Origin of the sequence: Paraburkholderia nodosa, assembly GCF_001718195.1 — a bacterium.
GTDB classification, from domain to species: Bacteria; Pseudomonadota; Gammaproteobacteria; order Burkholderiales; family Burkholderiaceae; genus Paraburkholderia; species Paraburkholderia nodosa_A.
In genome coordinates this window covers 115,102-172,772 of the sequence record NZ_MCNV01000012.1, presented here as the reverse complement: position 1 = coordinate 172,772, position 57,671 = coordinate 115,102, and the positions used below count along the sequence as shown (strand labels likewise).

Below are 57,671 nucleotides of genomic sequence, written 5' to 3'. Positions count from 1 at the left end.
CGAATGGCTTCATCGACGATGCCGTACAGCGTGACCGAGCTTTGTGCGAATGCCGACGATGCCGCTGCAACGAACAGCGCGCCAGTGGCACTGAAAATAAGTATTTTTTTCATTGGCAATCCACAGTAATTGATGGGTAACTGGGAAAGTCTTTTCGCGCTCGAACCAAAAGGCCGTGAACGGGAGCGTAGCGTGTCATTTCATTGCCGCACAGCTATTCGTTACAGGGTGTTGTTTATCTGCTGTGCCGGGATAGGTAGGTGCAAATCGTCTGATAACTCTATGTTCGGGAAAACGACCTGGCTGTTGGGCCTCGATGCGCCGCGCCGCTTTGAGCACGAGGCAAGCTATTCAACGCTGCGGCAGTGGAGCTATAGTGTAAAGAATGAATTAAGCGAAACAATACTTTCTTCTGTTGCGCGGTTCACAGGATTTGGCTTTCTGCGAGAGTTCGCCGCAGGATCGAGTCCAGCCTCACACGACCGCTCGCGTACTCGATGGGACCACCCGGCCGGCTTCTGCGCGTCCGACTTGCTACACTGCGGTGGTAGTTGCGCCTGGCGCATTTCACCGCGTAAAAGACACGTCAATCGCCGTTGCCCGTCTGAAACGTCTGAAATGTCTGAAATGTCTGAAGCAGGTCGAGGCTCTCGCAGGCGCCTCCGGGACGGACCCGGTGCCGCACTCCCGAGATTGGCCCGGAGGTTCATCATGTTCACGACATTTTCCCGCCTGTCGAGAACCGTCCTGGTTGTGGCTGTGTGTACTGCATCGACAGCAGCCTTTGCCAGGCACGCGAGGCAGCCAGAGGTGCCCCCAGAATCGATTTCCTCCCTGTTACTGAGCGACGACGAACGCATTGAGTACTGCGCAGAGATGCACCGCGCGTCGACGCTCGACGAACGTCGGATGGTCGTGGAGCGCATGCGCAGTACGCTCATTCCCCGCGCAAAAGCGCAAGATCTCTCCCTCCCGCGCTGGTTGCTGGAAGGACGTCCGATGAACGGGTTCGGCGGCCCCAATGGCGTCATACCCGGACTGGATTGCGAATCGGGTATCAGCAGACCCCACGCACATGCCATCGCGCCTGCGCGGCAGGCACCCGACCACAAGACGCCCCCCACTGAGGCGCCGCCCAGCAAGACGCCTGTTCAGGAGATCCCAGCCAGCGACATACCGGTCGGACACGACCGCGGTATCGCCTATGTCACGGGCGGCGTGGGCGAGGATGAAGCCACTACGCTTCGCAGGCTCGCGCCCGGCTATAGCATGCGGGCAACATTCACCGCCGCATCGGGCGAGTACCTGTCGGGTGTCGCCGTGCAGATATTCGGGTCCAACGGGAAGGTCGTCTTTGCCGGCACATCGGCCGGCCCCTACCTGTTCGCGCGGCTGCCCCCTGGCCACTACCGCGTCGTTGCCACATTCGACGGCGTGGAGCGGACTCGCGCGCTCTATGTTCCCACCCGCGGCAGCGTCCGATTCACACTGACATGGTCGACGTCGCGCGCGGCTTCGTCCAGCTGAGTTCTCCGGACGTGCCGCCTGCCGCGAAGGCGCGGATGACCACTGATCCTGGACAGCAGCCAGCAGCCGCCCGTGGGGCGGCCATATCGGGGGAACGGCGAAGCCGCACCCTCGCGCAAACGAAAGGGCGGCCCGCCAAAGGCCAGGGTTACTGACCCACTTCCTTGATGGTCAATGCGTTCTTGACCGAGGTCACGCCGGCAACGCCCTGTGCGACTTGAGCGGCCTTGTCGACCTGCGAGGAATCCGGAACGGTGCCTTCCAACGTCACCACGCCATCGCGAGCGCGAATCACAATATTTTCCGGCTTGATGTCCTTCGCGTGATCCAGTGCGGCACGCACTTTCTTTTCCAATGCGTGGTTGGCCTGCTTCGACGTTTGCGAAGTGGCAGGCGCCGTGCCTGTATCGTTCCCCTGCGCCCATGCGCTGACCGAAGCGGCGACGATCAGTGCGCCACCAGCCAGCTTGATTGCCTGAATACCCTTCATTCTCTTTCTCCTTTTTCAGAGTTACGACGAATCCGAACAGTGGTCTCACAGAGACACTAACGGAACGCAGGAAAACTAATGCAGCTGCGCCGACAGGTTTGTCAGGAAGCTCAAGGCCACCGCATGAATTGTACGAGGATGCTCAATTCTTCGCCGCGCCGGCGGCCGGCACGGCCCGCACGTTTTGCGCGGTAGCGCGGACAGAGGTCGGCCATAAAGAGACAACTGCGTCGCGAACACGAATGTCGTTGTGCGAAACCAGTCCGTCACACTCATGTCGGTGGCAGTCCCAAAGCTGCGGATACGGGCGTCATTTGGGTGGTGGGGATCTCTGCTGAATCATGCAAAATAGTCGGCATCCAGGATGCGGAGGCCGGTTGTGGGCGTGAACTTTGACTTGAATGACTTGCAGGCGTTTCGGGCGGTGGTGGAGCTGGGAAGCTTCCGAAAGGCCGCCGAGGCGGTGAGCATATCCCAGCCAGCGTTGAGCCGTCGGATCGACAAGCTCGAGGAAGCGCTCGGCGTGCGTCTCATCGAGCGCACCACGCGCAGCGTCACGCTCACCACCGTCGGCCGCGTGTTCGCCCAAAGCGCAGAACAACTGCTCGATGATCTTGACGTCGCGCTGCTCGGCATTCGCGATGTTTCATCGAGCCACTTGGGTCATGTGACTATCGCATGCGTGCCTTCGGTGGCGTATTACTTTCTGCCGAGCGTCATCGCGAGCTATCATCGCCGCTTTCCACGCATCCGGGTCAAGCTCCTCGATTCGAGCGCTAACGAGGTGCTTGGCGCCGTCATCAGCGGCGAGGCTGATTTCGGCGTGAGCTTCATGGGCAGTCAAGAGTCCGAGATCGAGTTCAAAGTCCTGCTGCAGGAGCGGTTCGTTGCTGCCTGCCGCCGCGACCATCCGCTTGCACGCAAGAAGCGCGTGACCTGGGACGAGCTCTACGAACACGACTACGTCTCGGTCGACAAGACTTCCGGTAACCGCCTGTTGCTCGACCAGGCGCTCACTGCCGTGGCGCCGCGAGCACCGAGCGTTTGCGAGACCCGGCACGTGACGACCATGCTCGGATTGATCGAGGCGGGGCTCGGCGTCGCCGCCGTGCCCTCAATGGCCATGCCCGGACATGACCATCCAATCCTCACGAGCGTGCCGCTCGTCGAACCGGTGGTGAAACGACGCGTGGGAATCGTAAGACGGCGCGGACGGCCGCTCACACCGGCTGCACAGGAGTTTCACCGGACGATCATCGAGACGAAGCGTGCCGGCGTCGCACGCAGTGATGCCGTGGGCAACAGCGCGACGACGGCGAAGACGAGAAGGAAGACCGCATCGTGAGGCTGGCTGAGACAAGCCTTCCCATGGTTCCGCCTCAATGCGCGGAGACGGAATCGAGCCCGGTCGATCTCACTTCGGCTTGCACATCGGGCGATGCGAGATAGTCGAGGAGCGCCTTCGCTTCCTTCGGATGCTGCGCGCCTACGGGGATGCCGCCGGCGAAACGCGTGACGGACTGCAGAGACTCGGGAATCTTGCCAACGAACGTTGCCCCCTGGACAGGCAGCAATTCGCTCACCTGCTGGAAGCCGACTTCGTAGTCACCGTTCGCCACCACCGACGCCACCGGAATGCGCGGAATCATCTTCGCTTTCGACCTGACCTGATCCTCGATACCGAGCTTCCTGAACAACTCTCGCTCGATATAGACGCCGCTCGCGCTGTCCGAGTAGGCAATCGACTTCGCGTGCAGCAAGGTCTGCTTGAGGCCTTCCGTCGAGCCGATGTCGGGCTTTGCCGCACCTTCACGCACGACCATGCCGATGCGCGAATCGGCGAGCTCGACCCGCGATCCGGGAATGACCTTGCCTTGCTTGATCAGGTCGTCGAGTGCGTAGCCGACCATGATGACGACGTCCGCAGGCTCGCCACGCTCGAGCCGGTTGGGGATCGCTTCGGGCGATTTGCCCATCGACGGGCCGAGCGCGGTGTCGAGCGTGTTGCCCGTCTGGGAAGCGAACCTCGGGCCGAGCACCTTGTACGCAGCGGTGAAGCCCCCCGAGCTCATGACGTGCAGGTCGGCGGCCTGCACGTTCGCCGCAGCGGCCGAGGTTGCGACGAGCGCTGCCGCGCAAAGTTTCGGAAGCAGGTTTCTCATGGTCGTGGTCGTGCTGGGTTGCGATGCGAGCGGGGGAAACGCATCAGTGCGCCGGTGTCAGTGTCACTGCGCGGCGGCGATAGAGCGCGAACGTCGCCAAAAGGGCGCACGCTGCGGCCAGGCTCATCCAGTAGCCGGGTGCGGCCTTGTCGCCGGTCATATGAATGAGCGCCGTCGAGATCGCCGGCGTGAAGCCTCCGAACACGGCCGTAGCGAGACTGTAGGCGAGCGAGAAGCCAGCAACGCGTACCTGCACCGGCATCACTTCCGTGAGCGCGACGACCATCGCGCCATTATAGATTCCGTACATGAAAGAGAGCCAAAGGAGGACGAGCAGCATGTTGACGAAGCTCGGCGCGTGAGCGAGCAGCGACAGGGCCGGGTATGCGGTCGCGATAGCGAGCACCGTCATGCCGACGAGGAGCGGCCGGCGGCCGATCTTGTCGGAGAGTGCCCCGCCGATCGGCAGCCACACGAAATTCGACACGCCGACACAGAGCGTCACGAGCAGACTGTCGGCGGTGCTCAGGTGCAGGACCGTCTTGCCGAAGGTCGGCGCGTAGACGGTGATGAGATAGAAGCTCGTGGTGGTCATCGCCACCAGCATCATGCCGGCGACGACGACGGCCCAGTTCTGGACCAGCGTGCCGAATACTTCTTTCATGCTCGGGCGATGCTGGCGCGCCTTGAACTCCTGCGTTTCCTCCAGATTGCGACGCAGCATGAAGATAAACGGCACGATCATGCAGCCGACGAAGAACGGTACGCGCCAGCCCCACGCGGCGATGGCCGGTGCGCTCAGCCACTGGTTGAGCGCAAAGCCGAGGCCCGCAGCGACGACGATCGCGACCTGCTGGCTCGCCGACTGCCAGCTCGTGAAGAAGCCCTTGCGGCCGGGCGTGGCCATCTCGGCGAGATACACCGACACGCCACCCAGTTCGGCGCCCGCCGAGAAGCCCTGTAGCAGCCGCCCGAGCAGCACGAGCGCGGGCGCGAGAAGTCCGATCGTCGCATAGCCCGGTACGAACGCGATCAGGATGGTGCCGCTCGCCATGATGGAAAGCGTAGCGATGAGGCCCTTGCGGCGGCCGACGTCGTCGATGTAGGCGCCAAGCACGATGGCGCCCAGCGGCCGCATCAGGAAGCCGGCACCGAAGACCGCGAACGTCATCATCAACGAGGCGAACTCGCTCCTGGCGGGAAAGAAAACGTTGGCGATCTGCGTGGCGTAGAAGCCGAACAGGAAGAAGTCGAACTGCTCGAGGAAATTCCCGCCTGTTACGCGGAAAACCGCGGCGGCCTTTGAATGTCTGGTCGAAAGGTTAGACGAGGGGTCCATCGAGGTGTCTCCTGAATTCTGGAACATACGCGGCGTTCCGGTCGATTGTGGCTTTCGCCATATTCGCCCGGAGCCGGCAAAACGATAAGTGCAATTTTCTGAACGATTGATGTTCTGTGGTTATCAATCGATGTCGAAGCCGCCGCGACCTTTCGTGCCGCGGCCTCGACTCAACTGGCAGTGGTCAGGGATCCGACGACCAGTTACGCGGCGGAGAGGGAGTGTCGCCGCCACCCGGTTACCCGCGAGAGAGCAAATTGACTTCGGTTGAGATCCTTACCCCATGTGAAGCCCACCATTCAGCGAGAAGTCCGCTCCAGTCGAAAAGGCCGCTTCATCGCTGGCGAGCCACGAGACAATTGAAGCGATCTCATTGGCTTCTCCGAGGCGCCTGACTGGAATGCTCTGGACGATGGCATCAAGCACTTCGGGACGAACGGCCCGAACCATATCCGTCCCGATGTACCCGGGGGATACCGTATTCACCGTGATGCCCTTTGTCGCGACTTCCTGGGCAAGCGCCATCGTAAAGCCATGAATGCCTGCCTTTGCGGTCGAGTAGTTGGTCTGGCCGAACTGTCCTTTTTGTCCATTCACGGAGGAGATGTTGATGATGCGCCCCCATCCCCTTCCGACCATCCCGTCGATGACCTGCTTGGTCACATTGAAAAGACTGGTCAGATTCGTGGCAATGACTTCGTTCCAGTTCTCACGTGACATCTTGCGAAACACGCCGTCTCGCGTAATGCCCGCGTTGTTCACCAGCACATCGATCTCGCCGATCTCCTTCTTTACCTTGGCGAAGGCGACCTCAGTTGATTCCCAGTCCGCGACGTTGCCCTCCGAGGCGGTGAAGGAAAAACCGAGTGCAGCCTGCTCGGTCAGCCACCGCTCGCGACGCAATGAATTTGGCCCACAGCCGGCGACTACGGTAAATCCGTCGTTATGGAGCCGCTGGCATATTGCGGTTCCGATTCCGCCCATGCCCCCTGTTACATAAGCAATTCGCTGTGCCATTGTTGCCGCCTCCCATGCGCTACGTTGGTAGATCGAAACGCTTTCAGGTACAGCTACGATGAGTCGCGTTTTACACGCACTCGAAAATCGCGTTAGAACTGTTGGACAACTCGCGAAAACCCGAAACTCATTGCTTTACATGCTGATACGGGCGCTTTGCATAACCATCCGCTCTTGCGCGAACGCGAGCGAAGCGAAGGTTTAAGGCGTTGCCCCTGGCGACGGGCCATGCTTTACAAACCCCCGGATTACCTCGGCTGCTCTCAGGTTTCCGCGCTCCTCCAGCTTCCTGGCGAGGGCGCGTGTGAATATTTTCAACTCCTCAGGTCCGTGCGCGGCCTCGAACTGAAGAAGGGTTTCCCTGATGGCTGCCTGCATGCTTTCTTCATGCAGCATGCTTGCGATGTGGGAAGCACTTCGCGCCAGTTCCATATCATGCTCGATCAACCACTGCCTATCCGCCCTGTAGCGACCTGTCGTCATATCCGCACCTTTCGCACTAGTTGTTCGAGACGCGTTCTACTCGAATGTCGACGGGAAGCCAGAGCTGTTCACGCCTAATGGTTCACTCAAAATTGCTCCGACCGCAGCGAATCGAATTCGTCACGGCAAAGATCGCTGAATCGGTTGAGAATGTCGATCGAGCCATCGGCGAGCATTTCGCGCAGTTCGAGGAAAGTTTTCTCCGGGGCATCATAGGTGTCCACAATCTTTCGCCCGATCTGATCGGCTTCAATGGAAACCTCGGTGGAGGATTGGACACGCATGCGACTTATCTTAGCGAACAGACTGACGAGTGCGGTAACGTCCGGCTCTTTGTGCTGTAGCGCGTGGACATAGCATTGCGATGCCTGCTCGATGAATTCTCTATAGAGGTCCTGTCGGCGGATGCGGTCGTGCGCGAGCCACTCTGCCCTTGCCTGCGTTCGTTGAGTAACAAGAGATGTCAGGCCGCCAATCGCTGCACCGAACAATGCCGCTGTAGCTGATAAGAGTGTTGCATTCATCGTATTCAATTGGCGACGGGCCGCCTGCCCTCCAATGTGTTTGCCAGGACATTGCAGGTCCACGTGCAGTCGGTCGGCAGCGGCATGTGATCCAATAGCCTTAAGCGCCTCGCCTTCACACTCCCTTCTGTGGTACGCGCACACTCGCGACTGCGCGCCTGGCATGCGACTCCGCCATGACACCGCTCTCTACCGAGACAAGAGCAAAGACTGTTAATAACATTAGATTCAATATTGATCGTTGTGTCAATTATGCGCAAGACACTCAACCCTCTCAAGAAATCAATTTTCCGAATGTCTGCTGCATCATTGGTGTTCCCGGACAACCTGTGGGCGAGTGGCACTGCCTTCACTAACCTCGAAGAACGCCGCGGCGTGATCGATAAACGCTCTAACCTTCGCTGGCAACATCGCGCGCCCTATATATGCCAGCCGGACCTCCGCCGCGGTATCCGCGATCTCGAAGTCTTCCAGCAGTCGAATGAGTCGTCCCGACTTGATGTCTTCTTCCACGAGCGCGATGGGAAGCAAACCGATGCCCAATCCCTCCAGAATGACGTCGCGGTTAAAGATCGGATTGTTCGACGATATCTCGTAGTTGATCGGGACGGCGATCTTCTCCTCTCCTGTCCGAAACGTGACAAACGGCTTGTGCATTGAAGGCGGAACCGTCACGAATGCATGTTGCTCGAGATCAGCAGGATGCCGTGGCCGAGGATGCGTGCCAAGGTAAGCTTCCGTTGTCACGATGACGAGCGGTAACCGCTGCAGAAGCCGTGTCACTGCCAGATCCGTCGCCAGCATGAATGGCAGCACGATACCCAGATCGTAACCGTCGGCCGTCAGGTCAACTGGCCGCTCAGTCAGCGTGATATCGAGCGTGACATTTGCGTGTTTCCGTCTGAACGACGCAATCAACGGCGGCAGCCACGTCAGGGCGGCCGTCGTGTGCGCAACCAGTCGTAACACTCCCGTCGGTAGCCGGCCGTGGTCCGCGGCGCTCGCTTCCATGCAATCCAGATCGTCGAGGACGCGGCAACACCCGTCGTAGAAGCACTCCGCAGCTTCCGTCAACGAAAATTGTCGAGTCGACCGGTGAAACAGTCGCGCCCCGAGGCGCTCTTCCAACGACGCAATCGCACGGGAGACGACCGAGGGTGACAGGCCCATCATTTCGCCAGCTCGCCGAAAGTTTTTGACTTCGACGATGGTGCGGAAAAGGCGCAAACTTTCGATATATTCCATCGTTGAGATAAACCAGGTGTCTCTGTTACGGCATTGCCGGTCGCGCTGAGGACATCGTCTTGTGACGTCTGAATCGCGAACCGATGACTACGGACCGCGAACCTGGCCTTTGACCGTCTGCGTGTTGCACATCCTGACGAACTGAAGCCCATCAGACAGGCTCATCAGAGCGACCGCGAGCGCATCAGCGCCTCCAGACCATAGCCTGTCGGCATCAGGCACGAACGCCCGCAAGCAGTTGCTGATATGGAAGAGCGTCTCGTGCCGCAATACATCAAGACGCTCCCCGAACAAATTATCTTGACGCGCGAGAAGTTGCGCTTCGATCCAAAGGGGGAAGCAATCGCTGTCAAATTCCCCATTGCCGTAGCAGGCGATCGCGCGTGCCAGCATCTCTTTGGGCGTGCCGCCCATTTCAATGAAGGCCTGCATGTTCTCGCGGGCCAGAACTGCGTCGCGCTGCAACAGCTCAACCAGCACGTCCCGTTTGCCGCGGAAGTTCGAGTAGAAGGCTCCGCGTGTGTAACCCGCCGCCCCGGCAATGTCCTCCACGCTCGTAGCGGCCACGCCCTTCTCAAGGAAAACGGTTCTTGCAGCGTCAAAGAGGCGCTCGCGGGTCTGCCGCTTCCTTTGTGCGTGTGTCAAACGTTCGTGCTTCATGATGTAGCGCTGGCGAGCGACGCCTTCTGCGTTCACCGGAACCGAGGCGCGCCAGCGGCGGGTTCTCAATGAGTCAACACACGTTCGGATCGCTCTATTTGTATATTACACTCACTTCTGATTTTTTAGTCAATTATAAAATTGAGGGCGTGAGCGAAAGAGATAGTGGCGTCAGGCGGCCTCGACTTCATTGGTCGACCGGGCGAGTTCGATCTCGCCCAGATAGACGCTTTCGCCCAGCTGACAGTCACGCGACGCATCGCCGAGGTCATGGCGTACCTCGATTCGATAGCGCCCGCTGTCTTTGGCCAGTCCTGCGAACCGAAAGTCGCCAAACGCGTCGGTGACGGTATCGGCAACCTTCTGGCCGCCCGTATACAACGCGACTGCGGCCGAAGCCACGCACTCGTCTACCTGCCCCACCCGTGCGCTGACGCTGCCGCCAATAAAGCAGGTATCCCAGCGTTCGAGGCCGCGATACCACACCCGGGGCTTTGTCTTGAGTTTGGGCTCCAGAACCCTGAGCCCTTCGCGTCGCGCTTTGTGTGCCATTGCAGCGTCATCGAGCCTGATGGTTTCGAAAACACCGGTAGGACATGACTGCCCGCATCGCGGCTGTTGCCAACCCTCGTCCAGCAGATGCGCGTCGAAGATCCAGATCTGTGGCAGTTGCAGTGCCTCGTTCCAGACGATCGCCCTGTACGGACAGGCTTTCACGATGTCCTTTCTGCCCCTGGCCTTCTCTGGATCGATGATGACGATACCGTCGGCGCGTTTGCGGATCGCATCGCCACCCACTCGCATGCATGGCGCGTCGTCACAGTGATTGCACATGACCGGCAGGTACGTCGTCTCGACCATGTGCGAGTCGCCCTGGACCCGGCGCAGGATGCGGATGGGGCTTTCGGCATCGACCGCTGCGGGTGCCGCGTACCCGGGAAAGTCGTTGCCCACGTGCTCGTCTCTCGCAGCGATCACGCAGTTCTGGCAGTTCTCACATTGCCCGACGTTGATAACCAGATTCCACTTGCTCATCGTGTGCTCCTCATGCTGCGCGGCCGAGCATGAACGCGTCGGCGCCTTTCCACTTTTCGACCTGCACGAGGCATGAATTCGGGCTCATACTGCTTGTCCCGGCCGTCTGGGGCCGGTCAGGCGTCAGCATGTTCATGCAGCCGCCGATCTCGACACGCTCACCGGCGATTTCGATGAGCTGGAATTCAGCGCTCGCCTCGTATGACTTCACGACGCCGACGGCCACCAGTGGCGACACGTCAGCCGCACAAATAACCGCGCCGCGGTCGTTGAAGACCTTGACGAGATCGCGATGGGCAATGCCCCGGGCCGCCGCGTCGGCGGGGCCGAGCCGCAGCAGCCAGAAGCGATGCCCACCGATCAACGCGCGATGATCGTCGATGCTGTTGACCGACGAATGCTTGCCGTCGCAATGAGTGTGGAAGCTGTACCGGCTATGAGTCGCAATCAGTTGCAGCGGATAGCGCTGGGCCAGCTCGCTGCGCAGCCCCTCCCACGACGGGATATACCGGTTCAGCGGCGGCCGCTCGGGGTTGTCGGCGGTGTGCCGCTTCAGCAACTCCGGCACGAACTCGAGCTTGCCGCTAGGCGTCTGCAACCCCATGCCGAACTTTTCGGCGTATTGCGAGGGCATCGGATGCGGTTCCTGCAGATCCTTGCGACGACCTTCCGCGAACCAGCGCATGTCCACCGGATGGCGCAGTTCAGGCTTTTCGGGCGGGACGACAAAATAGCCTTTGCGGCAGAAGTTGCGCCATGAAATGTGATCCGGCAGATCCGACGATTCGAATACCCTCTTGACCCAGTCGAGTTCGCCGCATCCTTCGGTGAACACGCCGCCGAGCCCGAGGCGGGTCAGAATCGCTGTGAAGATGTCATAGTCGGAGCGGGACTCGCCCAGCGGCTCGATGCATTTGTGTTGCATCATCACCATGCGGTGATTGACGGTGTTGAAGCCGTGATGCGCATACCCGCCCGAATTCGACCATTCGCCAATATCCCATCGTTCCAGGGACGTGCACGCCGGCAGAATGATATCGGCGAACTGCGCCTCGCCCTCCATCCAGATCGACTGATTGACCACGAACTCGATGCTGGGGTGCCGGTAGGCGTCGGCCCAGCGTCCGGATTTCGTGACCGTGCTGAAAGCAGATCCGCCATAGCGATAAATCATGCGGATCGGCGAATAGCCGGGCATTGGATAAGTAAACGGCGCGAACTGCGCTTCCTGAGACATACCGTCCCACAGGTATCCCGTTGCATGACCGTTGATGATGGCGTCGGGTAGCTGCTGCCGCGGAACCATCTGCTTGACGGGATTCATGGTCAGAATGTGCGGCATTCGCTGATAGTTGTTCACCGCATTGGCGGTCCACGCGAGATCACCGGACATGCCGCCGTCCGCGTAGCCCGGGAAATAGAAGTGCAGGTCGTGCGGAGCGCCGAGCTCCAGACATCCGAAATTGACGCCCGGTTTGCCCCATCCCTGCATGGCCATCATCATGATCATGCAGCGCGCCCACTGCGCCCCGGTCGCGCCGCGTCCTGCGCCGCCGAACCCCGCACCTGTCATACCGACCGCGAGATAGACCTTCTTCTTTCCCCAGAGGCGCGCGAGCGCCCGCACATCTTTCGCCGGCACGCCAGTCTCGGACTGCTGCCATTCGGGAGTCTTCGGGACCCCATCGGATTCCCCCAGCAGATAGGCGCGCCACTCATCGAAGCCGGTCGTGCGGGTCGCAACGTAATCCTCGTCGTACAGACCCTCCACGACCCAGACGTGCATGATGGCGGTCGCGAGGGCCGCGTCGGTTTGCGGACGCACGGGAATCCAGCGCCCACCCAGCAACTGTGCGGTCGGATTGCAGTGCGGATCGATGTGAACAAACTCGATACCCAGTTCCTTGGCCCATAGCCGCCGCGGCGTGCCCTCGAATCCCGCATATGCCCCGTTGGTGCTTTCCGGGTCGCACGACCAGAAGACAATCATTTCCGCTTCCCTCAGGCAGTCTTCGATGCCGCCATAGCCTGACGGAACGCCCACGCGCATCGAATTGCCAAAGTGATGCATCGCGCCCCAGTACCATCCTTCCCAGCTATCCGGGTTCGCAGCCACCCGGGTGAAGCCAATCAGGTTGGCAAAGCGCGTTAGCGCGCTCAGGTAGTAGCCGACATTGCCCCACTGGTGATGAGACGACATCGGGAACGTAATCGAACCGGGACCGTGAACGCGTTTTTGCCGGTTAATTTCTTTGGCGACGATGTCAAGGGCCTCGTCCCAGCTAACGGGTACATAGCCCGACTTGCCGCGGTTCTGCGGATTGCGTTCCCCGTCGGGATCGAAATCGACCCGCTTCAATGGACGAAGAATGCGCTTGTCCGAATAGACAAGCGACTTGATCGCCAGCGCGTGCGGCGCAACGAGGCCTCGCCGTGGCGGGCTGAAGCGGCGCCCGCGTGCCTCTATCTCCCAACTGGCAGCATCCTTGTCGTCCAGATCGACAGGCGTCACCCGAACGATGCGATCCTCCTTGACGTAGACGAACAGCGGCCCGCCGTTCGTACAGGTGGTGTACCGGCGCGTGCCATCTCGCATCGGCGTGCCCATCGGCAGGCCGATGGTTTGCATCATGCTGAGCGTCTGCATGAACCACACCAGCAGTTCATCGTCGCCCTCCGTCACGACTTTGAAGTTCTTCGCCGCATGAATAATGTCGGCATGATCCTGGCGCGGAGAAAGGAACTCGAGGGCCGTGGCGACGTCCTTGAACAGCATGCTCACTTCCGCATCCTGATACGAGCATGCTCGCGACCGGATGCGACCGTTCCTGATCTCAATGAGGCGACCGAGGCTCCGATCCATCAACCCGATCCAGGCAACCAGGTCTCGCTCCTTGAGGCGTTCACGATAGTCGGGGAAGCGGCGCGCCGTCAGAGCGAGTACCTTCGGCAGCGCGAACAGAATCGATTTGAGTACTTGTCGCTTCATCGTTTCATCCGGAATGACACATCGCTGCAGGGAGAAAAAACAAACGCATGCTTGACCGTAGCTACGTCCAGACACGCGTCAACTGCTTGAACCGAAGGGTCGCTTTCAACCTCTGTGCTGTGCATTGAAATCTCTAATGGTGAAACGCTGCCACCCTCGCAGGCGTCCGCCTGGGACGTCGCTCGTGTTGGGTTAGAACGTGTAGGCGACATTCAGGAAGACATTCACGGGATTGATCCGGATCGTTGACCGGGAAACGATTTGCGTCCCGTTCGCCGTCGTCCCGTCCAGTGTCAAGTGAGTCTTTACGGGAACGTAACCGACACTGGCTCCAACCGACCAGTGGTTTGAAATTGCGTAGTACGCCCCGAGTTCGAATACCGGATTCCATGACGAACTGAGTGATGCGTGCGCAGACCCGCCTGGACCGAGGCTGTCAGTGACAAACTGACTGTTGGTCGTGCGAACCTGTGTGAACCAGGTGTAGTTCACGCCTACCCCGACAAAAGGTCGGAATTTCGATTGGGCGTCGAGCAGGTGGTAACGAAGAACGATAGCGGGCGGCATCGGCCGCGTCGAGCCCAGGGTGCCATACTTCGCGAGCGCGCCATCACCGTCCAGATTCACTGTCAGCGGGAGCCCGATCAACGTGGCAACGCCAATGTGATCGGTGACGTAGTACTCGGTCGTGATCCCCAGCGTATCCGTGGGCGTCGCGTGCGCTCCGGAACCCGGTAGCTGCTGATTCACCGTCATTCCGCCCACGCTTTCCACGGTGAGCGGCGTTGCGCTGCTTTGCGGCGCGACGTGAAGCCACCCTGTCGCCACGGTAAAGCTCCCAGCGGTCTGGGCGTTTGCAGTAACGGCAAGCGCAGCCGAGCAGATACAAACCGCCAGACCGGCGCAGCGAATCGTTCTCCTGTCATTCCTCACGTGTCTTCTCCTGTCTCTTAGGCCGGGATTATTTGCTCGCACAGTTGTCACGTTCCGCTCAATGAACGGCACTGCGTTGTGTCGGCATTCATCTGTTTTAATCACAACCGGTAATGTCCGGCCAGTGTGTTATGTAGTCCTGCTAAGTTAAATGGGACCATTCTCTGACCTCTCCGATCTTTCCCTCCTGAGCGCTGCCTTCTGAACCGAAACAGAAATCGTCCAGTTGCAGGGTCCGCGGTCTTTCTTGCTGTTAGCGTTGCCTTATGATCGTCAGGCCCCCTCAGTAAACGCGCAGCGTATGCGCGTGAACGCGCTTAGCGTGTCTCGATCTGCTTAGTGCTCTTACTGTCGCCTGCCAGACCTGCCGACACAGACAGCGAAAAGGAGAAAGGAAAACGCCCTAGCGTAGTGCGCGCTAGCTCTTCTGATTCAGCACCGGGGAGATCGACGTGAACTGCAATCCCACGTGACGTGTCATCTGCAACGTTCACGGTCGCATTACCGACGCCAGCCTCGACGAGTGCCGACCGTAACGCGTCTGCCACTTCTCTGCGCTTCAGCGCCGGCTTGAATATCTTGCCGACGGCCGTCAGCGGCATCGAATCGACGACCCGTATGCCCTTCGGAAGCGCGGCGCGCTCGTTGATCCCGGCACGCAGAAACTCGGCAAGCTCCGCTTCGGTTGCGGCGACGCCGGGCTTGAGCTGGACATAGGCGACAGGCAGCTCGCCCGCGTGCATATCGGGACGCCCCACCGCAGCGGCAATCTGGACTGCCGGATGACGATGCAGTGCTTCCTCGATTGCCACAGGGTCGATATTGTGTCCACCCCGGATAATCAGTTCCTTCTTCCGCCCAGTGAGCCAGAAGTATCCGTCGGCATCACAGCGCCCCAGGTCTCCAGTATTGAGCCAACGTTCGCCGTCGCCGAGGTCTGTCCAGATTCCGCTGTCCTGCTCGGGCCTGGAATAACCAACAAACACATTTGGCCCGGAAATCACCAACTGGCCGACTTCATCGCCCGCGCAGTCCCGTACATACCGTCCCGCTTCATCCACCATCACGGCCTTCATTGCCTGGCCAGGCAGGCACAGACCAATCGAGCCCACCCTGCGCTCTCCAAATGGCGGATTGACGCTGCTGACGCAGGCGCCTTCAGTAAGCCCGTAACCTTCCAGGATGCGAATCCCTGTACGAAGCTCGAAACTGCGAAACAGCTCGACCGGCATCGGCGCGGCGCCGCACAGGCCATACTCGAGCGAGCTGATATCGTTCTCTCCAACTGGAACCTCCAGCAGCGAACCATAGAGCGTCGGAACAGCGCTGAAGAAGTTAATGCGGTAATGCTCGACTATTTCCCAGAAGCGCTTCACAACGCCCTCACCCCGATAGCCTTGCGGCGTGCCGAGGACGACGTGGGCACCACGCGAAAACGCCAGCAGTCCTGTCACCATCACAGCGTTGACGTGAAAAAGTGGCAGCCCGCAAAATATTGTCTTACCCGGGCCGATGGTTTCGCCAAAGAATTGCCCCGCATTCCATGCATTGGCCACTTCGTTGTGATGCCGGCGCATGGCAATTTTCGGTAGTCCGGTGGTGCCGCCCGTGCAGAAGCAGGACGAAACGTCATCGATGCTCGGTCGACGTGAGCCGTTGAGCACGACCCCGGACTCGCTCGAGTGAGCGGACGCGAAATCGTGAATCCGAAGCTGCGCTGGAACCACGCTTCGCATACCGCCCTCGCCATGCAGCCTGGCGTTCTCACCACGCTGCAGCATCCGTGACGCAAATCCCTTTTCGCCAGGAATCCGGTCGGCCAGGTTGACGAGCACCAGGTCCCGCAATGCGGGGACGCAATGCAATACCGGTTGCACTTTTTGCCACAGTTCAGTCCCAGCCCCAGGAAATGGCGCGAGGGTGACGAGCACACTGGCGCCCGAGGCATTGAGCAGTTCGCCTATTGCATCGCTTTCGAGCAGCGGATTGATCGCGCAGACAATCCCCGCTGCTTCTCCTCCCCAGATCACGAAATGCGTTTCCGGGAGATTCGGCAGCAAATAGGCAATGACCGTGTCCTTTTGCACGCCCAGTCGCGAAAACATGTTGGCAGTGCGCGTGATATCTCGCACCAGTTCGCCGTACGTCCAGCACTCGGGGCTGGCATAGTCGTCGGCTGTCAGGAAGAAAGAGAGCGCGGGCGCCGATGGATTGATGGCGGCGCCCCGGCGGATCATTTCGTAGGTACTCGACGGAAGATCAGCCAGTTGCCCCTGTGCTTCGACAGCAAGGACGTCCTGCGCGTTCGCGACGTCGTTCATGCTGCCTCTTCGACAACGAGGTTACGTTGCGTGCCCAGATTGATGGAGCGGTCGTAGCTGACGATCTGTGCCTCGACAACGTCCCCGATCTGAAGGTACTGCGGCCTGTCCTCCTGCATCTTCAGGAAAAGCCGCCACTTCTCCGCTTCAGGCAACTGCGCGGCAGCGCGTTGCTTCTCAGGTGAAGGAATGCTCAGTGCACAACCGGAGGGCGTACCCGTTGCGAGCAGGTCCCCGGTGCGCAGGTCCTGCACGCCAGACAGCTCAGACAGTGTCTCTGCGGGGCCATAGACCAGCCCGGCAGTCGTGTCATTCTGGCGCACGGTTCCGTTGACTGTCAGCGTCAGCACGAGCTCTTTCAACTTTGGCATGTCTTGCTTCTCGAGCAGGCAAAGATAAGGACCGACAGGACCAAAGGTCCGGTAGCTTTTGCCCTTGTAGAACTGCATCTGCGGAATCTGGATATCGCGCGCGGAGTAGTCGTTGACGATCACCGCCCCGGCAATGTACTCATGCAGGTTTTCGTCGGTGATCGTTTCACGGGACGTGATATCGCGTTTGAGGACGAGTCCGAGCTCGATCTCATAGTCGAGGAAGCGCACCGCGTCTGGTTTCACGACGGCCGAGTTGGCCGCAACGATGCAACTCGTTGCCTTCGTAAAGATCATGTTGAATTTCTTCACGTCCGGGTCCATGCCCGACTCGATCATATGTTGGCGATAGTTCGCGCCTTGACATATGAACTGCTGGTCGGTGGTCACAGGCGATAGCCACTGTACTTTTGCTTCGGGAATCGACGGTCCGTTGAGCGTCATAAGCCGCTCTACCGGATTGGCTGCGATAAATGCGCCTGTCGAGCTGAACTCGCCGGGAATCGGCGTGATGACGCCATCCGCGACGACACCCCACTGGGCGCGCCCATCATGAAGGTAATGCAGGACGTGAATTGCCATTGCAGAATGCTCCGGAGTCTGTGAATAGGGTGTGATTCAGGCAAAAAGCTTTGCCAGCGTCCGCAACTTGCTCAGCGTCAGGTCAGGGCTGCGGCGTAGATTTCTGACAAGCGCCACCATGCTCGCGAACGTGAACCTGGGTTTCGTGAAACTGCGCGGCATGGTTGGCCCCCATTGAGCCATCGCCTCGCGGCTTACGGCGTGAATGCCGGTCGGCTCGTTGGCGGTGAACAGGTCGCCGTCGCAGTAGTGTTCGTGCTTGTCGCCCCACGGGTCCTGCCAGTAGTCGAAAATCTGGCTGCCGAGGATATGTCGGCCGATACCCCAGGCGTGCGTCCAGCCCTTATCGCGCAGTACGCGCTGCCCCATACCGACCGCGTCCGCGTCGATGAGCTCGTACGCGCTGTGGCTGTACGTCGCCGCAAAGCCCTGGGCAAGCGCAAGTGTGTGATGATCGGCCGGCCTGTCGCCGAGATCCAGGCGCATGAACGCGACAGCCGGCGACCCGTCGGGAAGCACCTGGACATCGCTCGGGATAAAACCGAAATGGCGCGTGTACCACGCACAAGTCTCCTGATAGTCGGCGAGTTCGAGCACGACATGCCCCAGCCGGATGACTTCCGGGGCATTTTCGGGCGGTCGCTGCGTACCGTTGACCCGGACGGTGGCATCGACGGAATTGAAGGGCAGCGGTAGCCGATGCGGCAAGCTTGACGCTGGCGCCTGGCCCCATACCGCTTCGATAGCGAACCCGGACGGGTCCGTGAGTCGCACCACGTAGCCGCCGCCCGGCAGCGCAGAGCGTTCGACCTCCGATGCATCAGGCAGCTTTGCGAGCGCATCGAGCTCCGCCCGGCTGCCGACTTGCAAGCCAAATCCGACAAACCGCGCTTTCGATGCCCTACGCACTACATAACAAAAATGCGAAGGTCCGGTGCCGCGCAAAAGCAGCATCGCCTCGTCCCGCAATACGGTTTGAAGCCCAAAGTCATTGAGAAAACGCTCGGCTTGCCCGAGATCTGACCGATCGAATACCAGATAGGCCAATGCGGTCGCCTTGGCCGTCGGATGGGGGTGACGAGCCGGTTGTGAAGTAGTCAGTTTCATGGCGGAACGTAATCAGGCGGTTGCGGTGGCCGATGCGGATTCGAGAGATGCCGCGCCGACGGTGCGATGGGGCGGAACGCCAGCTGCTCGATCGCTGGCGGCCTTCCACGGGCGGCAATTCACCGACGCGCAATGGATAGCGGGTCCCGGTGCCGGGATGGGCAGACGGATAACGTGATGCGGGCCGCCTGGCGCGGCGCCATGTCTGATTGCTGTCTCCACAGTCACTCCATCAGTTCTAGTTAGATCGGTCTACGAGGCCGTTGATGACATTAAACTCATGACTGATCGTTTTGTCAATATAGACGTTCGAATCTATACTGCGGAATATGACCAGATCAGGATCCATCATGACGACCACGACAAATCGCCGGGCAGTCAAACGTGCCACGGTGGCAGCACCCGTCGCCCCTCCCCCCCTTGTCGAAGAACGGGAGCCGCGCGGTGCACGCCGCAAGCGTGAGACGCGTGCCCGTCTGCTCGACGCCGCCCTGAGGCTGATGGCGGAAAAAGGCATGGAGGGCGTGGCGATCAACGAAATCACCGAGGCCGCCGACGTGGGCTTCGGCTCGTTCTACAACCACTTCGAATCGAAGGAAGCGATCTACGCGACGCTCGTCGACAACGTTTTCGAAGAGTTCGCGAACATGCTTGACCGCCTTTCGGTGGGCATTTCCGACCCCGCCGAGGTGGTCGCGGTCTCCGTGCGCCATACGGTTCTGCGCGCGCGCACTGATCCTGTCTGGGGACGTTTTCTGATACGCGAGGGTTTTTCTGCCCGCGCGATGAGTCGCGGCCTCGGCCAGCGGCTGCTGCGCGACATCGGCAGTGGCATTGCGGCCAAGCGGTTCGCCGTTGCCGACCCCTTTATCGGCTTTCTTGCCGTGGGCGGAACGGTTCTCTGCGCCATCGCGGCCGAACTGAACTTCGTTGTGCCGGGCGCAAGCGCCGCGGGCGTGCTGAAGGAGCTCGGCTTCAGCGGCGAGCACTTTCCGGAGCGCACGGCCGCGATGTTGCTGCAAACGCTCGGGCTAAAACGCGCGGAGGCGGAAAAGATCGCCGCGCGCCCATTGCCCGTCGTGGACGAAGCTGTCGACGAAAACTGAGATCGGTAAGCCGAACAGCTAGCGCTCGAAGCGCGCAGCTGCCCCGTTGGCTGCCGTTTGCGGGCTGTCCCCGGATTGCGGGCAAGCGAGCGGCGTCTTCTCCGCTCCGCGCGATGCCCCCGCAGTCAGCAATCGACTGCCAGTCGGCCTCGCAGCGAGGCCGCGCACGACCTCGGCAATTTGCCCGGCGACGGCGCCTATCGCATGACGATGGCCGACCACAATCGCCTGATATCCATCCGCCACGGGCTCGCTCACGACGCTGTGACAGGTCAATGTATCGGCGCCTGGCGACGTGCGCACAGTCCATACGACGTCAACCAGCACATGTGAGCCAGGCCAGGATTCGAAGCGCTGGACGTCGACGGCAACCTGATACACGGGGCTGTCGTCATCGCGCATGACCGTCTGTGCGCCCGCACCGCCGGCCTGCTGGCTCACGCCCGCAATCAGCGCATAGCGGAGTTCGTCCGGCAGGGACGACGCCCAGCGATCATCCTCCAGCACCTTGACCTGTGTCGCGTCGACCTGCACCACGAGCTGACTTCGCGCGACGGCGGCCGGCACCCGAACCGGGCGTATATCTATCCGCAACGAAGGGCTTGCTTTGCTGCTCGCCATCGTCTGTTGCGCGTCCGGTCCGAGCGTGTAATAGCGCGTAGCCGGCGAAGCACACGCCGTCAGAACGGCCAGGCCAATGGTGCTCACGGTCTGCGCCATCGCGCGCCACGAGGCGGGTTGCATCAGGTTCATGGCGTGTCTCCCTTCTTGCCGAACAGCAGTGCCTGCGGATGACGCTCCAGGTAATCGGCGAGCGCATTGAGCGACTGCAGCGTGCGCGTTAGCTGCTGCATCGCATCCTGAACATCCGACTGCATCGGCGCGGCTTCGCGCAGCGTCGATTCCGCGGTGCTGAATGTCTTCTGGGCCGCAGCCAGCGTGTCACGGGCTTGCGGTACGACTTCCGTGTCCATGTGCCCGAACAGCCGGTTGGCGTTTTCCAGTGCGCCATTCAGGTTGGCGCCGATCCGGTCGAACGGTACCTGGTCCAGCTTTCTGGCGATGTCCGCCACCTGCACCTGGAGTTCGTCGAGCGTATTCGGTACTGTCGGCAGTTCGATGGGACTGCGACGCACATCGACGCTCGCGCGAGGCGCCTTCGGGAACATGTCAAGCGCAACGTAAAGCTGGCCCGTTATCAGGCTCCCGGTCCGTAGCTGCCCGCGCAGGCCCTCCATCACCAGGTGCTCCAGCAATTCGTGACCGCCTGGCGTGTCCGGCGCGGGCAGCGCGTCGCTGGAGCGCCGGCTGAGCCGGTCCGGATAAAGTGCCATCGACACCTTCATGCTGAAGCTCTTTTGCGCGTCGTTGTACTCGATGCCAATGTCGGTCACCTGCCCCAGCACGATCCCGCGCAGATCGACGGGTGCCCCGACGGACAACCCGCGCAGCGACTGATCGAAGCGCATCACCACATTGAGCGGCTGGCCGTCTGGCTCGCGCATGGCGTCGGCTTCGTCCGCGGCAAGCCGGAACACGGCCTTGTCGGCAGCGGGCTCGCCGGCGTCCTGCCCTGCCGGAGACTGAAACGCCAGGCCGCCGACAACGACCGTCGCCAGCGACTGCGTATTGAGCTTCAGACCGCTCGAATCGAGACGCAGATCGACGCCGCTCGCATGCCACCACCGCGTATTGGCACTGACGTAGCGGTCAAACGGCGCATTGACGAAGACATTCACGATGACCCCTGCACCGCCGGGATCGAGCGAGAATCCGACCACCTGACCTGCCTGGATACGATGGTAGAAGATGGGTGCGCCGATATCGATCGAGCCCAGCGACTCGCCCCGTAGCGTGTACTGATGCCCCGGCTGTCCGGTCGTGACGATGGGCGGGTTCTCGAGACCCAGAAACGCGGTCTGGCTTGTGGTCGAGCGCCCGATGTCCACGCCGATATACGCGCCCGAGAGCAACGTTCCGAGGCCCGAGATGCCGTTTGCGCCAATGCGCGGGCGCACCACCCAGAACCGCGTGCCTTGCGTCGCGAATTTCCCGGCGTCCTTGTCCAGCTGGACGCTCACGAGGACGCGCCGCAAATCGCCGGACAGCCTGATGCCTTGCACCGTACCGATCTCGACGTCCTTGTACTTGACCTTCGTCTTGCCGGCTTCCATGCCCTCTGCGCTATTGAAAGTGACGGTTACGACGGGTCCCTTGTCGGCAATGGACCTGGCCACCAGCGCAACACCGATCAATGCGGAGATGAGTGGCACCAGCCAGATGAGGGATGGCAGCCAACGTTTGCGCGGCTTGAGTTCAGGAGGAGATAGATTGGAAAGATGCATCGTTCGAAATCGGTTTCAGGAATTCCGGTGTGTGAGGAGAGGCGCAGCCAGCGCTTCATCGTTCATCGTCGAGACGGGAGACAGCGCGGCATCCGCGTTGTCCCAGATGAGGCGCGGATCGAACTGATGCGACGCGAGCATGGTGAGGATGACCACCGCGGCGAAAGCGAGCGCGGCGGGCCCCGCAGTAACGACGGCAAACGAGCCGAAATGCACCAGCGTTACCGTCAGGGCAACGACAAAGACATCGAGCATCGACCATCGGCCAATGCGCTCGACAATCCGGTACAGACCTGCCCTTTCCCGGGCGCGCCATCCGGAACCTCGATGGGCGGCAACCGTGAGTAGCGTGAGAACCACCAGTTTGAGCATCGGCACCAGAACGCTGGCGACAAAAATGACGATGGCGAGTGGCCAGTCTCCAGACGTCCAGAAGTACGCGACTCCACCGAGGATGGTGTCGTCTTCCTGACGGCCCAGTGACGTCGCGTGCATGATGGGCAGCAGGTTCGCCGGAATATAGGCAAGCGCGGCGGCAAGAAGCAAGCTGACCGTCCGTGTCAGGCTTTCCGGCCGGCGTTCATGCAGCATGTGCCGGCATCGCGCGCAGTGCTGGTGGATCTGACTTTCGCCACGCGTCTGAACGAGACCGCAGGCATGACAGCCGACGAGTCCAGCACGTTGTGCCGTGATGGCGGACGACGCACCGGCCTTGCGCATTCGCACTGGACGCGTGAAACGCCCACGGCCTGAACTCACTCGTGACCAGCGAACCCGGGCCATTCGAGAAAGCGAGATTTCGTCACGGACGGCCCAGAGCCCGCTCGGGTCAAACGAGGCGACTATGCCCAGCATGACGGTGAGCGCGCCCCATGCGAACAGTCCAGGCCCAGGGACCACCTGGGCGACGGTGACCATTTTTACGATCGTCACCAGCACGCCGAGCATGAACACTTCAACCATGCCCCATGGGCGGACGAGTTGCACGACGCGCAACATCCCGTCGAACCGCGGCGCAAGCTTGCCGAGCCGAAGCGGCACCAGTACATATAGGAGTGCGAGCAGTTCGACCAACGGAAAGAGCATCGACGCACAGAACACCACCGTCGCGACGACACGCATGTTGCCCGTCCAAAGCGTATGCACTGCGCCAAACAGCGTCGCCTCCGACGTCATGCCGTTGGCGTGCAGTTCGATCACGGGAAAAGACTGCGCTATGCAAAAGGTGATCAACGCGGCGAGCGTCACAGCGCAGATCCAGTCAAGCGACAGTCCGGCGCCAGGTAGCGCTGTCAGGTTCGCGCCACAGCGCGAACAGATAGCGCGGTAGCCGCTGACACTGCGAGGTTTGCGAAACAGAAGATCGCATTCGTGGCAGACAATCAGTCTCTGATATTCCATGGAGAATCTAGCGGGAAATGCGGTTGCCTCCGCTGGTGCAACGCCTGCTTGCGGCGCTTGCCCCAACGGGAACGATCGACTGGCCGTTATCACGAACACGCGTTCATCGCGTAATCGCTGCCGTCTGCTGGGCGGCTGGCAATTCACCCATCGACTGGAACAGCGCTGCCGTATCGCTCATGCGCTGACCTGTGGCGCGCGTGGCGGCGATCTGCGCGTCGAGATACCGTGATTCACTGGCATGTGTCGCAGCCGAAGGCAGCGCACCCAGGCGATGGCGCGACGCGGTATCGTCGAATGCCGTGCGAGCGGCGTCTGCGGCTTCGTCCGTCGAGGCCAATGTCTGCGCGTCGTTATCCAGTGCAGCGAGCGAATTCGCCACGTCCTGGAACGCAGACAGCACGGTCGCCTTGTAGTGCAGCACGGCGGCGTCGTACGCGTCGATCGATGCGCGGCGCTGCGCGAACAGCGCGCCACCATGAAAGATGGGCTGCGACAGGCTGGCGCCGATAGCCCACAGTCCGCCCGCGCCGGAAAGCAACATCGGCCAGCTGAACCCGCCGCGGCCCATTGAGCCCGTCAGCGAGAGGCTCGGAAAGAGTTGGGCCGTCGAGGCGCCCACATCCGCGGCAGCCGCCTTGACGGCAGCGTCCGCTGCCTGGATGTCTGGGCGCGAGCGCAACAGGTCCGACGGCACGGCGACGGGCACCTGCCCGGGCAGCGACAGGCTGTCGAGGGCCGGCACGCTCGGCGCGTTATCGGGCGTGCGGCCCATCAGCACGGCGAGCGCATGGATCGCGCACGCGCGTTGCTGACGCAGCGGCGGCAACGTCGCCGCGATGGCAGCCGCGTCCTGTTTTGACGCAAGCGCCTGTGCGCGCGAGACGGAGCCTAACGCGTAGCGCTGCTGGTCCTCATGCGCAGCATCGTTGGACACGGCAACGAGCCGTTCGGTAAGTGCGATCTGCCGGTCGAGCGCCGCCACATTGATAGCAGTGCCGACGATGTTCGCGGCAAGCGCGCGATGCGACGCCTCCAGCTCATAAGCCTGCACATTCACACGGGCCGCGCTCGCGGAGTTCGTGTACCGCGTCTGGCCGAACAGGTCGAAGGTGTAATGCGCAAACAGTTGTCCGGCAAAAAAATTGTATTGGACCTGCTCGGGCCCAAGGCCCGGCACCACGGCCGTACGCGCGCGCTCGACCTGCGCGGCGCCGTCGATCGACGGCAGCGTCGATGCGCCGACCTGTGCGCGCAATTCCTCCTGCGCGGACGCGAGCGTACGCTGCGTCGCCGCGAGGGTCGGGCTGTTGTGCAATCCTTCGTCAACGAGTGCATCCAGGTCGGAGGACCCGTAGAGCCGCCACCATTGCGAGCCAGGCGTCGCGCCGATTTCGAAGGTCTGCGCAACACCACCTGCGGACACTGTCTTCGCCGGCTGCGCGTCGGCACCGTAATGCTCGGGCGCCGGCATGGCCGGTGGCTCGCCGCTCGGCCCGAACGAGCACGCCGTCATGGCGAGCGCCATAGCCGCGGCAGCCACGGATGTCTTGTAAGTCAAACTCATGATCAACCCTCGGTATGCTCGACGACGACCTGTTGCGCGCCGCGCTCGTCACGATGGACCCTGAAGCAGGTCGCATAGAGCGCGGGCAGGAAAAACACCGTCAGCAATGTAGCAACGGTGATGCCGCCCATGAGCGCGGTCGCCATCGGTCCGAAGAATCCGGAGCGAAGCAGCGGGATCAGTGCGAGCACGGCGGCGGCGGCCGTCAGCATGATCGGGCGGAAGCGCCGCGCGGTCGCCCCGATGATGGCGTCAAAGCGCGCGTGCCCCGCTGCGATGTCCTGATCGATCTGGTCCACCAGAATCACGGAGTTACGCATGATGATGCCGAACATCGCGATCACGCCCAGCAAAGCGACGAAGCCAAACGGCTTGCCGAAAAGCAGCAGGGCCGCTACCACGCCAATCAGGCCCAGCGGCGCGGTCAGCACGACGATGAACGTGCGCGCGAAGTTCTTCAGCTGGATCATCAGAAGCGTCAGCACCGCGATGATCATCAGTGGCATTTCCGCGTTGATGGACGTCTGGCCCTTGACGCTTTCCTCGACCGCGCCGCCCACCTCGATGCGATAGCCGACCGGCAATTTGGCGCGCGCAGCGGCAAGCGCGTGCTCGATGTTGCGCGTCACGTCGATGGCCTGCGCGTCGCCGCGCACGTCAGCCTGCACGGTGATCGTCGGCTGGCGATCGCGTTCCCAGATCACGCCGTATTCGAGCCCGTCGCGCACATGGCCGAGCGAGCCGAGCGGAACCGGGCCGTTCGGTGTGGGGACGGCGAGGCTCGTGAGCTTTGCAGGATCGACGCGCTCGCTTTTCGGCGCACGCAGATCGACATCGATCAGCTTGTCGCCCTCGCGATATTGCGTGACCGTGTAGCCGGACAGCGTCATCGCGAGGAAGCTGGACACGTCCTGCGACGTCACGCCGAGCTGGCGCGCGCGGTTCTGGTCGATCTCAAACGAGATCGAGCGCTCGGCCGGCTCATCCCAGTCGAATTGCACGTTGCGCGTACGCGGGTCGGCACGGACCTGCTCCGCGACCGTCTCGGCGATCGAGTGCACCGTTGCAATGTCGTCTCCGCTCACGCGGAACTTGATCGGGAAGCCGACGGGCGGCCCGTTCTCGAGTCGTGCGACACGCGTGCGCTCGCCGGAGAAGTCCATTTCCAGTTTCGCGTCGAGCCAGTGCATCAGCTCCTCACGTGCCTCGACGTCCTTCGCGGTGATGACGAACTGTGCGAAGTTCGGCTGTTGCAATTGCTGGTCGAGCGGCAGATAGAAGCGCGGCGCACCGGTGCCAACGAAGTCGACGTAATGATCGATGCCAGGCCTGCCGTGCAGGACTTTTTCGAGGCGTTGCGCTTCACGCAGGGTGGCCTGATACGAGGCGCCTTCCGGCAGCCTCAGATCGACCAGCAGTTCTGGCCGCTCGGAGTTCGGGAAAAACTGCTGCGGCACGCGGGTGAACGCAATCATGGCAAGCGCGAACAGGCCGCCGGTGACGCCGAGCACGACCCAGCGCCGCTCGATGCACCATGACACCCAGCCCGACAGGCGGCGGTAGAAGCCCGTGTCGTACACCTCCTGCTCATCGCCATGGCCCGCGCCAGCATGAGCCTTGCGCTCGGGCAGCATATGAAAGCCCAGCAGTGGTACCAGTACGACCGCGGCGAACCACGAGACGATCAGCGCGATGGCCGACACCTCGAAGATCGAGCGCGTGTACTCACCCGTACTCGATTTTGCGAGCGCGATCGGCAGGAAGCCCGAGACCGTTACCAGGGTGCCGGTCAGCATCGGAAACGCGGTGCTCGAATAGGCAAATGCTGCCGCGCGCATCCGGCTCCAGCCCTGCTCCAGCTTCACCGCCATCATTTCGACCGCAATGATCGCGTCGTCGACCAGCAGCCCCAGCGCAAGCACCAGGGTACCGAGCGACACCTTATCCAGACCGATGCCGAACAGATGCATGCACAGCGCTGTCACGGCAAGCACGATCGGAATCGTGATCACGACCACCATGCCGGTTCGCAGACCGAGCGACACCAGGCTGACGACGAGCACGATCGCCACGGCTTCTCCGACCGAGCGCACGAACTCGTCCACGGAGTGCTTGACGGCGTGCGGCATGCTCGAAACCGGCACGAGCTTCAGCCCCGCCGGCAGCGTTGCCTGCAGTTCGGCCGTCTTCGCGTCGAGCGCCTTGCCGAGGTCGATCACGTCGCCGCCCTTTTGCATCGTAATGCCGATGCCGAGCACTGCCTGGCCACCCACACGCATCTGCGTGACGGGCGGATCGTCGTAGCCGCGCTTGATGCTCGCGACGTCGCCAAGGCGGAACGTCCGCTTGTTGACGGTGATCAGCATGTCCGCTAGCGCCTGTTCGTCCTTGAATGCGCCGCTTGGGCGCACGAACACGCGATCATCCGCCGTCGTGAAGGTGCCCACCGGCGCGACGGTATTCTGCGCGTCGATGGCCTGAGCCAGTTGCTGCGGCGAGATCGACAGGTTCGTCAGCCGCGCGTTCGAGATCTCGACAAAGATGTGCTGATCGGGGTCGCCGAAATAGTCGACCTTGGCGACGCCCGGGACGCGCAACAGCACCGTACGGAGCTTGTCCGCGTAGTCGTGCAGTTGCGCGGCAGAGAAACCATCGCCTTCGAGCGCGTAGAGGTTCGTGTAGACATCGCCGAACTCGTCGTTGAAGAACGGCCCGACGGTTCCCTTTGGAAGCGTTGCCGCGATATCGCCGACTTTCTTGCGGACCTGGTACCACGTCTCCGGGACTTCCTTGACCGGCGCCGAATCCTTCATCGCGAAAAAGATCATCGACTCGCCCGGCCGCGAGTAACTCTTGATGTTGTCGACATAGGGCGCAGCCTGCAACTGACGGCCGATGCGATCGGTGATCTGCTCCTGCACCTCGCGTGCGGTCGCGCCCGGCCAGTAGGTCTTGACGACCATCGTGCGGAACGTGAACGGCGGGTCTTCCGATTGCGCGAGGTGCACATAGCCGATCACACCGAAAAGCGTGGCGAGGCCGATCAGGAAGATCACGAGCTGCTGATGCCGCAGCGCCCAGGATGAGAGATTGAAGCCGGTTGCGTCGGCGGCTTCCTTGCCGGGAGCGCTGACGGGCGCGCTATGGCGGGTGTTTTCATGGTCGCGGGCGTTCATGTCGTGGGGTCCTCCTGACGCAGCGGAGGCACCACCTGCACATGCTCTCCCGAACTCACTGCATGCACGCCTTGCAACACGACCCGGTCGCCATCGTGCAACCCGGAAGCGATCGACACCGTGCGTTCGTCGAATCGATCAATCGTGACGGGGCGCAGCTCGAGCGTGTCGCTATCTTTGCGAACGACCCATACGGCAGCGTTTTCACCCTGATGGAAAAGCGCAGTCACCGGCAGCGTGTACGGCACGCTCGCAGCATCATCGGCTGCGACAGCGAAGCTCACGTTCGCCGTCATGCCGAGGCGTACTTCGGGACCCGGTGCGGTCAGGGTCAGCTTGATTCGCCACGTGCGGCTTTGGGAATCCGCGGCAGCGGACACCTCGCGCACGGTTGCATCGAACGACTTGCCGGGAAGCGCCGTCAACGACACGCGCGCCTTGTTGCCGACACTGAGCGCGTTGACGGTGCTTTCTGGCGCGTCACAAACGATGTCTACATCGCCCGTCCAGTCGAGGTGGTACACGGCCTGGGTGGCCTGCACGTTCTGCCCGGTATCGACGTCTTCCGAGGTGATGACGCCGTCGTGATCGGCCGTTAGCGTCGCGTAGCGCAGATGATCCGTCGCAAGCGCCATCTGCGCGAGAGCAGAGGTTCGCTGTGCGAGTGCGGAAGCATAGGCGTCCTGCGATTGCTCCAGTTGCGCGGTTGCGATGAGGTTCGCGCGTGCCTGTGCCTCATCGCGGTCAAGCTGCTGCTTCGCAAACACAAGGCGATGCTCCGCCGCATCGAGCTGCGCGCGCGCGTTGACGAGGTTGTTCTGCAAATCGGTCGGATCGAGCAGCGCGACGACCTGTCCGGCCTTCACCGTGTCGCCAATGCGCACGCGCCGTTCAATGACCTTGCCGCCGACGCGGAATGATAGCGGCGTGGAATAGCGTGCCTGCACCTGCGCCGGCAGTGACGCCTTGGCCACATGTCCGTCTGGATGAACAGCGCGTGCCACCACCGGCTTGGGCTCCGGCACGACGGCTTCTCGCTGATGGCATGCGCCAAGGAGGATCGCGCTGCACGCCGCGATGACGACGGGCAACCGGTGCGTCGGCTGGAACAGGGAAGAAATCGAGGGGCGCGCCTGTTTCGGCGCGACGGGTCCGGAAAGTTTCACGATGTTCAAAAGGCAGGTGATGAATCCAGGTGAAAAAGTCATCCGCGCGGACAGATGAGACGGTGCTTGGCCATGCCCTCCGCACGGATGACATTAGGCCCATAACTGATATCATTGTCAACTATGAGATGTACATCTAAAATATGAAGAAACTGCGAATTGGGAGGCAGGATTGCCAGATGGCCCTAACCTGAGTGCGAGGCATCGGCCACCGATCAAGGGGCCGGGCGCGAGCCGCGCGCCGATGACGGGGCAATCGCCCCGTCGAGCCCGACGCAAGCACGAGACGCGTGTCCGGCTGCTCAACGCCGCATTCGTGCTGGTAGCGGAAAAGGGAATGGACGGCGTTACGATCAGCGAGATCACCGAGGCCGCCGACGTGGGTTTCGGCTCTTTCTACAATCACTTCGACTCGAAGGAAGGGATCTTCGCTGCTCTCGGCGACTGGCTTTTCGACGAATTCGGAAAGACGCTCGATCACGTTGTCAGCGGACTCTCCGACCCGGCAGAAGTGATCGCCGTATCGGTACGCCACACGCTCATGCGCGCCTGCCGTGAACCGGTCTGGGGACAACTGCTGATACGCGAAGGGCTGTCCGCGCGCGCGCTCAGCAGGGGGCTTGGTCAACGGCTATTGAGAGATACTGCGAAAGGGATTTCAGAAAAGCGCTTCACGGTGGCCGATGTCTTAATGTGCGTCATTTCAGTGATTGGCACTGTGCTCGCTGCGGTCGCTGCTGAGCTTGACCTGTCAGGGTCACCCAAGCCGGCGAATCGTTTGCGCAAGGTCCTCCGGACCCGAGCCGAACAGTTCGCCGAGGACACAGCGGCCATCGTTTTGCAGGCGTTCGGCCTCAAATACCTGGAGGCGGAGAGGATCGCCCGGTGCCCACTGCCCGCGACGTCACAGAACGTGATCGACTGACGGGAAGTGGCACTGCGCCAGGCCATCAATGCATACGCCCGCTCTTTAGCTCAAGCAGACGCTCCAGTTCCAGCAACGCGTCGCCCAGCACGTCAATAGCACTGTTGGGCGTGGACGCCGTCGCAGCACTGCGAAGCGCCTCCTGAACGATCTGATGGACGTTTTCCGGTTTCGCCTTACCGCTCCTGGCGATCAAATACTTTTCCACTAGTACTCCTATAGGTATAACGATAGGTGGCGCTGGAAAGTATATGTGCGTCAGACGTTGAAACGACGAACGCAATTGTCTGTTGTCGCTTCGCGAATCAACGGCCGCAGACTTAAGTCTGTTCAGAATTGATCCCCGGCCTTAACGCGGTTCAACAACCAATGTCGTGCCCACGCCACCCGTTCTTGTCGCATATGGGTGAAAGCCGCCTTAAAAATCTGCTTAATTAATCGTTTGCAAATTTTCATGTAAGCAAGGTCCCGTCCTCACTGAACCAAGGAAACGCCTACTTAACCAACGTTGTTGCGGTGGCACAACTCGTTATGGAAACGATACGTATGCCGGTCGTCTCGCCACAGGTCGCAAAGTCAAATCACCGCTCAATTGCTGCAATTTTATGAAAGAACCCATTCTCTTGCAGCACTTATTTTCAAGGGCGATTCGGCTTCTGCGCCGGACGCGGCTATAGACTGGCGCGATCGTTTCTCTCACGTCATCGAGTGGCATCTCATGAAGAAGATTTCCATTGCCGTCGCCGTTTGCGCAGCATCTGCAGCGTCCGCGGCCAGTGCTCAGAGCTCGGTCACCCTGTACGGCCTGATCGACGCGGGCATCTCCTATACGAACAACGTCCAGAACGGCGCGCCCAGCCATGGCAGCTCGCGCGTCGCACTCGCGAGCGGCAATATCAGCGGCAGCCGCTTCGGCCTGCGCGGCAGCGAGGACCTGGGCGGCGGTCTGCATGCGATCTTCGTGCTCGAAAACGGCTTCAACGTCAACAACGGCACACTCGGCCAGGGTGGTCGCATGTTCGGCCGTCAAGCGTTTGTCGGCCTGACCGGCGATCAATACGGCACCTTGACGATGGGGCGCCAGTATGACTCGATGGTCGATTACGTCTCGCCGCTGTCCGGCACGGCGGGCACGTTCGGCGACTCTGGCTTCGCGCACGTGTACGACAACGACAACCTGCAACATACTGTCCGCTTCAGCAACTCGGTGAAGTTTGCCAGTATCGACTACGCCGGCTTCAAGTTTGGCGGCATGTACGCATTCAGCAACAGCACCAGCTTCGCCGTCGATCGTGCGTACAGTGCTGGCGCGAGCTACAACAACGGCCCGCTGCGACTGGCAGCGGCTTATCTCCAGATCAACGGCTCGGCAGCGGCGAGCACCCCTGCCGGAACAGCGAACCAGAACGTTGCGGCCGACCCCAGCGAGTTCAAGGCGACCGCGGGCGGCGGCAACCTGACGGCGAATGTGCAGCGCACGGTCGGTGCAGGCATCGGCTATACGTTCGGCCCGGCGGCGGTCAACTTCGTCTATACGCACAGCCAGTACCAGAACACGTCCGCCTTCGGCCTGAACCCGGTGAGCGGTTCGACTCACTTCGACAACTATGAACTGAACGTCAAGTACGCACTCACGCCGGCGCTGAATCTTGGCCTCATGGATACTTTCACGGACGGTCATCTGAACGGAGTGAGCAAGTCGAACATCGGCTCCGATCCGAAGTGGAATCAGGTCAACGCGATTGCGCGCTACTCGCTGTCGAAGCGCACGGAAGTGTATGGAGAAGCGATGTACCAGCGCGCGATCGGTCACAACAACGTCGCAGTGATGTACAACGCCGGCGGTTTCTCGGCGACGAGCAATCAGGTGATGGCTGCGATCGGCATGCTGACCCGCTTCTAAGCGGCCGCCAGAACCTTCATACCGCGGCCACCGAGCCGGATTGTTGTACCCGGACTGCGAGACGAGGAATATCGCATTCGGCATTGGCGTAGAACATTGCCCGCCACGTTGGCGGGCAATTTTTTCATCAGCTGCCGCTGCGCACTTACGGTTGCACAAGCTACGAGGTGGAGTCCTTCGGCTCAACTCGAATCGACATCACCGGGGAACCACGCTGCGGTTCATTGCCCGTTCTGAGCGGACGTTCGTCCTTTGGTGCCATTGACTGGCGCAATGATACCGAAGAGTCCATTGGACTCCTTGTTGGGCCCCGCCGAAAAGTACAGCGCGTCCGGGCTTGAATTGCGCCCGCCTCCGAGCGTCAGCGTCCACAGGCCGTCAATAGCCAGTGGATTGCCGAACTCATTCTCCAGTTGATCGACGAACGTGCCGTCGTTGTCGAAGACATTGATTCGGCCGTTGCCGAAGTTGCCAACGAGGATCTTCCCGCTGAAGCGCCCGAACGCAAACGACGCTCGCGTTACGCCCCATGGCGAGTCGAGCGTCCCCTGGCTCGCAAAGCGGCGCAGCAGGTGGCCGTCGGTATCGAATACATCGACGAATCCATGACCGCGGCCTGCAACGTCGTCATGCTTCGGACCGTCTTGCTGCGCATAGGTGACGAAAAGGTCCCCGTCGATGTTCGCGATACCAAACGGGGCGTAGCCGGCCAGGATGTTCGGGTCGGCGAAGCCACCGTCGGTCGTCGCGGGCGTGAACAACCCGTTCGAACCGCTCGGTCCGAATACATCGATCCGGCCCGCGCGGAAGTTTGTCGCAAAGAGGAATCCCCCTTGCGCGTTCACTCCGAAGACGAGCCCCTTGTAGACGGCCCCGCTGGCGGCGGAGGGATTGGACGAGTTATCGACCGCGATGACAGCATTGTTCGCCGGATTCAACCCACCGGCCCAGGCGGAAATCGTGCCGTCTTCGGTCGCGAAGATGAATACGGCCGGGATGTTGGTACCTGGGACGAGAAAAGACGACGAAGGATTCCAAACTATCCCCGTGGGTGCCGCGGGCGTGGGTTTCGGTGGATTGTTGGGAAAGACGGGATGGCAGGCGCCGGCCGGTATGACGTTGCCTGGCAGCGGGATGGAGACCTGCAGCGCCACCTTTGTGCCCTGGCCGTCATACAGCGTGGAGCAGCCGGTGGCATTGTCGTTGATCCAGAACGGACTTCCTGCCGGACTAAAGGCGATACCCCAGGCGTTCTGCAGGACCCCGTCGACCTTCGGGGCAGAGCCTGCCAGGTTGGATACAAGCGGTGTGACGACGTAAGCTTCATCGGCAGCAGCATGCCCGATTGTGAAACCGGCGGCTAAGACGATCACGGCCGCCGCTTTGAGACTCCACGAGATCTGAGACATAACTTCCCTCCGCGTCTGACTGGCGAAATATCGCCGCAGGCTAAACGACCGCTGTACTTCAAATATTCCCGCTCGACGCAAAAAATTTCCGCCAGCCACCGCATCCACAAGCCGTCATCACCTGGCGCGTCTGCTTCCTCAACGCGGTTGTAAGCCTTGCGCCATGTTCGTGTCACGCCGGGGTGTGATTCTCCGCTGGCAACCGGGCAAGCGCACGTATTCAAACATCAACGCTCTGTGCCTGGCTCCGGTCGTTGCACGGTCGTCCGCCTCAATTCCGTAAGCCAACATGTCTGCCTCCGGATCGGTTCACCGTTCCGGAGGCCCGGCCGCGTATTGAATCAGGACTGCTACTTTTAAACCGATAACCTCTATCCAACGAGAATGAGGGGAACATGAGCGCGATGTTGCTCGAGTCAGTCTGGAACTATCACTTCAACACGCAGACGAACGTAATCGACATGCATATCAGCAACCTGCGCCGCAAGTTGAGCTTCAACGGGCGGCTCTCGGCGATGGTCGTTACGGTGCGCAACGCGGGCTACATCATCCATGCAACGGCTTAAGAGGCGCGGGCATGCGCGAATGAGGAGCGTCGGCTGGCTGCTGGTGGCGTTCGTCGGCTCGGCGATCATGCTCTTCGCGCTTCTCTAATTGCTCCCGATGAAAGGGAGTCCCAGCGCGCTCCGGCATCCGCGCCCGGCATACGGTCTCGCGTTGCCAAGCCCGGTCGTTGGACGCGTGCTCGCTGGTATTGCGCATCCGCGGAGTAGTCCTGACAGAAGGCGGCCGCGTCTTGCGCGGACACGCAGTGTTTGCGTTGCAAGCCATCGCGACGTCAAATGGACATCGGAACACGCGTGTTTCGTTTCCTCTGCATTGCCGCGGAAACTGACGCGTCTCCATTTGTTCGGCGCTCGCCGCTCTTCGATCGCTTTTCTCACAAGTCCCGACCCGCCACTGCCCCGTATCGAACCGCATCAGCCAGTCGGCTCGACATTCGTTATAACATCGTAGACCGTGTTTTAACCGGTACCCTCTGGAGGCAGCATGCGACCCGACAGAATCATGTTTATCCGCCACGCGGATAAACCCGCCGCAAATGAAGGTATGGGAATCGAAGCGGACGGCAAGCCTGACGCGGAGAGCCTTTGCGTTCGCGGTTGGCAGCGTGCTGGCGCTCTGGCACGATTCTTTTGCCCAATCGAGAAAGCGCATGCGGCGCAACTCAAACCAGCCACCGTATTCGCTGCGGGTGCAGGTCCTTCGAGCAAGAGCAAGCGGTCGATGCAAACTGTGGCACCCCTTGTTTCGCTGCTGCGTGAGACATCGCAGGTCGACTACGTCACGACTTATCTGAAAGACGACGGTCGAGCGCTAATGGCAGACGTACTCACTCGCGCGGGCGTCGTGTTGATTGCATGGGAGCACAAAGTGCTGCCGTCGCTCATCGGGCACATGCCGCGCGCGCCCATCGTCCCTGCAACGTGGCCCGATGACCGTTTCGACGTCGTATGGATATTCGATCGCACCGGGGACAACTGGTCATTTTCGCAGCTCCCTCAATTGCTCCTTGCGGGCGACTCGACCGCGCCGATCCGCTAGGCATTACTTTTTGGTTTCGGTCCGTTCTCGCATTACCTCAGATTGGTTTCATCCGATATTAAGAATCGGAGCATGCCGCAGCTTCAGATCGCGCAAAACTACAAGAGATATGACGGAAAGAGACCGTCATTCGTAAGTTTATTGCCGTTTTTTCCTGACTTCGGCGAAGAAAGCGGGCGCCCAATGTCTGCCCAAAAAATGGAGAAGCGGCATGGATGTTATCGTGATTGTGTAGCGGCTCATGCCACAAACCTGCCGTCCCTGAACATCGTCCCGATGCGTTCCGGCATTTCGCCTCACCACAGGAGGGCCCTTGAACGTGCCAACTTCGCAGATCCCATCCGCGCAACAACAAGCACTCGCGGTCGAACCGCAATCGATCGATGCACCCTGCTCGGCGGCCGCCGCTTTCCTCGTACTCGTGGTCAAGGACGACAACGCGTCGATCGCTCTCGCTCGATCCGTCATCGCCAGCACCGACGATCTTGTCAAAGACGTCCGGATTCGAGCCAGCGGTGGCCACTTTAGCTGTAACGTAGGGATCTCACATCGCGCCTGGGGGCCACTCACCGGGAAGCCGCTGCCGAAGGAGCTCAGACCGTTCCAGGAAGTACGGGGCGCGACGCACACCGCCGTCGCAACCGCGGGCGATCTGCTTTATCACGTACGCGCGGAATCGACGGACGTCATCGTCGAATTCGAAAGAATTCTCCTCGAAGCCTTCGGCACCGCAGTCGAAGTCATTGACGACGTGGCGGGATTCCGTTATTTCGACGGACGCGATCTGCTGGAATTCGTCGATGGCACCGCGAACCCCGATGGTCTCGATCTGCCCGACGCAACAATAGTCGCGGAGGAAGACCCGGATTATGCCGGCGGCAGTTATGTCGTGATCCAGAAGTATCTGCACGACATGGCTGCCTGGCGAGCACAAAGCGTGGAGATGCAAGAAGCCATCATAGGTCGAAAAAAATTCGATAATGTCGAGCTGGCGGACGCGACGACGGGCCAGAAATCGCACAAGACGCTCTGCACCATTGAAGATGCAGACGGAGAACACGATATTCTCCGCGACAACATGCCGTTCGCCGCGCCGGGGCGTAACGAGTACGGCACCTATTTCATTGGCTATTCACGCCATCTATGGGTGATAGAAAAAATGCTCGAGCGAATGTTTATCGGTGATCCGCCACCGCTCCACGACCGGATTCTGGACTTCTCAAAGGCCGTAACGGGGGTGACGTTCTTTGCGCCGGCGCGACAATTTTTAAGCAGCATCGCAGGGTGATCGCGGCTACTTCCCGTCGCGTGGCAGAGTAAGTGAAAAGCGGGCGAAGTCAGCGGCCGGCATCGCGCTCGCTTTCCTCCTGTACCGTTAGGATTGCCTCGGGCAGTACCTTCAGTCGCTCGATGGGAATAGGTTTGCCGCTTCTATCGGAATACCCATAGGTGCCTTCGGCGATCTTTTCAAGCGCACGCTGGATGTCGGCGATCCTGCGGTCGTTCACGCTGCGCAGCGCCTGATTGGCGATATCCTGCTCCATCTTCTGGGCATCGTCCTCGAACTCCCTCGCCTCGTCGCCGGACGCCTCCTCCTGATTGCGCTCGGCCGAAATCGTCCCTTCTTCACCGCCGAGCACCTCGCGTTGCATCGCCAGCAAGCGCTGACGCTGATTCTCGATGAACGCTTCGCTCAATATCTGGCCAGTCATAGCGATTCTCCCGAAGACCCATCAATGACACTGCGAGCTAGTGAACCAAACCCTTGAATATTGTCGTCAAACTTGCGGCCATCATTTCGACTGCGATGGCTGCCAGTATCATACCCATCAGACGTCTGGCGATTGCCGTCACCTTGGCAGACAGAAAGCGCCCGAGATACGGCGCGGAAAACAACGCAACGGCCAGCAATGCGAGGAATACGACCAGCCCAATGGCGAGACTCCCAATCTCTCCGTTGGCGGCTGCGGCGTGCCCGAACACGACCAGCGTGGCGATCGTGCCGGGGCCGACAAGAAGAGGCGTCGTCAGCGGGAAGATCGCCACGTCCTGATCATAGCCGCTCTCCCCCACTTCGCGTTGCTGCGGCGTGTGCTGCGCGCTGGGCGAGCCGTGTACCATGTCCAGCGCGATGAGCAATACAAGCAAGCCTCCCGCGAGACGGAAATCGTCGATGCTGACCCCAAACACGTTGAGGATCGTCTCGCCCAGCGTGACGGAGATGGCACAGCCAATTGTCACGCCGATAAAGGTTGTGGCCGCAACGGCCCGCTTCTTCCCTTCCGCCATCCCTTCGGTTAGCGAAAGAAAAACCGGGATGTTCGCGACGGGATTCATGATCGCAAAGAGCGAGGAGAAGACCTTCATCGAAAACGTGAAGTCGATGGCCATGAGTAACCTCGTGATCGCAGTCCACCCTACGATTCCAACGCGTACCGTTCGACGAACGCAGCAGACGCTTCAATCCAGCCCGGGCCGCCCGCCTTCGCGACAGGCTCGTGAGCGCCGCTTCGAGCATATCACCACGAATCGGCCACTGACGGCTTCGATGAGAGTCGGCCCACAGGCTCGCCATCGAGCTTGAAAATGGCAACGCATGTACACAGTACCTGTGCCTGCTGCGCCATGGTCTGTGCCGCGGCAGCCAGTCCCCAAATAAAATCTCCCTCATCTCTTCCGATACTTGGCATCACGTGTAAGTCCGGTGTTCGCGGGCCTGCTGGACCAATCCGTCTTGCTTGCTCGCGCGTGCCGGTGCCATAATCAGTTTCCTGACGACCAGCGGGAGTCAATCGTGGCGCTTGAGCGAAAGAGCCGAAGGCACCGTTTTCTGCACGATCTGAAGTGGATGGCCATTCTCTGGTGCGTCGGATTCGGCGCGACCGTTCTACTCACGCTACCGTTTCATTTTCTCGTTATGGCCATGATGAAGAAGTAGGAATACGCAGAGGGTTATTTCACAGAAATCCACTGCGCGCCGCGCCGCATCAGATCGACAAATAACATTCAAGTTGCGTGATGCATGCCGTTGACCAAACGTTGACGGCACATCACGGCCCGGTACAAATGTACGACCGCGCGAACTCGTCCGATATTATGACTTTGGTTGCTGGCTTACCTGAGCAGCACGCTTTCCCTATCGCGCGCACGACGCTGCGAGTTTGCCGACCGTGATGACCGCCTGCTCGATCTCCGGCGACCACGGCGTGCTGTAATTGAGCCGGATATAGTTGCGATAGTTGTCCGAGACGGAAAACATATGGCCCGGTCCGATCGTGATTCCCCGCGCCAGAGCGAGCTGGTAGAGCTTCATCGAATCCACCTTCGCCGGCAATTCGATCCATAACACGTATCCACCCGTCGGACTCGACGTGCGCGTGCCCGCCGGAAAAAAGCGCGCGACCATCGACTTCATCAGATTGGCCTGTTGCGCGTAGTTTTTGCGGATGCGCCTCAAGTGATGCTCGTAACCATCCCGTTCGAGATATTCGGCGATCGCGAGTTGGGGAATCACCGAAGTCGTCAGCGTATTGAGAAACTTCAGCTTTTCGACTTCGTCGCGATAACGGCCGGGTAAAGCCCAGCCGATGCGATACGCCGCTGTCAGACTCTTCGAAAATGACCCACAGTGAAGCACCATGTTCTTTTTGTCATACGACTTGAGCGTGGTGGGATGCGAATCGCCGAAATACAGTTCGTTGTACACACCATTTTCGATCACCGGTATCCCCGCCTTCGCAAGCAGGGCGACAAGTTCGCGCTTGCGCTCGTCAGGCATCTGAAACCCGAGCGGATTCTGGAAATTCGGCATTACCATGCAGGCGGCAATCGGCCCTGATTCAATGATCTTCTCCAGCGCCTCTATTTCGATGCCGTACTCGGGGTGCGTTGCCACCTCGATCGCCTTCATGCCCGAGCGCTCGATGGCGTGAAGCATGGCGTAGAACGTGGGCGATTCCACGGCGATCACGTCGCCCGGTTTGGCGACCGCCTGCAGACACAGATTGATGGCCTCCGTCGCCCCCACCGTCACGATGATCTCGTTGGGGTCCACGGCCATGCCGTTTTCGAGGTACCGCCGGGCAATTTGCCGGACCAGTTCCGGTGTGCCCGGCGGCAGCGCGTTGGTCACGCCCCATAGTGACTTCCTGCGTCCCGCGGCCGACGCGTAGCGGTTGAGCTTTTCATAGGGAAAAAGCTGCGGGTCCGGATACGGCGAACCGAGCGGCACAGCGTCGTCGGCGCCGATGGAGCGCAGCGTGGACAGCACGAGGCGGCTCACATCGACCGTCGCCGACACCGCAATCGGCCGGCTCGTGCGCAATTCGTCCGAATGCGTGCGTCCTTCGCCCACACGCGCGCTCACAAAGTACCCGGACTGCGGGCGGCTCTCGAGCACGCCGCGGCTTTCCAGCAGCAGATAGGCGCGTATCACGGTGGTAATGCTGATACGGTGCTGCTGGCTCGCCTGGCGAACCGACGGCACGCGGTCGCCGGGGCGGTAGACGCCCTTGCGAATCAGCGTCTCGATATCGTCCGCGAGTTTTTCATAGAGTTTCACTGTGGTCTCCCCGGCAATCTCTCACAGCACAGTTCATACAGTGTACTGCGGCGGACGAAACTGTACTCCATGTTCCAGGTGGATTCTGTGTGTCATGCAAGCCCCTCTTAACTTCTACGCTTGCGCCTATCCAGATACCGCGCACACCTTCATGGGCACATCGGGCCGCGTAAGCAACGAAGCTGCGTTCCTCTATCAGTTGTTCGTACGCATGTACGGCACCAACAATTTCCCCGGCTGCTCGAACATGCGCCATGAGGCCACGAGCCGCGGCCTGCCGACAACGGTCGGCATCGGCAATCGTCGCCGTATTCACGCCCGTGGCCGCCGCCTCGGACAGCACCACGCTTACGTCTATGCTGATCGGCATTGGTATCGTGTTTCCGGTCATCATCGGGTACAACCTCTATCTGTTCCGAGGCAAGGTGGTACCGGTCAAGCACTAACGCCTGCGCTCCCGATAGCTAATATCGGTTAGGCGGCAGTTCACGACAACGCGCTGCATCCCTAGAATGGGGTGGAGAATTTTAGCTCCACCTCATTTTTGTTTGGACGATGGTCATGTGACGGCCAGCAATGGAGATCGAGATATTCGAATATACACAACGATAAAATAAAAAGTCGAAGTTAATAAGTTAATTCTTGTTCCGAATTCGGGATTGCCTAGAATCAAGCGTGGCACGCCGGATATCATCCGCGGACTTGTGCGGTCCCGGTATGGCATTGTCCCGGCTTTTCGCAGCGTGCGTAGAAAACCCAATGGAGTTTCCCATGACGAAACTACGTGATGTGCCCGGCGTCCATCCCTACACCGGCCCCGCCGGCGGCTGGGGCGCGCTCAAAGCAACCGCGCAGGCGATTCACGATCAAATGGAAAGCATCGAGGCGCCCATTACGCTGATGCGGACCAATCAACCCGATGGTTTCGATTGCCCCGGCTGTGCGTGGCCGGACAAGGAACACCGGTCCACGTTCCAGTTCTGCGAGAACGGTGCAAAGGCGGTGACCTGGGAAGCCACCACGAAGCGGGTGACGCCGGAATTCTTCGCTGCGAACACAGTCAGCTCGCTGCTGCAGAAAACGGACTATGAGCTCGAAGACATGGGGCGGCTCACACATCCTCTTGTATACGACCGCGCCACCGACAAGTTTCAGCCCGTCGACTGGGAAGACGCATTCGCGCGCATCGGTGAGATCCTGCGCTCGCTTACGCCGGACCAGGTCGAGTTCTATACGTCCGGACGCGCATCCAACGAGGCGGCGTTTCTGTATCAACTATTCGCACGTGAGTACGGAACGAACAATTTCCCCGATTGCTCGAACATGTGCCACGAGCCGACGAGCGTTGGTCTGCCGCAATCGATCGGGATCGGCAAAGGCACTGTCTCGCTCGAAGATTTCGATTCGACCGAACTCATTCTTTCCATCGGTCACAACCCGGGCACGAACCATCCGCGCATGATGGGCACGCTGCACGAAGCTGCGCGGCGAAACGTGCCGATCATCGTCTTCAATCCGCTGCGCGAGCGCGCGCTCGAACGCTTTGCCGATCCGCAAAGCATGATTGAAATGGCGACGTTCGGCTCGACCCGCATCGCGTCGACCTACTTTCAGCTGGACGCCGGCGGCGACGCGGCCGCGCTCAAGGGCGTCATGAAAGCGCTGCTGCAGATGGAGTCGGAGCAAGGCGACATACTCGACAAGGCGTTCATCGCTCAGCACACCGAAGGCTTCGACGCCTTCGCGGCGGACCTCGAAGCCACTTCGTGGGAAGACATCGAGAAAGCCAGTGGCCTTACGCGGCCCGACCTCGAACATGTGGCGATCGCCTACGCCAAATCGAACGCGACGATCGTCACGTACGGCATGGGCGTCACGCAGCACAATAAAGGCACCGCCAACGTGCGCTTGATCGCCGATCTGCTGTTGCTGCGCGGCAATTTCGGCAAGCCCGGCGCCGGCATCTGTCCGCTGCGCGGCCACTCGAATGTGCAAGGCAACCGCACGGTGGGCATCACCGAAAAGCCGTCGAAAGCGTTTCTCGGGCTGATCGAGAAGGCCTGCGGATTCACGCCGCCCGAAGCGCACGGTCATGACGCGGTGCAAGCCATGCAAGCCATGATCGACGGCAAGGCCAAGGCGCTGCTCTGCCTGGGAGGCAATTTCGCCGTTGCGCTACCCGACTCCGAACAGTCGTTTCCCGCGATGGCTGCACTCGACCTGGGCGTGCACATCGGCACGAAGCTCAATCGAACCCATCTGCTCGTTTCGAAGGAAACCTATCTATTCCCGTGCCTCGGCCGCACGGAACTCGACATGCAGGGTACCGGGCGTCAATCCATCACGGTGGAAGATTCGATGTCCATGGTTCATGCATCGGCCGGCAAGCTCACGCCCGCTTCCGAACAGTTGCGCTCCGAACCCGCGATTGTTGCCGGCATGGCGCGCGCCACGCTGCCCGCCACCAAAGTGGCGTGGATGGACCTGGTCGCCGACTATGACAAGATTCGCGATCTGATCGAGCAGACCGTACCCGGCTTCGAGGACTTCAACCGGCGCATTCGCGTACCGGGCGGATTCCGCCTGCCGCTTCCGCCAACCGAACGGCAGTGGCACACGCCATCGGGCAAGGCCGAGTTCTCCGTCTATGGCGGCGTGAAGGAAGACGCCGACGTGCTGGGTGCGGAAAACGTGCTGCGGCTCATCACGATCCGCAGTCATGACCAGTACAACACGACGATCTACGCGATGGACGACCGCTACCGCGGCGTGTTTGGACGGCGCGATGTGCTCTTCATGAACGCGGACGACATGGCCGCGTACGGCATCGAACACGGCGATCTTGTCGACATCGAAACGGTCACCTCGGGCCGCAAGCTGCGGCTCAAGAACATCACAGCCATTGTGTACAGCATCGCACGCGGTTCCGTGGCGGCCTATTACCCGGAAGCCAACGTACTCGTCCCGCTGGACTATATCGACAAGGAAAGCGGAACGCCTTCGTACAAGTCAGTGCCCGTGCATGTCGTGCGCGCGGCGGGAAACTAGTCTCATGGTATTCCGGTAGTCCGGCCGGGTGCCCGGCTTCCCGCGGCCGGCCTGTCCTTGGCAGGCAAATGCAGTCGTCACCAGGAGCTCAGAAGAATCATGGACATCTTCGACGCATTTCATCTCGCCAGGCTGCAGTTCGCATTCACCGTCTCGTTTCACATCGTCTTTCCGGCGATCAGCATAGGCATGGCAAGCTTTCTCGCCGTGCTCGAATGGCGCCTCCTGCTCACGGGCGATGCGGCCTATAAGGACATGTACCGCTTCTGGTCGAAGATTTTCGCGGTGGGGTTCGGCATGGGCGTGGTCTCGGGCGTCGTGATGGCTTACGAGTTCGGGACGAACTGGAGTGGGTTCTCGACGATTGCGGGCAATATCACGGGTCCACTGCTCACCTATGAAGTCCTGACCGCATTCTTTCTCGAGGCGGGTTTTCTCGGCGTCATGCTGTTCGGCTGGAATCGCGTGAGTCCGAAAGCGCATTTCTTCGCTACGCTCATGGTCGCGATCGGCACGCTCATTTCGACATTCTGGATTCTCTCGTCAAACAGCTTCATGCAAACACCGCAAGGCTACGCGATTCAGAATGGCCGCATCGTGCCGGTGGACTGGTGGAAGGTGATCTTCAATCCTTCGTTCCCGTTCCGTCTGGCGCATATGACCATCGCAGCCTTTATCGTTGCCGGCTTTATCGTGGCCGCCTGCGGCGCGTGGCATTTGCTTCAGGGGCGGCGCGACGTGCCGGTGAAGCGCAGTTTCTCGATGGCGCTGTGGATATTGCTCTTTCTCGCGCCCATTCAGATTCTGGTCGGCGACGCGCACGGCCTCAATACCCGGGAGTATCAGCCGGCGAAGATCGCCGCAATTGAAGGGCTCTGGGAAACCGAGCACGGCGGCACCGCGCTCAATTTAATCGGCTTTCCCGACATGAACGCGGAAGTGACGCGTTACGCGATCCGCATCCCGCATCTCGGCAGCCTGATTCTCACCCACAGCTGGAACGGCGAAATTCGCGGACTCAAGGAGTTTCCCCCGGAGGATCGCCCGTTTTCGCCAATTATCTTCTGGACGTTCCGCATCATGGCCGGACTCGGCATGCTGATGTTGCTCACTGCCGTGGTCGCACTTTTGCTTCGTCGCGGCGGCCGCCTTTACGAAGCGCGCTGGTTCCAGTGGTTCGTGTTATGCATGGGACCATCCGGCATTCTGGCACTACTGGCGGGCTGGATTACGACTGAAGTGGGCAGGCAGCCGTGGACCGTGTACGGCATCGTGCGTACCGTCGACTCCATGTCGCCCATTGGCGCGCAGCAGGCGGGTGTTTCGCTGCTTATCTTCGTGATTGTCTATTTTCTCGTGTTCGGAACGGGCGTCTATTACATGCTCAAGATGATGAAAAAGGGTCCGGCCACCGGAGTGGAAAGCATCGAATCGCTCAAGTATCCGGGACTGCACAATCGCGCACTCGACGCTGTGGTGGGGGAATGAGGCCATGCAAATCGATCTTCCTGTGATCTGGGCAATCATCATCGGACTCGGCGTTTTCATCTACGTGATGCTCGACGGCTTCGATCTGGGCATCGGGCTGCTGTTTCCGTTCTTCGAAGGGAAAGCCGAACGCGAGGTGATGCTCAATACCGTCGCGCCGGTATGGGATGGCAACGAAACGTTCCTCGTGCTCGGTGGCGCCGGCCTCTACGGCGCGTTCCCGATCGCCTATTCAACGCTGCTGCCCGCCAACTACATGCCGCTGATTCTTATGGTGGTCGGCCTGATTTTCCGTGGCGCGGCGTTCGAGTTGCGCGCAAAAGCCACGCGCACGCAACATGCATGGGATCTCGCGTTCATCGGCGGTTCGGCGCTCGCGGCAATGTGCCAGGGTATCACGCTCGGATCGCTGTTGCAGGGGATCAAGATCGTCGACGACAAGTTCGCGGGCGACCCGTTCGACTGGTTCTCGCCGTTTAGCGTTTTCTGCGGTTTCGGCGTCTTGCTCACGTATGCGACGCTCGGCTGCGGCTGGCTGATCCTGAAGACCGACGGCGAACTTCAGCGCAAGATGCGCGTGGTGATGCGCCCGCTGCTCGCGGTTCTGCTCCTCGCGATTGCCATCGTCAGCCTCTGGACGGTGCTAGGCCTGCCCGCCGTGAGACAGCGATGGTTTTTCAGCGGCAATCTCGGCTGGTTCCTGCCGGTGCCGATCCTGGTTGTGCTGTGCGTCGTGGGCATCTACCGCGCGCTTAACCAGAGCCACGAGTCGACCCCCTTCCTGCTTTCCCTGGCAATCTGCTTCCTCGGTTATACCGGCATTATTATCAGCATCTGGCCGTACATCATTCCGCCCTCGCTCACGATCTGGGACGCGTCGTCGAGCCACTCGAGCCAGCTGTTCACCCTCGTCGGCACAATCATCGTGCTGCCGATCATTCTCGTCTACAACGCGATGCAATATCGCGTTTTCCGCGGCAAGGTGCGTGAAGGAGACCACGGCTATCACTGAAGCACATGATTCCTCGCGGCGCGCGCAAGCTCCGAATAACTACGGCGCGCGCCAGCGAGGAAACCTGAATGGATCACGCATGCCTTAAGGCCAGGCGAACGTATTTCCCTATTCCAGATAATAAAAGTCCATCATGATCGTCCGGCCCCGAGAAAACTGGTTCCGGTTGCTGTTCGTCTGGAACGGCTCGGTTCTGTCATCCATCATCCCGCAACTGTGCTTTATGGCGGTGGTGAGTACATTGGCGGTCTTCACGCACGGGCGCGTATTTGGAGAAAAGATCCCGCTCAACACCGCGCCCTTCACCCTGTTCGGCGTCGCACTGGCTATCTTCCTCGCGTTTCGAAACAATGCGAGTTATGAGCGCTTCAACGAAGCGCGGCATCTCTGGGGTGTTTTTCTGATCGCATCACGCACGCTCACTTCGCAGATGCTTTGTTACATTCCGGAGCGCGCAGACACCTTGCGCATCGCCCAGCTGATTGTCGGATTCATTTACGCCCTCAAGCACGAACTGCGCGGCACCGATCCCACGGTGGATTTTCAGCGGCTCCTCGGCCGCGAGCAGGCCGAGATCGTAGGCGGCCAGATCTATCAACCGATGTACATTCTCAACGAAATACGGCGCGAGCTCTCGCTCCCGAAGCATCGCCTTCACACGCCCGACACGAAGCTGTGGATGCTCGACGCACAGATCGACGAACTGGGCAAGGCATTGGGCGGCTGCGAGCGTATCGCCGCAACGCCGATTCCGTTTGCTTATAACGTGTTGTTGCATCGAACCGTCTATGCCTACTGTGTTTTACTGCCGTTCGGGCTCGTGGATTCCACGGAATTTTTTACGCCGCTGCTGTGCGTTTTCATTGCCTATACGCTGATAGCGCTCGAAGCGATTGCCAGTGAAGTCGCCGATCCGTTCAGCGTCGCGCCCAATGCGCTCGCACTCGACGCGATGTCGCGCAATATTGAACGCTCCGTTCTGGAGCTATGTGGAGGTCCCGTTCCCGACCCGGTTTCTCCCGTTCGCCCCTATCAGCTTACCTGAGTGGACACGCAAGCCCATTTGAGCCGATCTCCCTGAAACTGTACGGGTTCGATCATGCGTGGTGGAAAAGAGCCCTGACGGAAAGCTGTCCGTTCTTGAGCGGCAAACGCGGTCCTTCTGGGGCACGACGATCGGCGCGGTGACGGGGGCGCTCATCGGCCTGCTCGGTGGGCCGGTCGGCTCGATTATTGGCTTTGCTATGGGGGCGAGCGCCGGGTTGACGGGCCATGCGCTACGTGCGCTGCTTGACGATGAACCGCCGTATCGCGCTGCAGAAGGAAGTCTTTCACCCTTGCATCGAGATCGGGTTCGCTGAAAATCAGGAATCCAAATTCATTTTCCACGTGGCACGCGATCGACGTAAGTGCCGGCGCGAGCGGCAGAAAGCGCAACGCGAGCGCGTCCGCAGCCGTGGCACTGTGCAGGCAGCTTGCGCCAGCGCTCCCGGCACTGGGCGATCCAGTTTCCATAACAGTTCAGGGCTGGCCAGTGCTCCAACTGTTATCTACGCTCTTCACCCGGCGCTCGTGCATCCAAACTGTACTCTACTCAGTGAGTGCGATTTGTGCGTTCCGCGCATGAGTCCCCCCTCTTACTCTTGTTCCATCGCCACGTCGCCTCTTCTGGATGCGACGCAAGAATTGGAGCTAAAGAAATGAGAGGAATCGTATGTCAACGCCACTTACGGAAGGACGCACCGCGAATATCCCCGGCCACGGCAGGGAACGCAATGTGAATCTGCTGGAGGCTATGCGGATTTACGTCAGAGTCGTGGAAAGAGGCAGCATCTCGGGCGCAGCAAGAGATCTGGACATCGGCCAGCCGGCCGTCAGCGAGCGCATCGAGCGGCTCGAAAAGTACCTTGGATGCCGCCTGCTGCTGCGCAACGCGCGCGCCTTCAAGTGCACACCTGAGGGAACCATCTTCCATGAACGCAGCAAGGCTGTTCTAGGCGCTGTGGAGCAAGCCGTGGCCGAAGTCTCGAACGACGAACAGGCAATGAAGGGCGCGATCCGTATTGCAGCGCCGCATTGCTTCGGCGAAACCCTTCTGCCGGAGGGCGTCAAGCGTATCCGTGAAAGCTATCCGCGCATCGACATCGAGCTCGTGCTCAACGACAAGGTCACCGATCTTGTCACCGAGGGCGTCGATATCTCGTTTCGTCTCGGACAGCTGGGCGACGGTGCGTACATCGCGTGGCCGCTTGGGGACATCGAACGCGTGCTCGTTGCTTCGCCGGATTATCTGAGCCGCAGCGACGCGATCGACGACCTGGCGGATGTCTCGCGACACAATCTGATCCGCGTGAAGGGTGCTTTCGATGCGGACCTGCTACCCATCTGCCGGGACGGCGCGCTCATCGATTCCGTGCCGGTTCAGACGATCATCAAGACGACGCATTGGCGTCCGATGTATGAACTGGTCTTGGCTGGACTCGGGCTCGGTGTGCTCGAGGCGCCGGCCGTGAAGGACGCCCTCGCGACCGGCGAACTGGTGCGGGTGCTTCCCCAATATGAAGTGCCCGCGCTTGCCCTGAACCTGCTGATCCAGCCGCAGCGTCCAATTGCCCTGCGGGTCCGTAAAGTCGTCGACACGCTCAGAAGCTACATCTCGGAGGCGTTGAACCCATAGTTAATATCGGAATAATGTTCAATGACGCGAGCATCCCGATTGACTATCTTGAAGAGTCCCGGATGATGATCACAGGAGAGGGCATGACTCAGAAACTGATCGTGGCAACGTTTGGCAATCTGGATGTCGCTCAAAGAGCTTCGCGCGATCTGCACAATTTCGAAAAGGACGATGACTTCAAGATTGAAAGCGGCGTGATGGTCGAAAAGACTTCGGACGGCAAGCTGCACGTGCTGACGCAATACAGCGAGCCGCACTGGGGCGTCGTGATCGGCGCAGTAAGCGGTGCGCTGATCGGTCTGTTGGGTGGGCCGCCCGGCGCAATCGCGGGCGCTGTCGCAGGCGCAGGTGCCGGGCTCGCGGGTCGGGCGCTGGAGCACGTTCTGGACAAGAAACTAACGGGCGCGATTGAACTCGAACTCCGTCCGGGGACCTTCGCGCTCATTCTCGAAACCAGGAATCCGCCTGACAATGAAGTGGAGGACGTCGTGCGCGGTTATGGCGGCAAAATCTTCACACAATCTCTATCGTGGTAAGGCGTTGCGTTGCAGCCTGATTCGCACGCGGCACAGCTTCACCATCCCGGGAAAGGGTCGACCGATATGAGTCGCCAACGCCGGACCAGCTTCGGGTCATCGTAGACGAGTGCAAGGTCGCAATCGATCACTACGCCAACAATGTCGACGACAGTTGATGCGGCGCGGTACGGCCACGGTGCATGGCGTGGTTCGACTGCGCTAGCGGGCCCTCAATGCGCATCGAGATCGCGGACGATCTGCTGCGCTTCCTGCGAGGTTTCGAGTCTGAAGAACCAGCGCTCCGCGTGCTCGCGAACGGCGACCCACGAGCGATCCTGGCGGTCGTTCTTTATGCGGTCGATGAATTTGCAGCCTCGCTCGAGGCCATCCCGATTGGCCTCCGTCTCCGTCAACCATTCCGGCTGGACGGTGTCAGGGCTGCAAACAAACAACCGGCCGTCGCGACGAATCTCCACGTGCGCGATCCAGCCGCCGCGCTCGTTGTTGCGGGATCGTGTCGTTATCACAAACCCGTTGTACGTCACATTCCCGGTTGGCACCATCCGGGGTCTCCGTGATTACGCAGGCTGCTGGTCGTCAATCCGCCGGCGCGGCCGGCCGTCCGGTCGTCGAGGTTCTCATCTCCTGCACTGCGCGATGAATTGCTTCCGTTAGCGTATTGTTAACTTCAATGAGGCTGCGCATTTCGTCCTGCAGTTTCAGGAGTGCCTCGGCGTCCTTGTAGGTTTGCAATGCCTGCTTGTCGGATGCCGCTGCTGCCACCTTCTGGCCGACCATGATTACCGAAAGCAGTACGAGCTGCAAAAAGGTCTGGGCGATCCACGCAACGAGCGCTGAAATGCCGCTTTGGATTGCCGAGGGTAAGCTCACAAGTGCAATCGCCGCAAAGACATAAGCGCACCACATTGTCCCCACCACATTGGTAATGGCGACCGCAATCTTGCCGTTCAGCCCCACATGTTCGTGCGTAGTCAGGTGCGGCCCGGCTTTTTTGGGCGCATCCACACGCGCGCTCGCCTCATTATCGAATTTCATCACTGAACCCCGTTGGAAAGCGCTACCGGACCGGCGGCAGCTGACGAAACCAAAAATCAAGACCCCGTGATCAGGTCGGGGCCGAACACAGGATTGAGCGGCGCTCTCTTCGCTCCGACTCCACCGACGTATCCTCCGATAATGCCGTTCATGACGTTCCCCTCAGACACGCTGCGACGATCCACGCTTCCGAACTGCGCCGCCCGCATCACTCCCGGGCCGAACGGCGCCTCATGCATTTCGTGTGAGCAATGCAATGCATTTATCGCCACATTGGACAAATCGTACATCGAAATTCACCATGCAAAATTGTCGGGTTCCTCTCTTGAACCCGATACCTGATATCGTGAATTGGCTCGGTGATGAATTCGCCGATATAAAGTATCGGATGGCGAGATGTTCACATCCGCTGAATCCGACAATAGAATTCAATCGTCAAATTGTCCCTTTTTGGTTTCGCCGCGATTTCCCCCAACCCCGGGCACTTCGCGAACTTTATTGCGGCGACGATCGACCTGCGCTTCGAGTTGGCCGCACACTTGCCCGACAACCGCGACGCCACCACCACGGTCGTGAACAGCGACCCCGGCTCTCGCAACTGGAACGCGCGCGCCATGATACACGCGGGGGCGACTACGAGCTCCATTTCGGCGAGGAGCTTTCCATCGGCTATCTTGGCCACACCGACACTACGGTCAGGCTGTATCTGCGTGAAACGTTCACTTTCTTGATGCCAACAAGCGAAGCGTCGGTGCCGGTTGCCCTTTCACAGGCAACGGACGGCGCCCGCTGACTTCTTCAGGTTAACCCCCAACGGTTAAAGGTGCTTCGATCATGGCTACACTCTGCGATATCTGCCACGCTCGCCCCGCTGTTGCGCGAGTCGTTGTGACCGAGAACGGCGAGCGAAAGTCGCTGTCGATCTGCGACTATCACTATCGACAGCTGATGCGCCACCAAAGCATGCTGAATCCGTTCGACTCTCTGCTCGGCGGGGGCGGCGATCTGTCCGGTCTCCTGAGCGGGTTCGGAGACGAGTCCGGACTGAGCGCGAGTGTGCCTCGAGAGTCCGTCGACGCAACCGATGCATTCAGTGAACAGACTATGGAGCTGCTCCAGCGCGCGGCGGAAAAGGCCCACGAGTTACACCGCACCGAGCTGGATACGGAGCATCTGCTTTACGTGCTCGCCGACACCGACGTGTGCGCGGCGCTACTGAAAGAGTTGAAGCTCTCTCCCCAGGACATCAAGAGCTATATCGACGAGCACGCAAAGCACGGGACCGCCAGCGACGACGAATCGCTCGAGAGAATGACCGTATCGCCGCGTCTGAAAAAGGCATTTCAGTTCGCATTCCAGGCCTCCCGCGATCTCGGACACTCCTATGTTGGCCCGGAGCATCTGCTGATCGGCCTTGCAGCCGTCCCGGAAAGCCTTGCGGGCACGCTGCTGAAGAAGTATGGCGTAACGGCTGAGGCGCTGCGCCAGAAGGTCGTAAAGGTCGTCGGCAAGGGCGCGGAAGACGGGCGTGTCGAAACACCCACCGGCACGCCGAACCTCGACAAGTTCGGCCGCGACCTTACCGCGCTCGCTCGCCAGGGCAAGCTCGACCCGGTGCTCGGTCGCGCTCAGGAAATTGAAAGCACGATTGAAGTGCTAGCGCGCCGCAAAAAGAATAATCCTGTACTCATTGGCGAACCGGGCGTCGGCAAGACCGCGATTGTTGAAGGACTCGCACAACGCGTCGTGAATGGCGATGTGCCTGAAGTGCTGCGGGGCAAACGCCTCGTCGAGGTCAATATCAATTCGATGGTCGCCGGTGCGAAGTACCGCGGCGAATTCGAGGAGCGCGCCAAACAGTTGATCGACGAGGTGACGGCCAAGCAGGACGAACTGATTTTGTTCATCGATGAGCTGCATACCATCGTCGGTGCCGGACAGGGCGGCGGTGAAGGTGGCCTCGACATCGCGAACGTCTTGAAACCCGCGCTTGCGCGCGGCGAACTGAGCCTCATCGGTGCGACTACGCTCAACGAGTACCAGAAGTACATCGAGAAGGACGCGGCGCTGGAACGTCGATTCCAGCCGGTGCTCGTTCCAGAACCCAGCGTCGAGCAGACCATCGTTATCTTGCGCGGCCTGCGGGACAAGCTTGAAGCGCACCACCAGGTAACGTTCTCTGATGACGCATTCGTCGCTGCCGCGGAGTTTGCAGACCGCTATATCACCTCGCGCTTTCTCCCGGACAAGGCCATCGACCTGATCGATCAGGCCGCCGCGCGCGTGCGCATCGGCGCCACGTCCCGGCCGGCGGACATCCAGGAACTCGAAGCGGAAGTTGCCCAGCTCAAGCGCGAGCAGGACTACGCGTCGTCGCGCAAGCGCTTCGATGAGGCCAAGACATTCGAGGAACGCATCAACGACAAGCAGAAACAGCTCGATGAGCAGATGGAATCATGGCAGCGTAAAACCGGCACAGAAACACTGGAAGTTACGGTAGCGTCCGTCGCAGAGGTCGTCTCGCGCCTTACCGGTATTCCTGTTGCCGAGCTCACGCAGGAGGAACTTCAAAAACTTCTGAAGATGGAAGACAAGTTGCGAGAGCGCGTGGTCGGTCAGGACGACGCGGTCGTGGCGGTGAGCGATGCCGTTCGCCTGTCACGCGCGGGCCTGGGTCAGGAGCACCGCCCCATTGCAACGTTCCTTTTTCTCGGGCCGACGGGGGTCGGCAAAACCGAGCTCGCAAAGGCGCTTGCGGAGAGCGTTTTTGGGGACGAGCAGGCAATTATCCGTATCGACATGAGCGAATATATGGAGCGCCATGCCGTCGCCCGGCTTATCGGCGCTCCGCCTGGGTACGTGGGTTACGACGAGGGCGGACAGCTCACCGAGCGCGTGCGGCGGCGCCCGTATAGCGTAATCCTCCTCGACGAGATTGAGAAAGCACACCCCGATGTCTACAACGTCCTTCTGCAGGTGTTCGACGACGGTCGTCTCACCGACGGCAAGGGCCGCGTGGTCGATTTCAGCAACACGATCATCATCGCGACGAGTAATTTGGGCGCCTCGATCATCATGGATAACCTCGAGCAGCCAGAGGCGCAGCGCAAGGGCGAAAAGGAGGTGCGCGGGGAGCTGATGAAGGTGCTCAAGGGCCACTTCCGTCCAGAGTTCCTCAACCGGATCGACGATATCATCGTGTTCCATTCCCTTTCAAAGGAGAATATTCGCGCGATCGTACAGATTCAGATCGATCGCGTAGTTCGCACTGCAGCCGCACAGGACATCACGCTCAAGGTGAGCGAGTCGCTGGTGGACCACCTGGTCAATGTCGGCTATCAACCGGAATTCGGCGCACGCGAACTGAAACGGCAAATCCGCCAGGAAGTGGAAACACGCCTTGCAAGGGAAATACTCGGCGACACGCTCAAATCCGGCGATAGCGTGGCAATTGACTACGACAAAGAAAGCGAGGAAGTGAAATTTAACAAGCTCGAGCCGGCAGCCACGTCTGAGCCGCAGATAGGCAATGGCGCTGAGTCTAAAGAAGACGCAGACAAGGCCGCACCTTCGACCGGAGCCGCCTCCGGCAAGGGGCGCAAAAAGCGTAGCGACAAAGAGTCGGGGCGGAACGCCAGCTAAATAGTCAGGAATGAAGTGGCGCCCGGTAGTTAAACCGTTAATTCTTTAACCTCCGGCGCCCATTCTCAAATTTTTCTACGGTATTGAACGACATCGGGCGATGGACAGACCCCCACGGGAACCATTCGTATTGGTGCTCCCCATTGTTTCGGCGAAGTGCTGCTGCCCTCCGCGCTGGGATTCGTGCACGAAGCCCATCCGCAACTGGACATTGACCTCGCGTTAAATGACAGGGTCGTCGAACTCTACACCGAAGGGATCGACATCTCGTTTCGCCAGGGTCCGGTGGGTGACAGTACATTCCATGCGTTCCGTCTGGGTCACGTGGAACGAACTCTTGTCGCCTCGCCGGATTATCTCGCCGGGCATCCGCCGATAGGGGAACCCTCCGACCTGACCGGGCACGCGTTCATCCGCATCAAGTCGATGTTCGGCACCGATCACCTACCGCTTGCCGACGAGTTCGCAAAGCGCGATAACGTCGCGATCCGTACCACCATTACGACGAACCACTGGAGGGCGATGTATCAGATGATCAGGAACGGGATGGGGATCGGAGTCGTCGAGACCTTTGCGTGTGTCGACGCGCTCGCCAGCGGAGAACTCGTGCCGCTATTGCCTCAGTATTGTGTCCCGCCCCAGGAACTGCATCTGCTGATTCGGGCGCAAAGACCGATTCCTACGCGCGTGCATACGGTCGCCGAGATCATGAAACAGTGCGTGCCCGATCTGCTCCGCACACTGACCGTGAAAATCTGCCCTGACCGCGAACCATACCGCGCCGGCTAGGCATGATCCATGCCGGAATACAGCGAGTTCGCTTTGGTGGTTCTCACTCGGGCTCCGGCAGACTCGCCAGTACAGCCTTTCGGATATGCCCAATGGAAAGCGCTACCGAATTTCGCTCAAACGCGAAGGCGGACGCGGAACAATTCCGCCGGGGTTTGTTTCGTGTCTGCTGGCCTACTGCGAGGAATGCAGTCTGCTCATACCCCGAGTTCCTGGAACGCATGCCCGTTCGCCTCCAGGTTCTTCAGCGTTTCAGCATCGAGCTCGCTTTGCCAGATGTGACCGGAAAACTGCCACTCTTTTGGGTCGGCAAGATCCGGCAAACCCATGCCTTTGCGCACATAAAGTCCTAGCGTCGGCTTGGCGAGATTGATATAGAAGTCGAACTCCTGCTGCTGTTGCGGTGCGGGGGTCGTTGCGGGTTGCTGCGGTTCCATGAGTCCTCCTCCTGGCGGTGTTGCGAGCACGCCGTGATGCGCATCCCTATTCTTTCCCGACCTGGGTCAGCCATCGTTTTCACAAAGACGAGGATACATCTTTCGGGCGCAGCATACGCCGTTGGATGAGTAGCTTTCATGTCGATTGCAGGCTTTGCGGACCTCTTAAAGAATCGATGAGCAATGCATCGATACAATAAGATACGTATTCCTATCTAAACCGTAGGAATATACCCTCGCGTCGCCCCGACGTCCCCCCCGCGGTGCATGGCCGGGTACGATTTTCACCAGAGAAAGCTTTGACACACGAGCCTCAGCAGAAGCTCCAGTCGGAAGCGCAACGCCACGCTCAAGCAGCGGCGGCCTCCCTCCCCGGAGCGAGGCCGCCGTACATCCGCTCGCACAGTCCAACGCTTGCACCGAGCTTCCTCGACAGTTCCGATGCGGCGCGCAGCATCACTGTCGCGATGTCCCCCGACGTACGCGCGGCGTCGAGCCGCGACGCCGGTCCGGAGAGCGTGAGCGCAGCCATGAACTTGTCGCCGGACCCGAAGATGGGTGCCGCGAATGCAGCCGTATGGAGATCGCGCGCCCCCGACGTGAAAAGCGGCAGCTCAGGCGTCGTGTCGAATATCGCTTCGCCTAGCCCCCAGAATCTCAAGACCTGACCGATCGCCGTATCGTCGAGCGCGAACACGGTGCCGGGCAGCCGCGTTTCGCGCAGACCTTCGGATGGCTCCGCGCGGAACAGGCAAAGGCGCTGCGAGTGATCGATGACGTAGTACGACGCACTCTCCTTCGTCGACGTCGCGAGCGCATGAAGTGCCGGCTCGACCACCGACGAAAGATGGAACGACTGCTCATAGAGCTTGCCGAGATACAGCACGCGCGGCCCCAGCGAATACGAGCCGCTGTCCGAGCGGATCACGTAGTTCATGCGCTCTAGCGAATTCATCAGGCGATAAACAGTCGTCTTATGCATGCCCGATGCTTGCGACAGCGCCGCGAGCGACAGCGACTCGGCACCCGGCTTGAAGATGTCGAGTAGCGAAAGCGCCTTCTCGACAGACTGCACCCCTTCGTTTCCCATCGTCCCCTCTCCAGTTTCTGTTGCTCGATTGTACATCGTACAACATTCTGCCCTGATGTTTTACCATGTACAACTGTGTTGTACATCGCGGAGGGTAAACGAGGATGGCAGGTGCGCCTTACGCACCGTTATAGTGATTTCACCTTGTACAACAGTGTTGTACTACGTACAACGCAATCGAAGAGGTTGATTACCATGAGCGCATCTCCCAGCATCACGCCCGCCATCGTTCGCGACATCACGCGCGTCTCGCCCGAACTCGTCAAAGCCGCGTCGCAATTCCAGGCGGCCATTCTCGCCGACGTCGCGGGACGTCGCGGCACGCTGCATGGCCGCGTCAAGCCGGTCGCTCCCGGCATGAAGGTCGCGGGCCCCGCGGTCACAGTGGAGGTTCGTCAGGGCGACAACCTTGCCATTCACGCCGCGCTCGCCATCGCCAAGCCGGGCGACGTGATTGTCGTTGACGGCAAGGGCGACCTGTCGTGCGCGCTCATCGGCGAAATCATGACGACACAGGCCCACGAAAGCGGCCTCGGCGGCCTCGTCCTCGACGCCGCGGTGCGCGACTCTGCCGAACTGGCGAAGAACGGCTTTCCCGTGTTCGCCGCTGGCCTCAACCCGTGCGGCCCGACCAAAAGCGTGGCAGGCCGCGTCAATTTCCAGATTTCCGCGGGCGGCGCGACGATCAACCCCGGCGATCTCATCGTCGGCGATGCCGATGGCGTCGTCGTGATTCCGCGCGAGGACGTCGAGCGCATTCTCGTACTGGCGCAACAGAAGGTCGACGCGGAAACCGCGCGTATCGCCGCCATCCGCAAGCGCGAGGCGCTGCGCCCGGCGTGGCTCGACAAGGAACTGCGCGCAGCGGGCATGCTCGCCGAAGGCGAGGTCCTGTAATGAACGCTTCGACGCAAAAGCCGGCCCTTATCGTCACCGGCGCCGATCTCGCAGCGGAAGCGCTCGAGATGCTGGGCGACTTCGAGGTTGTATTCGCGGGCCGTCAACCGACAGAGGGCGACCTTGTTGCGCTCTGTGCCTTGCACAAGCCCGCTGCCATCATCGTCCGCTACGGGAAGATCAACGCGCGCGTCATGGACGCCTGCGGTGGCAACCTGCGGGTCATCTCCAAACACGGGAGCGGCATCGACGTCATCGACCAGACCGCGGCCGCTGAACGAGGGATCGCCGTGCGCGCCGCCGTTGGAGCCAACGCGGCGGCGGTTGCCGAACACACCTGGGCGCTCATTCTCGCCTGCGCGAACTCGGTGCCGCAGCTCGACGGACGCATGCGTGCGGGCCATTGGGACAAGTCCACGCACAAGTCTCTCGAACTTGCTGGTCGCACCATCGGCCTCATCGGGCTTGGCGCAATCGGGCGGCGTGTAGCGGCAGCCGCAACGGCATTCGACATGCGTGTGCTCGCGTTCGACCCGTACGCGAAGGAAGCACCCGCCGGCGTTGCGCTCGTCAGCCTCGACGAACTCTTCTCCTCTTCCGACATCGTATCGCTGCACTGCCCGCTAACCGACGAGAACCGCAAGATGATCAATGCGCAAGCACTCGGCAAGTTCAAGGCGCGCGCGATTCTGGTCAACACGGCGCGTGGCGGCTTGATCGACGAAGCCGCGCTCGCCGAGGCGCTCTCGAGCGGCAAGCTGCTCGCGGCCGGCCTCGACAGTTTCGATGTCGAACCGATGCCCTCGCCCCATGTGTTCCAGGGCATCGCGAACGTCATTCTGTCGCCGCATATCGGCGGCGTCAGCGACGCAGCGTACGTGAACATGGGTAAGGGTGCGGCGGCGAATGTGATCGCCGTATTCGAAGAGCATGCGCGTAGCGCTTTGCAGTCCTGATCGAAAATGCAGGTTCGATATGTTCTATCTCAAGCAGCCGGAAGTCCGCCAGGCGGACGTGTTCACCCGCATGCCGGAGCACTTGCGCAAAGCAGGCGTGCAAACGGATTGG

General features: G+C 60.5%; 49 protein-coding genes and 4 pseudogenes (2 of these 53 only partly in view). 23 read left to right on the top strand and 30 right to left on the bottom strand.

From position 1 onward, the window contains the following. Positions 1–113, bottom strand: partial view of a porin gene (locus BFD71_RS21490; protein WP_069266321.1) — the 5' portion only. Its footprint begins 1,066 nt before the window's first position; the window shows 113 of its 1,179 coding nt (coding positions 1–113); it begins with the start codon at positions 111–113; its stop codon lies beyond the left edge, outside the window. A 598-nt stretch (positions 114–711) separates the two neighbouring features. Here BFD71_RS21490 and BFD71_RS21485 point away from each other — a divergent pair. Further along, complete coding sequence (locus BFD71_RS21485) at positions 712–1,527, top strand: carboxypeptidase-like regulatory domain-containing protein (RefSeq protein WP_069266320.1); 816 nt, start codon at positions 712–714, stop codon at positions 1,525–1,527. A 148-nt stretch (positions 1,528–1,675) separates the two neighbouring features. Here the strand turns inward: BFD71_RS21485 and BFD71_RS21480 are convergent, their stop codons facing one another. Then, entirely contained in the window at positions 1,676–2,017 is a 342-nt protein-coding gene (locus BFD71_RS21480; RefSeq protein WP_069266319.1) for a BON domain-containing protein, read from the bottom strand. A 379-nt stretch (positions 2,018–2,396) separates the two neighbouring features. On the opposite strand from BFD71_RS21480, the gene BFD71_RS21475 reads away from it, so the two are divergent. Further along, positions 2,397–3,362, top strand: coding sequence for a LysR family transcriptional regulator (locus BFD71_RS21475; protein ID WP_069266318.1), 966 nt, complete (start codon positions 2,397–2,399; stop codon positions 3,360–3,362). A 34-nt stretch (positions 3,363–3,396) separates the two neighbouring features. Here BFD71_RS21475 and BFD71_RS21470 read toward each other — a convergent pair whose 3' ends face one another. From BFD71_RS21470 to BFD71_RS21410, 13 genes are all read right to left on the bottom strand, one after another. Further along, positions 3,397–4,179, bottom strand: coding sequence for a substrate-binding domain-containing protein (locus BFD71_RS21470; RefSeq protein ID WP_069266317.1), 783 nt, complete (start codon positions 4,177–4,179; stop codon positions 3,397–3,399). Between the two features lie 43 nt (positions 4,180–4,222). Beyond that, entirely contained in the window at positions 4,223–5,518 is a 1,296-nt protein-coding gene (locus tag BFD71_RS21465; RefSeq protein WP_069266316.1) for an MFS transporter, read from the bottom strand. Positions 5,519–5,794: 276 nt separating this feature from the next. Beyond that, positions 5,795–6,535, bottom strand: coding sequence for a 3-ketoacyl-ACP reductase (locus BFD71_RS21460; protein ID WP_069266315.1), 741 nt, complete (start codon positions 6,533–6,535; stop codon positions 5,795–5,797). A gap of 201 nt (positions 6,536–6,736) precedes the next feature. Further along, complete coding sequence (locus BFD71_RS21455; protein ID WP_141710752.1) at positions 6,737–6,967, bottom strand: hypothetical protein; 231 nt, start codon at positions 6,965–6,967, stop codon at positions 6,737–6,739. Positions 6,968–7,104: 137 nt separating this feature from the next. Then, on the bottom strand, positions 7,105–7,542 hold the full coding sequence (locus BFD71_RS21450; RefSeq protein WP_069266313.1) for a hypothetical protein: 438 nt from the start codon (positions 7,540–7,542) through the stop codon (positions 7,105–7,107). A 306-nt stretch (positions 7,543–7,848) separates the two neighbouring features. Further along, complete coding sequence (locus BFD71_RS21445; RefSeq protein WP_069266312.1) at positions 7,849–8,787, bottom strand: LysR family transcriptional regulator; 939 nt, start codon at positions 8,785–8,787, stop codon at positions 7,849–7,851. Between the two features lie 87 nt (positions 8,788–8,874). Next, a complete protein-coding gene (locus BFD71_RS21440; protein ID WP_256094843.1) occupies positions 8,875–9,516 on the bottom strand; it encodes a TetR/AcrR family transcriptional regulator in 642 nt (213 codons plus the stop codon). Positions 9,517–9,618: 102 nt separating this feature from the next. Continuing rightward, positions 9,619–10,482 carry a 4Fe-4S dicluster domain-containing protein gene (locus BFD71_RS21435; protein ID WP_069266311.1) on the bottom strand — a complete coding sequence of 288 codons (864 nt, stop codon included), beginning with the start codon at positions 10,480–10,482 and terminating at the stop codon, positions 9,619–9,621. A gap of 10 nt (positions 10,483–10,492) precedes the next feature. Beyond that, complete coding sequence (locus BFD71_RS21430; RefSeq protein WP_069266310.1) at positions 10,493–13,471, bottom strand: molybdopterin-dependent oxidoreductase; 2,979 nt, start codon at positions 13,469–13,471, stop codon at positions 10,493–10,495. Between the two features lie 192 nt (positions 13,472–13,663). Further along, positions 13,664–14,404, bottom strand: coding sequence for an OmpW/AlkL family protein (locus BFD71_RS21425; protein ID WP_069266309.1), 741 nt, complete (start codon positions 14,402–14,404; stop codon positions 13,664–13,666). 317 nt (positions 14,405–14,721) lie between these two features. Further along, a complete protein-coding gene (locus tag BFD71_RS21420; protein WP_069266308.1) occupies positions 14,722–16,725 on the bottom strand; it encodes an acyl-CoA synthetase in 2,004 nt (667 codons plus the stop codon). After that, a complete protein-coding gene (locus tag BFD71_RS21415) occupies positions 16,722–17,678 on the bottom strand; it encodes a fumarylacetoacetate hydrolase family protein (RefSeq protein WP_069266307.1) in 957 nt (318 codons plus the stop codon). The genes BFD71_RS21420 and BFD71_RS21415 overlap by 4 nt, the downstream gene beginning before the upstream one ends. Positions 17,679–17,714: 36 nt before the next feature. Continuing rightward, entirely contained in the window at positions 17,715–18,785 is a 1,071-nt protein-coding gene (locus tag BFD71_RS21410; RefSeq protein WP_069266306.1) for a VOC family protein, read from the bottom strand. A gap of 350 nt (positions 18,786–19,135) precedes the next feature. Between BFD71_RS21410 and BFD71_RS21405 the strand changes: the two genes are divergently transcribed. After that, a complete protein-coding gene (locus tag BFD71_RS21405; protein ID WP_069266305.1) occupies positions 19,136–19,891 on the top strand; it encodes a TetR/AcrR family transcriptional regulator in 756 nt (251 codons plus the stop codon). 18 nt (positions 19,892–19,909) lie between these two features. On the opposite strand, the gene BFD71_RS21400 is transcribed toward BFD71_RS21405, so the two are convergent. The 6 genes from BFD71_RS21400 to BFD71_RS21375 all read right to left on the bottom strand — a co-directional run bounded on the left by BFD71_RS21400 (position 19,910) and on the right by BFD71_RS21375 (position 29,555). Further along, a complete protein-coding gene (locus tag BFD71_RS21400) occupies positions 19,910–20,644 on the bottom strand; it encodes a PqiC family protein (RefSeq protein ID WP_069266304.1) in 735 nt (244 codons plus the stop codon). Beyond that, positions 20,641–22,236 (bottom strand): PqiB family protein, encoded by a 1,596-nt coding sequence (locus BFD71_RS21395; RefSeq protein ID WP_069266303.1) that lies wholly within the window; start codon positions 22,234–22,236, stop codon positions 20,641–20,643. The genes BFD71_RS21400 and BFD71_RS21395 overlap by 4 nt, the downstream gene beginning before the upstream one ends. 15 nt (positions 22,237–22,251) lie before the next feature. After that, positions 22,252–23,637 carry a paraquat-inducible protein A gene (locus BFD71_RS21390; protein ID WP_083245380.1) on the bottom strand — a complete coding sequence of 462 codons (1,386 nt, stop codon included), beginning with the start codon at positions 23,635–23,637 and terminating at the stop codon, positions 22,252–22,254. A gap of 103 nt (positions 23,638–23,740) precedes the next feature. Continuing rightward, a complete protein-coding gene (locus BFD71_RS21385; protein WP_069266302.1) occupies positions 23,741–25,204 on the bottom strand; it encodes an efflux transporter outer membrane subunit in 1,464 nt (487 codons plus the stop codon). A gap of 2 nt (positions 25,205–25,206) precedes the next feature. Then, positions 25,207–28,380: an efflux RND transporter permease subunit gene (locus BFD71_RS21380; protein WP_069266301.1), complete on the bottom strand. Its 3,174-nt coding sequence runs from the start codon at positions 28,378–28,380 to the stop codon at positions 25,207–25,209. Further along, positions 28,377–29,555, bottom strand: a complete 1,179-nt coding sequence (locus BFD71_RS21375; protein WP_069266300.1) for an efflux RND transporter periplasmic adaptor subunit — start codon at positions 29,553–29,555, stop codon at positions 28,377–28,379. Before BFD71_RS21375 ends, BFD71_RS21380 begins: the two co-directional genes overlap by 4 nt. Before the next feature lie 235 nt (positions 29,556–29,790). Between BFD71_RS21375 and BFD71_RS21370 the strand changes: the two genes are divergently transcribed. Further along, on the top strand, positions 29,791–30,471 hold the full coding sequence (locus tag BFD71_RS21370) for a TetR/AcrR family transcriptional regulator (protein WP_069266299.1): 681 nt from the start codon (positions 29,791–29,793) through the stop codon (positions 30,469–30,471). A gap of 25 nt (positions 30,472–30,496) precedes the next feature. Here BFD71_RS21370 and BFD71_RS21365 read toward each other — a convergent pair whose 3' ends face one another. Continuing rightward, positions 30,497–30,679: a hypothetical protein gene (locus tag BFD71_RS21365; RefSeq protein ID WP_069266298.1), complete on the bottom strand. Its 183-nt coding sequence runs from the start codon at positions 30,677–30,679 to the stop codon at positions 30,497–30,499. Positions 30,680–31,189: 510 nt separating this feature from the next. Here BFD71_RS21365 and BFD71_RS21360 point away from each other — a divergent pair. Beyond that, on the top strand, positions 31,190–32,374 hold the full coding sequence (locus BFD71_RS21360; protein WP_069266297.1) for a porin: 1,185 nt from the start codon (positions 31,190–31,192) through the stop codon (positions 32,372–32,374). 221 nt (positions 32,375–32,595) lie between these two features. Here the strand turns inward: BFD71_RS21360 and BFD71_RS21355 are convergent, their stop codons facing one another. Further along, the gene (locus BFD71_RS21355; protein WP_069266296.1) at positions 32,596–33,783 is read right to left on the bottom strand and encodes a TIGR03118 family protein; all 1,188 of its coding nucleotides are present in this window, start codon (positions 33,781–33,783) and stop codon (positions 32,596–32,598) included. Between the two features lie 395 nt (positions 33,784–34,178). Here BFD71_RS21355 and BFD71_RS39255 point away from each other — a divergent pair, with 395 nt between their 5' ends. From BFD71_RS39255 to BFD71_RS21345, 3 genes are all read left to right on the top strand, one after another. Next, positions 34,179–34,349: a winged helix-turn-helix domain-containing protein gene (locus tag BFD71_RS39255; protein ID WP_083245378.1), complete on the top strand. Its 171-nt coding sequence runs from the start codon at positions 34,179–34,181 to the stop codon at positions 34,347–34,349. A 484-nt stretch (positions 34,350–34,833) separates the two neighbouring features. Next, positions 34,834–35,388: a hypothetical protein gene (locus BFD71_RS21350; protein ID WP_069266295.1), complete on the top strand. Its 555-nt coding sequence runs from the start codon at positions 34,834–34,836 to the stop codon at positions 35,386–35,388. 319 nt (positions 35,389–35,707) lie between these two features. After that, positions 35,708–36,676 (top strand): Dyp-type peroxidase, encoded by a 969-nt coding sequence (locus tag BFD71_RS21345; RefSeq protein WP_069266363.1) that lies wholly within the window; start codon positions 35,708–35,710, stop codon positions 36,674–36,676. Positions 36,677–36,725: 49 nt separating this feature from the next. Here BFD71_RS21345 and BFD71_RS21340 read toward each other — a convergent pair whose 3' ends face one another. The 3 genes from BFD71_RS21340 to BFD71_RS21325 form a co-directional block, all read right to left on the bottom strand. Next, a complete protein-coding gene (locus BFD71_RS21340; protein ID WP_069266294.1) occupies positions 36,726–37,100 on the bottom strand; it encodes a TraR/DksA family transcriptional regulator in 375 nt (124 codons plus the stop codon). A 37-nt stretch (positions 37,101–37,137) separates the two neighbouring features. Then, the gene (locus BFD71_RS21335) at positions 37,138–37,779 is read right to left on the bottom strand and encodes a MarC family protein (RefSeq protein WP_069266293.1); all 642 of its coding nucleotides are present in this window, start codon (positions 37,777–37,779) and stop codon (positions 37,138–37,140) included. Between the two features lie 745 nt (positions 37,780–38,524). Next, the gene (locus BFD71_RS21325; protein WP_069266291.1) at positions 38,525–39,949 is read right to left on the bottom strand and encodes an aminotransferase-like domain-containing protein; all 1,425 of its coding nucleotides are present in this window, start codon (positions 39,947–39,949) and stop codon (positions 38,525–38,527) included. 320 nt (positions 39,950–40,269) lie between these two features. On the opposite strand from BFD71_RS21325, the pseudogene BFD71_RS40665 reads away from it, so the two are divergent. The 8 genes and pseudogenes from BFD71_RS40665 to BFD71_RS21295 all read left to right on the top strand — a co-directional run. Continuing rightward, positions 40,270–40,395, top strand: a pseudogene (locus BFD71_RS40665) (cytochrome d ubiquinol oxidase subunit II); the annotation flags it as partial. Positions 40,396–40,720: 325 nt separating this feature from the next. Then, a complete protein-coding gene (locus tag BFD71_RS21320; RefSeq protein ID WP_069266290.1) occupies positions 40,721–42,997 on the top strand; it encodes an FdhF/YdeP family oxidoreductase in 2,277 nt (758 codons plus the stop codon). Between the two features lie 99 nt (positions 42,998–43,096). Next, the gene (locus BFD71_RS21315; RefSeq protein WP_069266289.1) at positions 43,097–44,485 is read left to right on the top strand and encodes a cytochrome ubiquinol oxidase subunit I; all 1,389 of its coding nucleotides are present in this window, start codon (positions 43,097–43,099) and stop codon (positions 44,483–44,485) included. A gap of 4 nt (positions 44,486–44,489) precedes the next feature. Continuing rightward, complete coding sequence (gene cydB / locus BFD71_RS21310) at positions 44,490–45,497, top strand: cytochrome d ubiquinol oxidase subunit II (protein ID WP_069266288.1); 1,008 nt, start codon at positions 44,490–44,492, stop codon at positions 45,495–45,497. Positions 45,498–45,630: 133 nt separating this feature from the next. After that, positions 45,631–46,542: a bestrophin family protein gene (locus BFD71_RS21305; protein ID WP_069266287.1), complete on the top strand. Its 912-nt coding sequence runs from the start codon at positions 45,631–45,633 to the stop codon at positions 46,540–46,542. A gap of 58 nt (positions 46,543–46,600) precedes the next feature. Continuing rightward, a complete protein-coding gene (locus BFD71_RS40660) occupies positions 46,601–46,858 on the top strand; it encodes a hypothetical protein (protein ID WP_176732928.1) in 258 nt (85 codons plus the stop codon). 416 nt (positions 46,859–47,274) lie between these two features. Then, positions 47,275–48,174: a LysR family transcriptional regulator gene (locus BFD71_RS21300; protein WP_069266362.1), complete on the top strand. Its 900-nt coding sequence runs from the start codon at positions 47,275–47,277 to the stop codon at positions 48,172–48,174. Positions 48,175–48,188: 14 nt separating this feature from the next. Continuing rightward, positions 48,189–48,710, top strand: a complete 522-nt coding sequence (locus tag BFD71_RS21295; protein WP_083245376.1) for a DUF1269 domain-containing protein — start codon at positions 48,189–48,191, stop codon at positions 48,708–48,710. Between the two features lie 212 nt (positions 48,711–48,922). Here BFD71_RS21295 and BFD71_RS21290 read toward each other — a convergent pair whose 3' ends face one another. Both BFD71_RS21290 and BFD71_RS21285 read right to left on the bottom strand, forming a co-directional pair. Next, positions 48,923–49,255, bottom strand: a complete 333-nt coding sequence (locus BFD71_RS21290) for a DUF6566 family protein (RefSeq protein ID WP_069266285.1) — start codon at positions 49,253–49,255, stop codon at positions 48,923–48,925. A gap of 34 nt (positions 49,256–49,289) precedes the next feature. Continuing rightward, positions 49,290–49,748 carry a hypothetical protein gene (locus BFD71_RS21285; RefSeq protein ID WP_218108667.1) on the bottom strand — a complete coding sequence of 153 codons (459 nt, stop codon included), beginning with the start codon at positions 49,746–49,748 and terminating at the stop codon, positions 49,290–49,292. A gap of 619 nt (positions 49,749–50,367) precedes the next feature. Here BFD71_RS21285 and BFD71_RS39245 point away from each other — a divergent pair. The 4 genes and pseudogenes from BFD71_RS39245 to BFD71_RS42245 all read left to right on the top strand — a co-directional run. Then, positions 50,368–50,541, top strand: a pseudogene (locus tag BFD71_RS39245) (encapsulin); the annotation flags it as partial. A 41-nt stretch (positions 50,542–50,582) separates the two neighbouring features. Further along, entirely contained in the window at positions 50,583–53,390 is a 2,808-nt protein-coding gene (locus tag BFD71_RS21270; protein WP_069266282.1) for an ATP-dependent Clp protease ATP-binding subunit, read from the top strand. A 117-nt stretch (positions 53,391–53,507) separates the two neighbouring features. Beyond that, positions 53,508–54,179, top strand: a pseudogene (locus tag BFD71_RS21265) (substrate binding domain-containing protein); the annotation flags it as partial. Positions 54,180–54,225: 46 nt separating this feature from the next. Further along, a pseudogene (locus tag BFD71_RS42245) lies at positions 54,226–54,351 on the top strand (nitric oxide dioxygenase); the annotation flags it as partial. A gap of 25 nt (positions 54,352–54,376) precedes the next feature. Here the strand turns inward: BFD71_RS42245 and BFD71_RS21260 are convergent. Then, on the bottom strand, positions 54,377–54,616 hold the full coding sequence (locus tag BFD71_RS21260) for a hypothetical protein (protein WP_069266280.1): 240 nt from the start codon (positions 54,614–54,616) through the stop codon (positions 54,377–54,379). Positions 54,617–54,965: 349 nt separating this feature from the next. Further along, the gene (locus BFD71_RS21255) at positions 54,966–55,706 is read right to left on the bottom strand and encodes an IclR family transcriptional regulator (protein ID WP_069266279.1); all 741 of its coding nucleotides are present in this window, start codon (positions 55,704–55,706) and stop codon (positions 54,966–54,968) included. A gap of 195 nt (positions 55,707–55,901) precedes the next feature. Between BFD71_RS21255 and BFD71_RS21250 the strand changes: the two genes are divergently transcribed. The 3 genes in view from BFD71_RS21250 to BFD71_RS21240 are tightly spaced (at most 19 nt apart) and all read left to right on the top strand, a layout consistent with a single transcriptional unit that may run on beyond the window. Further along, the gene (locus tag BFD71_RS21250; RefSeq protein ID WP_069266278.1) at positions 55,902–56,603 is read left to right on the top strand and encodes an RraA family protein; all 702 of its coding nucleotides are present in this window, start codon (positions 55,902–55,904) and stop codon (positions 56,601–56,603) included. Next, positions 56,603–57,559 carry a hydroxyacid dehydrogenase gene (locus tag BFD71_RS21245; protein WP_069266277.1) on the top strand — a complete coding sequence of 319 codons (957 nt, stop codon included), beginning with the start codon at positions 56,603–56,605 and terminating at the stop codon, positions 57,557–57,559. The genes BFD71_RS21250 and BFD71_RS21245 overlap by 1 nt, the downstream gene beginning before the upstream one ends. A gap of 19 nt (positions 57,560–57,578) precedes the next feature. Next, positions 57,579–57,671, top strand: partial view of an SMP-30/gluconolactonase/LRE family protein gene (locus BFD71_RS21240; protein WP_069266276.1) — the beginning only. It continues 846 nt past the right edge of the window; the window shows 93 of its 939 coding nt (coding positions 1–93); the start codon lies at positions 57,579–57,581; its stop codon lies off the right edge, out of view.

Bases quoted from the DNA above. Each gene is read 5' to 3' on its own strand.
- BFD71_RS21430 (WP_069266310.1), bottom strand. From the start codon at position 13,471: ATGAAGCGACAAGTACTCAAATCGATTCTGTTCGCGCTGCCGAAGGTA.
- BFD71_RS21340 (WP_069266294.1), bottom strand. From the start codon at position 37,100: ATGACTGGCCAGATATTGAGCGAAGCGTTCATCGAGAATCAGCGTCAG.
- cydB (WP_069266288.1), top strand. From the start codon at position 44,490: ATGCAAATCGATCTTCCTGTGATCTGGGCAATCATCATCGGACTCGGC.
- BFD71_RS21320 (WP_069266290.1), top strand. From the start codon at position 40,721: ATGACGAAACTACGTGATGTGCCCGGCGTCCATCCCTACACCGGCCCC.
- BFD71_RS21305 (WP_069266287.1), top strand. From the start codon at position 45,631: ATGATCGTCCGGCCCCGAGAAAACTGGTTCCGGTTGCTGTTCGTCTGG.
- BFD71_RS21450 (WP_069266313.1), bottom strand. From the start codon at position 7,542: ATGAATGCAACACTCTTATCAGCTACAGCGGCATTGTTCGGTGCAGCG.
- BFD71_RS21360 (WP_069266297.1), top strand. From the start codon at position 31,190: ATGAAGAAGATTTCCATTGCCGTCGCCGTTTGCGCAGCATCTGCAGCG.
- BFD71_RS21390 (WP_083245380.1), bottom strand. From the start codon at position 23,637: ATGGAATATCAGAGACTGATTGTCTGCCACGAATGCGATCTTCTGTTT.
- BFD71_RS21260 (WP_069266280.1), bottom strand. From the start codon at position 54,616: ATGGAACCGCAGCAACCCGCAACGACCCCCGCACCGCAACAGCAGCAG.
- BFD71_RS21480 (WP_069266319.1), bottom strand. From the start codon at position 2,017: ATGAAGGGTATTCAGGCAATCAAGCTGGCTGGTGGCGCACTGATCGTC.
- BFD71_RS21250 (WP_069266278.1), top strand. From the start codon at position 55,902: ATGAGCGCATCTCCCAGCATCACGCCCGCCATCGTTCGCGACATCACG.
- BFD71_RS21400 (WP_069266304.1), bottom strand. From the start codon at position 20,644: ATGAACCTGATGCAACCCGCCTCGTGGCGCGCGATGGCGCAGACCGTG.
- BFD71_RS21410 (WP_069266306.1), bottom strand. From the start codon at position 18,785: ATGAAACTGACTACTTCACAACCGGCTCGTCACCCCCATCCGACGGCC.
- BFD71_RS21405 (WP_069266305.1), top strand. From the start codon at position 19,136: ATGACGACCACGACAAATCGCCGGGCAGTCAAACGTGCCACGGTGGCA.
- BFD71_RS21355 (WP_069266296.1), bottom strand. From the start codon at position 33,783: ATGTCTCAGATCTCGTGGAGTCTCAAAGCGGCGGCCGTGATCGTCTTA.
- BFD71_RS21420 (WP_069266308.1), bottom strand. From the start codon at position 16,725: ATGAACGACGTCGCGAACGCGCAGGACGTCCTTGCTGTCGAAGCACAG.
- BFD71_RS21255 (WP_069266279.1), bottom strand. From the start codon at position 55,706: ATGGGAAACGAAGGGGTGCAGTCTGTCGAGAAGGCGCTTTCGCTACTC.
- BFD71_RS21335 (WP_069266293.1), bottom strand. From the start codon at position 37,779: ATGGCCATCGACTTCACGTTTTCGATGAAGGTCTTCTCCTCGCTCTTT.
- BFD71_RS21455 (WP_141710752.1), bottom strand. From the start codon at position 6,967: ATGGAACTGGCGCGAAGTGCTTCCCACATCGCAAGCATGCTGCATGAA.
- BFD71_RS21290 (WP_069266285.1), bottom strand. From the start codon at position 49,255: ATGGTGCCAACCGGGAATGTGACGTACAACGGGTTTGTGATAACGACA.
- BFD71_RS21245 (WP_069266277.1), top strand. From the start codon at position 56,603: ATGAACGCTTCGACGCAAAAGCCGGCCCTTATCGTCACCGGCGCCGAT.
- BFD71_RS21395 (WP_069266303.1), bottom strand. From the start codon at position 22,236: ATGCATCTTTCCAATCTATCTCCTCCTGAACTCAAGCCGCGCAAACGT.
- BFD71_RS21485 (WP_069266320.1), top strand. From the start codon at position 712: ATGTTCACGACATTTTCCCGCCTGTCGAGAACCGTCCTGGTTGTGGCT.
- BFD71_RS21315 (WP_069266289.1), top strand. From the start codon at position 43,097: ATGGACATCTTCGACGCATTTCATCTCGCCAGGCTGCAGTTCGCATTC.
- BFD71_RS21470 (WP_069266317.1), bottom strand. From the start codon at position 4,179: ATGAGAAACCTGCTTCCGAAACTTTGCGCGGCAGCGCTCGTCGCAACC.
- BFD71_RS21370 (WP_069266299.1), top strand. From the start codon at position 29,791: ATGACGGGGCAATCGCCCCGTCGAGCCCGACGCAAGCACGAGACGCGT.
- BFD71_RS21465 (WP_069266316.1), bottom strand. From the start codon at position 5,518: ATGGACCCCTCGTCTAACCTTTCGACCAGACATTCAAAGGCCGCCGCG.
- BFD71_RS21285 (WP_218108667.1), bottom strand. From the start codon at position 49,748: ATGAAATTCGATAATGAGGCGAGCGCGCGTGTGGATGCGCCCAAAAAA.
- BFD71_RS21295 (WP_083245376.1), top strand. From the start codon at position 48,189: ATGTTCAATGACGCGAGCATCCCGATTGACTATCTTGAAGAGTCCCGG.
- BFD71_RS39255 (WP_083245378.1), top strand. From the start codon at position 34,179: ATGAGCGCGATGTTGCTCGAGTCAGTCTGGAACTATCACTTCAACACG.
- BFD71_RS21270 (WP_069266282.1), top strand. From the start codon at position 50,583: ATGGCTACACTCTGCGATATCTGCCACGCTCGCCCCGCTGTTGCGCGA.
- BFD71_RS21460 (WP_069266315.1), bottom strand. From the start codon at position 6,535: ATGGCACAGCGAATTGCTTATGTAACAGGGGGCATGGGCGGAATCGGA.
- BFD71_RS21415 (WP_069266307.1), bottom strand. From the start codon at position 17,678: ATGGCAATTCACGTCCTGCATTACCTTCATGATGGGCGCGCCCAGTGG.
- BFD71_RS21380 (WP_069266301.1), bottom strand. From the start codon at position 28,380: ATGAACGCCCGCGACCATGAAAACACCCGCCATAGCGCGCCCGTCAGC.
- BFD71_RS21445 (WP_069266312.1), bottom strand. From the start codon at position 8,787: ATGGAATATATCGAAAGTTTGCGCCTTTTCCGCACCATCGTCGAAGTC.
- BFD71_RS21435 (WP_069266311.1), bottom strand. From the start codon at position 10,482: ATGAGCAAGTGGAATCTGGTTATCAACGTCGGGCAATGTGAGAACTGC.
- BFD71_RS21350 (WP_069266295.1), top strand. From the start codon at position 34,834: ATGCGACCCGACAGAATCATGTTTATCCGCCACGCGGATAAACCCGCC.
- BFD71_RS21385 (WP_069266302.1), bottom strand. From the start codon at position 25,204: ATGAGTTTGACTTACAAGACATCCGTGGCTGCCGCGGCTATGGCGCTC.